The organism is Escherichia sp. F1 (genome assembly GCF_046764225.1).
GTDB lineage: Bacteria > Pseudomonadota > Gammaproteobacteria > Enterobacterales > Enterobacteriaceae > Escherichia > Escherichia coli.
Map to the genome: position 1 here is coordinate 4,947,150 of NZ_CP177202.1, position 42,455 is coordinate 4,989,604.

Genomic DNA, 42,455 nt, shown 5'->3' on the forward strand with positions numbered 1-42,455 from the left:
TACATCACCGGTCGTTACGGTTGATTCAGGAGTGCGTTATGGACAGTCTCAATCTTAATAAACATATTTCCGGCCAGTTCAATGCCGAACTGGAAAGCATCCGCACGCAGGTGATGACCATGGGCGGCATGGTGGAGCAGCAGCTTTCTGATGCGATCACCGCAATGCACAACCAGGACAGCGATCTGGCGAAACGGGTCATCGAAGGCGACAAAAACGTCAATATGATGGAAGTGGCAATTGATGAAGCCTGCGTGCGCATTATTGCCAAACGTCAGCCGACGGCGAGCGACCTGCGTCTGGTGATGGTGATCAGTAAAACCATTGCCGAGCTGGAGCGTATTGGCGATGTGGCGGACAAAATCTGCCGTACTGCGCTGGAGAAATTCTCCCAGCAGCATCAGCCGTTGCTGGTAAGTCTGGAGTCGCTGGGCCGTCATACCATCCAGATGCTGCACGACGTGCTCGACGCGTTCGCGCGGATGGACATTGACGAAGCGGTACGTATTTATCGTGAAGATAAAAAAGTCGATCAGGAGTACGAAGGTATTGTTCGTCAACTGATGACCTACATGATGGAAGATTCGCGCACCATTCCAAGCGTACTTACCGCGCTATTCTGCGCACGTTCAATCGAACGTATCGGCGACCGCTGCCAGAATATCTGTGAGTTTATCTTCTACTACGTGAAGGGGCAGGATTTCCGTCACGTCGGTGGTGACGAACTCGATAAACTGCTGGCAGAAAAAGATAGCGACAAATAATTCACCAAACAAATCCCAATAACTTAATTATTGGGATTTGTTATATATAATTTTATAAATTCCTAAAATTACACAAAGTTAATAACTGCGAGCATGGTCATATTTTTATCAATAGCGCATTGCTATTTTCTCTGCACGCAACTAAATTAATTTTCGAACCTGGATGTTCGTTATAAAAACCATTAATAAATGACTGGATTGTTACTGCATTCGCAGGCAAAACCTGACATAACCAGAGAATACTGGTGAAGTCGGGTTTTTTTGTTTATAAAAAAGGTCCTTGCTATGAACATGCAAATCACCAAAATTCTCAACAATAATGTTGTGGTGGTTATTGATGATCAACAGCGGGAAAAAGTCGTCATGGGGCGCGGAATTGGCTTTCAAAAACGCCCTGGCGAAAGAATTAACTCAAGTGGAATAGAGAAAGAGTATGCCTTGAGCAGTCATGAACTGAACGGGCGATTAAGCGAACTCTTAAGTCATATTCCTCTTGAGGTGATGGCGACCTGTGATCGTATTATCTCTTTAGCGCAGGAGCGCCTGGGAAAGTTACAGGACAGTATTTATATCTCGCTAACTGACCATTGCCAGTTTGCGATTAAACGTTTTGAGCAAAACGTGTTGCTGCCTAACCCACTGCTGTGGGATATCCAGCGGCTTTACCCGAAAGAGTTCCAGCTAGGGGAAGAAGCGTTAACCATTATTGATAAACGGTTGGGTGTGCAGTTACCGAAAGATGAAGTGGGCTTTATTGCTATGCATCTGGTCAGTGCCCAAATGAGCGGAAATATGGAGGATGTTGCAGGTGTCACGCAATTAATGCGCGAAATGCTGCAATTAATAAAATTTCAGTTCAGCCTTAATTACCAGGAAGAAAGCTTGAGTTATCAGCGACTGGTTACACATCTGAAGTTTTTATCCTGGCGTATTCTTGAACATGCTTCAATTAATGATAGTGATGAATCATTACAACAAGCAGTAAAACAAAATTACCCGCAAGCATGGCAATGTGCAGAGCGGATCGCTATTTTTATTGGTTTGCAGTATCAACGTAAAATCTCACCCGCAGAGATTATGTTTTTAGCCATAAATATAGAGCGCGTGCGCAAAGAACACTGAAATATTATTACTGAGTAAAGGATTGTTACCGCACTAAGCGGGCAAAACCTGAAAAAAATTGCTTGATTCACGTCAGGCCGTTTTTTTCAGGTTTTTTTTTGGAGTTTTGCCGCAAAGCGGTAGAGGGCAAGTTATGACGGAGTTAGCCAGAAAAATAGTCGCGGGAGTCGGGGGCGCAGATAACATTGTGAGTCTGATGCATTGCGCAACGCGATTACGTTTTAAGTTAAAGGATGAAAGCAAAGCGCAAGCTGAGGTACTGAAAAAGACCCCCGGTATTATTATGGTGGTGGAAAGCGGTGGCCAGTTTCAGGTGGTCATAGGTAACCATGTGGCCGATGTCTTCCAGGCGGTTAACAGCGTGGCAGGCCTTGGCGAAAAAGCGCAACAGGCACCGGAAAATGATGATAAAGGTAATCTGTTAAACCGCTTTGTTTATGTTATTTCAGGTATTTTTACGCCTCTGATCGGTTTGATGGCGGCAACCGGGATCCTGAAAGGTATGCTGGCTCTGGCGCTCACTTTTCAGTGGACGACCGAACAAAGTGGTACTTATTTAATTTTATTCAGCGCCAGTGATGCCTTGTTTTGGTTCTTCCCGATAATCCTGGGATACACCGCGGGCAAACGCTTCGGCGGTAATCCATTTACTGCCATGGTGATTGGTGGAGCGTTAGTGCATCCATTAATTCTGACTGCCTTCGAGAATGGGCAAAAAGCGGATGTGCCGGGGCTGGATTTCCTGGGTATTCCGGTCACATTGTTGAATTACTCGTCATCGGTTATTCCCATTATTTTTTCTGCCTGGTTGTGCAGCATTCTGGAACGCCGACTTAATGCATGGTTACCGTCGGCAATCAAAAATTTCTTCACACCATTGCTATGTCTGATGGTTATCACACCCGTCACCTTTCTGCTGGTGGGGCCGCTATCAACCTGGATAAGCGAACTGATTGCCGCCGGTTATCTCTGGCTTTATCAGGCGGTTCCTGCATTTGCGGGCGCGGTAATGGGCGGCTTCTGGCAAATCTTCGTCATGTTCGGACTGCACTGGGGCCTGGTGCCGCTGTGTATCAATAACTTCACCGTGCTGGGCTACGACACCATGATCCCGCTGTTAATGCCCGCCATTATGGCGCAGGTCGGGGCGGCGCTCGGCGTCTTCCTCTGCGAACGCGATGCGCAGAAAAAAGTGGTGGCGGGATCAGCGGCGTTGACGGGCCTGTTTGGTATCACCGAACCAGCGGTATATGGCGTCAACCTGCCGCGTAAGTACCCCTTCGTTATCGCCTGTATCAGTGGAGCATTGGGGGCCACCATCATTGGCTACGCGCAAACGAAAGTTTACTCCTTTGGTTTGCCAAGTATTTTCACCTTCATGCAAACCATCCCGTCAACGGGGATTGATTTCACCGTCTGGGCCAGCGTTATTGGTGGTGTCATTGCCATCGGTTGCGCATTTGTTGGTACGTTGATGCTTCATTTCATCACCAGTAAACGTCAGCCAGCGCAGGTTGCCCCGCAAGAGAAAACACCAGAGGTTATTACACCACCTGAGCAGGGCGGTATCTGTTCACCGATGACGGGAGAGATTGTGCCGCTCATTCACGTCGCTGATACCACGTTTGCCAGCGGCCTGTTGGGTAAAGGTATTGCCATTCTGCCCTCGGTTGGTGAAGTGCGTTCTCCGGTGGCAGGTCGAATTGCTTCGTTGTTCGCCACATTACACGCCATTGGCATTGAGTCAGATGATGGTGTGGAGATCCTGATTCATGTCGGTATCGATACCGTAAAACTGGACGGCAAATTCTTTTCCACTCACGTCAACGTGGGTGACAAGGTCAATACAGGCGATCGGCTGATTTCTTTTGATATCCCTGCTATTCGCGAGGCCGGATTTGATCTGACGACGCCGGTATTAATCAGTAATAGCGATGATTTTACAGACATATTACCCCACGGCACGGCGCAGATAAGCGCTGGTGAGCCGCTGTTATCCATCATTCGCTAACGATAAAAGGAGTTAATTATGAAAGCATTTCCAGAAACATTTCTTTGGGGTGGCGCAACAGCTGCCAATCAGGTGGAAGGTGCCTGGCAGGAAGATGGCAAAGGGATCACGACCTCAGATTTACAGCCTCATGGCGTAATGGGAAAAATGGAACCGCGCATCCTGGGGAAAGAGAATATCAAAGATGTCGCCATCGATTTTTATCACCGTTACCCGGAAGATATCGCGTTATTTGCCGAGATGGGCTTCACCTGTCTGCGTATTTCCATTGCCTGGGCGCGAATTTTTCCTCAGGGCGACGAAGCCGAACCGAATGAAGCGGGGTTAGCGTTTTACGATCGGCTGTTTGATGAAATGGCGCAGGCGGGGATCAAGCCGCTGGTAACGTTATCCCATTACGAAATGCCATATGGGCTGGTGAGAAACTACGGTGGTTGGGCGAATCGGGCGGTCATCGATCACTTCGAGCATTACGCCCGTACGGTCTTTACCCGCTATCAACATAAAGTGGCGTTATGGCTGACGTTTAATGAAATCAACATGTCGTTACACGCGCCATTCACGGGCGTGGGGCTGGCAGAAGAGAGTGGCGAGGCGGAAGTTTATCAGGCGATCCATCATCAACTGGTTGCCAGTGCGCGGGCGGTTAAAGCCTGTCATAGCCTGATCCCCGAAGCGAAAATCGGCAATATGCTTCTCGGTGGGCTGGTTTATCCCCTCACCTGCCAGCCACAGGATATGTTGCAGGCCATGGAAGAGAACCGGCGCTGGATGTTCTTTGGTGATGTTCAGGCGCGTGGTCAGTATCCTGGCTATATGCAGCGTTTCTTTCGCGACCACAATATCACCATTGAGATGGCTGAAAGTGACGCAGAAGATTTAAAACATACCGTTGATTTCATCTCTTTTAGTTATTACATGACCGGTTGTGTTTCCCACGATGAAAGTATTAATAAAAATGCGCAGGGCAACATACTGAACATGATCCCCAATCCGCATCTGAAAAGTTCAGAGTGGGGGTGGCAAATTGATCCTGTTGGATTACGGGTTCTGTTAAATACGCTTTGGGATCGTTATCAAAAACCGTTATTTATTGTCGAGAACGGATTAGGCGCAAAAGACAGCGTTGAAGCGGATGGTTCGATACAGGACGATTATCGAATTGCCTATTTAAACGATCACCTGGTACAGGTAAATGAAGCGATTGCCGATGGTGTGGATATTATGGGGTACACCAGTTGGGGGCCAATTGATTTAGTCAGTGCATCTCATTCACAAATGTCTAAGCGCTACGGCTTTATTTATGTGGATCGTGATGATAATGGCGAAGGAAGCCTCACAAGAACACGCAAGAAAAGCTTCGGATGGTATGCAGAAGTGATCAAAACGCGGGGGCTGTCATTAAAAAAATAACCAATAAAGCACCTTAATTATCGTCGCATTCAGAACAGTCTGGATGCGATGCGTTAATTCTTTCTTTGCACCATAAAGGGATATTATGTTTAGACGAAATCTTATTACCTCTGCCATCTTATTAATGGCACCGTTAGCCTTTTCCGCACAATCATTGGCTGAATCATTAACGGTGGAACAACGCCTTGAGTTATTAGAAAAAGCGTTAAGAGAAACTCAAAGCGAACTCAAAAAATATAAAGATGAAGAGAAGAAAAAATATACGCCAGCGACGGTGAATCGTAGCGTAAGTCCGAATGATCAAGGGTATGCCGCCAATCCGTTCCCGACCAGTAGTGCCGCAAAACCTGATGCTGTACTGGTTAAAAATGAAGAGAAAAATGCCAGTGAGACGGGCTCGATTTATTCTTCCATGACCCTGAAAGATTTCAGTAAGTTTGTGAAAGATGAAATTGGCTTTAGTTACAACGGCTACTACCGTTCTGGTTGGGGTACAGCCTCTCATGGTTCACCTAAATCATGGGCGATAGGCTCTTTGGGCCGCTTTGGTAACGAATACTCCGGTTGGTTTGATTTGCAGTTAAAACAACGAGTCTACAACGAAAACGGCAAACGGGTTGATGCCGTTGTGATGATGGATGGTAACGTTGGTCAGCAGTATTCTACCGGCTGGTTTGGCGATAACGCCGGTGGCGAGAACTATATGCAGTTCTCCGATATGTACGTTACCACCAAAGGTTTCCTGCCCTTTGCGCCAGAGGCTGATTTCTGGGTAGGTAAACACGGTGCGCCGAAAATTGAAATCCAGATGCTTGACTGGAAAACGCAGCGTACTGATGCCGCAGCGGGTGTAGGTCTGGAAAACTGGAAAGTCGGTCCGGGTAAAATTGATATCGCGCTGGTTCGCGAAGATGTCGATGATTACGATCGCAGCCTGCAAAACAAACAGCAGATTAATACCAATACCATTGATTTACGTTATAAAGATATCCCGCTATGGGATAAAGCGACTTTAATGGTGAGCGGTCGTTATGTCACGGCAAACGAAAGCGCATCGGAAAAAGATAATCAGGATAATAACGGGTATTATGACTGGAAAGATACCTGGATGTTTGGCACATCTTTAACGCAGAAATTTGATAAAGGTGGCTTCAACGAATTCTCCTTCCTGGTCGCGAATAACTCTATCGCCAGTAACTTTGGCCGTTATGCTGGCGCAAGTCCATTTACCACCTTTAATGGCCGTTATTATGGTGATCACACCGGCGGAACAGCAGTTCGTCTGACTTCGCAGGGCGAAGCCTATATCGGCGATCATTTTATTGTGGCTAACGCGATTGTTTACTCCTTCGGTAACGATATTTATAGCTACGAAACAGGCGCACACTCTGATTTCGAATCTATTCGTGCGGTTGTTCGCCCGGCCTATATTTGGGACCAATATAACCAGACAGGTGTTGAGCTGGGCTATTTCACCCAGCAAAACAAAGATGCGAATAGTAATAAATTTAATGAGTCTGGTTATAAAACCACGCTCTTCCATACCTTTAAAGTCAATACCAGTATGTTGACCTCGCGCCCGGAAATTCGTTTCTACGCTACGTATATCAAAGCCCTGGAAAACGAACTGGATGGCTTCACCTTTGAAGACAATAAAGACGACCAGTTTGCTGTCGGTGCCCAGGCTGAAATCTGGTGGTAATGGAACTTAATGAAAGGAATATTACGATGAATATAAAAATTGCTGCTTTAACGCTGGCTATTGCCAGCGGTATTTCTGCTCAGTGGGCCATAGCAGCGGATATGCCAGCCAGCCCGGCCCCCACTATTCCGGTGAAACAATATGTAACTCAGGTCAATACCGATAACAGCGTGACCTTTCGCTACTTTGCCCCTGGGGCAAAAAATGTCTCCGTAGTGATGGGTGTTCCGGTTCCGGACAATATTCACCCGATGACCAAAGACGAAGCGGGAGTCTGGTCGTGGCGCACGCCTGTCCTGAAAGGCAACCTGTACGAGTATTTTTTCAATGTTGATGGTGTACGCAGCATTGATACAGGCACCGCAATGACTAAGCCTCAGCGCCAGGTTAACTCCAGTATGATTCTGGTGCCAGGCAGTTATCTGGATACGCGTTCTGTTGCGCATGGTGATTTGATCGCCATAACTTACCACTCCAACGCGCTGCAATCCGAACGTCAGATGTATGTCTGGACCCCGCCAGGATACACCGGCATGGGCGAGCCTTTGCCAGTGCTCTATTTCTATCACGGTTTTGGTGATACCGGACGTTCCGCTATCGATCAGGGGCGTATCCCGCAAATCATGGATAACCTGCTGGCTGAAGGGAAAATTAAACCGATGCTGGTGGTGATCCCGGATACAGAAACCGATGCGAAGGGCATTATTCCCGAGGATTTCGTTCCTCAGGAAAGACGTAAAGTCTTTTATCCGCTGAATGCTAAAGCGGCAGATCACGAACTGATGAACGATATTATCCCGCTGATTAGCAAGCGTTTTAATGTCCGTAAAGACGCCGATGGTCGTGCACTGGCAGGGCTTTCACAAGGTGGGTATCAGGCGCTGGTATCGGGAATGAATCATCTGGAAAGCTTTGGCTGGCTGGCCACATTCAGTGGTGTTACCACGACAACCGTACCGGATGAAGGTGTCGCTGCCCGGCTGAACGATCCGGCAGCTATTAACCATCAACTACGTAATTTTACTGTGGTTGTGGGGGATAAAGATGTTGTAACCGGCAAGGATATCGCCGGGCTGAAAACTGAGCTTGGGCAGAAAAAAATTAAGTTTGATTACCAGGAATATCCCGGCCTGAACCATGAAATGGATGTCTGGCGGCCTGCCTATGCAGCCTTCGTACAGAAATTATTTAAATAAAATAAGGCATTAAGATGAAATTAATTATTACCGAAGATTACCAGGAAATGAGCTGTGTCGCGGCACATCATCTGCTTGGTTATATGTCGAAGACGCGTCGTGTTAACCTGGCAATTACCGCCGGTAGCACGCCCAAAGGCATGTACGAATACCTCACCACTTTGGTTAAAGGTAAGCCCTGGTACGATAACTGCTATTTCTATAATTTCGATGAAATTCCATTTCGTGGCAAAGAGGGAGAAGGCGTAACGATTACCAATCTGCGTAATCTGTTTTTCACCCCTGCGGGGATCAAAGAAGAGAATATCCAGAAGCTCACTATTGATAACTACCGCGAGCATGATCAGAAACTGGCGCGTGAAGGCGGCCTGGATTTGGTGGTGCTGGGATTAGGTGCAGACGGTCATTTTTGTGGCAATTTGCCGAATACGACCCATTTCCATGAGCAAACCGTGGAGTTCCCGATCCAGGGAGAGATGGTCGATATTGTGGCGCATGGTGAGTTGGGCGGCGACTTTTCGTTAGTGCCTGACAGCTACGTGACGATGGGGCCGAAAAGCATCATGGCGGCGAAAAACTTGCTGATAATTGTCAGTGGCGCAGGTAAAGCGCAGGCACTGAAAAATGTTCTGCAAGGTCCGGTAACCGAAGATGTTCCTGCTTCCGTGTTGCAGTTGCATCCTTCGCTGATGGTAATCGCTGATAAAGCCGCTGCCGCAGAATTAGCTTAAAACATAAGGCCGGATGTATGAATTACGCTCCGGCCTGTTCTTATCATATAAATAACTACGAAAAATCCCCCGCAGTCTCAGCTTACCGCAGTGGAGACAGCGGAAGAATGCCCAAACCTGCACCACTACAGATCAATAAAATCTGAATAAACAACTTATTAGATAAATAGTAGGGGATTCGCAGCGATAAGAAGCATGGGCATACCGTGGCATGTTGGTATAGGCGCATCTGGCAATCATCCCAGTCATACATAGTTACCGGGCTGATAAACTTTCTCCCTGAAATATTGCCACACAAACTCACCTCGAAACTCTCCCCAGTGCAATGCAAATATATTATTTCATTTGGATTATTTTACTTTTAATGTAGTGCCCCGCTATAAAAACATTTTTATTATTCCTTTCATTTATATCGCTGCCTGCACAGAGAATGGAAAAGAAAACAAAAACCAGGGTAAAAGCCCTATATCGAAACATAAAAAATGAGCGATTTTTTACAGTATTCATAGGTGGTTTAGTCATAATCGTAGCAAACCAACACCCAAGTATGCTTTTTTAAGACAAATCGGCAATGTGTTGTGCTCGGGCGAATAAATATTGTGTTCAGGAGAAATGATTATGGCTATATCATCATATAATACAGTTACAGATAATTTTTCTACGCTGACTAAAATGACAGATGAAAATAATAGATTACAAAAAAAGTCAGAAAAATTTTGTTTGTCTGTTGGTAATGAGGAGAAGTATTCAATAACCCATAAAGATATAACAAACCTTATAACTGGTGATAGACAATCTTTTCTTAAACTCACTCTTTGGGAATTTATACTCGATCTCTTTCCCATGTATCATATTAAGGAGGCTAAAGAAACAATTGTAGAATTTGTAACGAAAACTGAGGACAAAGTTAAGAGATTTGAGAGAATTAAATATCTCGCCATTCCAGAAGAAAAATGGCGCTTTAGTGCGACTACAGAATTTACAGTAGATGAGAATAAAGATATTATTGTTAGTAGAGTATTTAAAATAAATATTAACTCGAAAGATCATCATAATGAAGCTGAAGAAAATAAAATACATTCTGTATTTTCAGAAGTACTCAGCTTGGATATTTATAAGCATGATATACAATTTGACGAGAAGGCTTTACAATCAGGGATATTGAAAATGCAGTTCCCTAATGATAATGAAAAGCTAAGCGTATATTTAAAAAATAAAATCCCCTTTGAAAATATGACAATTGATTTATCTGCACTGAAAAAAGATGTTCTGGTATCGCTAAAACAGTGTCACTTTAAAAATATGACATTCACTGGTAATATATCTTACGAGAACCTTAATGGCCCAGTATTTGAAAATTGTTTTTTTGAGAGTTGTAATTTCGAGAATGTGTCCCTTGTTGGCTTTGATAAAGTGACCTGTAAAGACTATGACTTTGTGTGTAGAGTAAAACCAAATAATAAAATACCGATTTACGGTATGTTTAAAGGGTGTTTTTTGTATCAATGCGAAATGAAAAATTTCAAGATAGAGACATCAAAAATATACTCTGTAAATCAAGATCCCAAAGAGGGTAAGAAAGTCGGTGCATATCTGTTTATGCAGTCATTTGTTTATGAAAGTAATCTTCAAGATGGAGACTGTAAAGAAGCAAGTGTTATTGCAAGCGGTTTATTATCTTGCAAGATAGCAAAGCTTAATGGTGATGGAATGGATTTCATAGAAACTTCGTTTTATAGAAAAACTAGCGATCGTTCTAGAAATAGTAATAATTTTTATGATTGTGATTTTCGTTATGTTAATATGACATGCAAACGAGATGGAATTCGTGAAGATTTACGAGATTATGATCCCAGAAAATATTTCGCAAAAAGTGAAAATAAACTTAATCTGGATAAACATCTTTTAGATGTAATCCAAGAAAATATTTTCCAAAATATGAAGACTCATTATAATATAAATGACGATATAGATAATCATCTAAAACTTAATAATTGCTGTTTATATGCTGCTTGTTTGGGCGAGTTAACCGGTGGAAATCCTTTGCATGATTGTGAAATTGATACTTATACCACCAGGTTAAGTGGTAATCTTGCTGCAAACACTCAGGTTAAAATTCCTGTTTATATGTCCTATAGAGGAGCTATAGCTGAAAATGATATTTTACCTTTCATGAAAAAGTTAACGGAAATTGATTCACGGATAAAAGATATTAATGAACATAGCGATAATTTGAAGAATAATTACAAAAAGGCACTAGCCGATTTACAATCCTTATTAGTTAATCTGCATAACATCATGCCTGGTGATGATGTAAAAGATTTTCAACTTAATGATGAAACTATAAAATATATCATAGACAATGTTTTGTACAATAGAAAAAAAGATATAGCTAATGAAATAGATATTGATAAAGTGAATTTCATGCACAATATCTATAATAACCTTGATTGCTATAGACGTTTCGATGAAAATGGGAAAATAAAAACATATCGTTCTATTAATCCAAATGGCAATAGATTTTACTTTGATTTTAATGATTTGCAATTTCTTTACTACGATCATGAGAAGAAGAATGGTCCTAAAGTGGAGGATTTTGTGAAAATGCAAAATGTTTTTTTAACGGTGAAAAACTTTAAGGCAGAAGAAAAAATAAACCAGGAGAAGTATACAGAAAAACCAGCAGATGTAGCCCGTGAAATTGCTTCATTCTTTGACATTGAACAATATTTACTGGGGGTCATTGATAGAAATGGTAATTATATTACTGAGAATTTTACTGCTAAAATGAAAATGCTATCCAAACTTACTGTCGAAAGAAATGCTCAGCTCGAAAGAAAGATTTATTTTGATGAAAAGATGCTTGAATTAAATGATAATGATGAAAAAGGAAAAGTCAAAATCGAAAATGATATAGAGAAAATAGATAAAATTATTGAAGAAATAGATAATAAAATCTTGGATCTTTCCTCTGAAACAGAGAGATTTAAGATAAACTTTCAACAAAAAAATATACTTAATGATGTAGTTCAAGGTATCAGTCGTTGGCTAAAAGAAAATCATCTTATGGTGGAAGCTATTAAGAAAACTGATACTGAATAATAACGTGGCGAATAAATAAACGGAGCAAGTCGTTCCTGAAACAATGAGGTTATACGAAAAGACGCTTACTCATCAGAAATCTGGTATGCTTTAATTAAACCAGTGTCGTTGATGTGTAAGCGTTGATGTTGGGAGTCGATTAAATTGTTATATCACTACTATGCCCTTTCCAGACGACGTATAAGAGTGCAACATGTTGAGTTTTCCGAGTGAATGGTGCATTTTATTAACCGAGCCATTTGAATCAACCAACGAAAGAAACAGACTGGAATAATAAGTCTGTATGTATTATTCATCGCAATCGTACTCTACGGTTTTATACTGCTGAAATGAGACTGCTTCCAGCGGTTGTGGATGATCCTTGGGCGACAGTCATAGTCTGGTGTCAGGATTCACAAATGACCTGTTTCCTGACATGGATATAAACACAACATAGAGTGCGGTAGTTAATCTGAATAATCTATAGTCGGCTATTCAACACAAAACAACATTATTGATTCTTTATAAGAAAGAATCTCGCCATCATTTTTATATAAATCATTATTAAGAAAATCCAGAAGCTCTTGCCTTACACTATAAATATTAGCCTTATGGTCTACCAACGATAATAATATATCCTTAACGCCTTTTAATTTTATATCTTTATCAGATATTGTATTAAGTGTGAAGATGATATTACGTTTATTATAACTGGAGAACCAATATTTTAGAATGTTATTCGTCCACTTTGTTGGTGTCTTAATTAGTTGCGCTGTTGTTGTTTTTACATTATTAAATGTGGAACCGCTAAAATTTGTCCCGACGCATGAAATGAAATTCATCTCTGAATTGTCAAAATTGCAATTCTTTATCTCACACATATCAAGGTTAACATCATGAAATGTCGAATATTTCATGTTTGTATGTGAAAATAAACATGCAATAAACGTTATATATTGCAACCTGGCATTACAAAAAGATTTATTTTTAAAATCAAAACAACAGGTTTTTTTTATTTTGAAATTGTTATTATATCTGCAATGTAAAGAAATCATGTTTTTTATTAACTGATAACACCATTGTGATGATTCTGGTAATTCATAGGGATATAAATGGAAGTTTTCATCGAGTATAACCTGTGCATTATGGTTGTTTATTGAAGATATATGGAAGCTATCATTTGTTAAAGCTATGGTTGTGCTAAAATTATGGTGGTGATCAGCACTCATGAAATCAAATGTAACAATGTCGTTGTTTCCTTTCTTTTCTTTGTGATATGCGTTTAAAAAAGAAATATTTTCGATCTGTTCATCAGTTAATGTAAATGGCATTTCGTCATCAAAGAAAGCGTAATCGGCATTTGGGAGTGGAATACTCTCAATTGAGCATAGTTTTAATAAAAAAACATGAAAACAATGAAACATGTTTTTATGCATAAGAGAACTTAATCTCTGTTGTATCTTCTGTAGTTCTCCTTTGGGGAATAAATGCTGCTCATTTGAAAATGAGCCATCTAAAATAAATTTATATGTAAAAAGGTCCTCTCTCTGACCAGTTATCAAAAAATCGTCAGGTAATTTAGAAAAACGATTGAGATGACATAAATATTCCATTTGCTCCATGTCTATATACTTATGGGGAAGTGCGTGGTTGGTGGTGTGCCAATAAGATTATCCATAAATCACCTTGATAAAATTTAATAAAATCTCTTTATTTTAACTTCGACAATAAAAGCGGCTATAAAAAAACGCTCATTTTCTGATGCTGCGGTTAACCCGTGGAATGTACCGTTAACCCCCTAAAAATTGCAAATCCAGGGTGAACACCCTGGGTTAAAATGGAAATAATGAGCTATTTTTTACAGTATTCACCGGTAATATAAGTAACACTTGTTGCTAACCTAACTAGCAGTACAGTTAATTAACAACATAGAAGTTATTATTTTTCAAACAAAACAACTCAATATTGCACGCCGGAGGGTTTATGGCCGTTAAATTAAAACCAGATGTTTTTGTTAATACTAATCCTTTTTTAGAAGCAATGAATAAGGAGAGACTTAATCATAAAGGATATTGTGATAAAATTGCTGTAAGTATTAATAATAAGAAATATAATGTAAACTCTAAGGATATTGAAAATATTCTTGATGGCAAAGGGGATTTATTTAAAAAACGTACGCTGTGGGAGTTTGTCCGCGATCTTTTTCCCGGCTCTCATATTAAAGAAGTTAAAGGCTTAATTTACGAATTTGTCACGAAAGTTGATAATAAAGCTGAGGTGTTCGATAAGATTAAATCTCTGGCAAAAATAGAACAACAATGGCGATTTAGTACTAAGACAGACTTCACCACAAATGAAAATAATGAAGTTATTGTGAGTAGATCCTTTAATCTCTACACGGGGGCTACTCCGAATGATGACGAAAAGAAACAGGTTTCTTCAGAGAGATTAACGCTTGATAATTATCTTTATGATTCACATTTTGATAATTCTCCCTTGAATAGATTAACGTTTGATGATTATTCTGTAAAACTTAAGACGCTGATTAAAAATAGAATCCCTATTATTAATACAACAATCGATTTATCATCGTTGTCTAAGGATGTTTTAAATTCATTAAAATATTGTAGTTTTAAAAATGTAATTTTTTCAGGAGTGATAAACAGTCCTAATCTTGAAGGCCCGGTTTTTGAAAATTGTTATTTCGAGGATTGTCAATTCAACAATATACAGCTTTATGAGCCTATTAATAATACTGTGGGGTCCGAAAAAAATAAACCAATAATAGGTATGTTTAAAGGTTGTTTTATTTCTAAATGCAAAATTGAAAATTATAGATGTGAGACGTCTAAAGTCTACAACGTTACACAACCTGTAAGTATTAATGAAAAATTAGGTTCTTATCTTTTTATGCAGTCTTTTGTTCAGGATTGCACAATTCAGGGGGGATATTGTCCTGGTTCGAGTATACTTCTGAGTCATTTTTATAACTGTAATATAGCAGGACTTGATGCTCATAGAATGGATTTTTTAGCAAATTCGTTCAACAAGTCTAACTATGATGATACCAGGGAGCAGGATACCGGAACTGTCTTTTATAATTGTAATTTGAAGCATGTTAAAATAAACAGTGGTCTTAGTGAAGATGGTTCAGATAAATATATGTTTAACCCCGATGATTATTTTTCTGATTATATTGAAAGAAGATCGAGAAATCTTAGGTTAGATGATAATTTTTCGAAATGTATAGATAATATAAAGAAAGGAATTAACTCTTCATTTAGCAAGAACAATACAGAGAACAATAATGTTTTCTTTAAAAATAGTAATTTGATTGGGGCAAGTTTAGGCGGTTATTACAGTGGAGATAGGTGCAAAGACTGTGCTATTGATACAAATACAAATTATTCAATAAATGGTCTTACAGCGCGAAAATACACTTATATGGATCTGGACGGAGCTATAAGTAAAGAACAGATACCTGATTTCTTAAAAAAGGTAAGTGCTATCAATATCGATATAATAAATTTTTACAATTCCGAGTCAAAGGCTAATAAAAAATATAGAAACGCATTTTTAGAGTTAGAGTCGTTTTTGTCTACACTTTATGGTGAAAATAAATCGTACGAGGGAAAATATCATTTTGATAATAGTAGGGTTGATTTTTTTATTTTTAAAGATATGCAGGAAAATGCACAAAATATCATTAACAATATGATAGAAAGTGACCGGATTAAGTTTGTTGAATCTATAATAAATAAAATGATTCTGTCGCCAGATGGAACAATACTTACTGAGAATCTAAAAGAATATGTCCAAAAGCAAATAAAGGAGTCTCATAAAGAATCTGCTACAAATGTAACATTTGATTATAAGGAACTTGCATCCATTTTTGAAGGTGTTGAAGAAAAACAAGTTGAAGCGCTATCAAACCAACTGGAACATATAAAATCTTTTAAGACAGATTACGACTCAAGGCTAAATAAGTTTGCTCGCGATTTTCAATATTTATCCAGTGCATTTGCAATTAACAGGCAGGATTTATTAAAAAACTATCAGGAAATAAACGCTTCCATTAAAGATTACGATGACTTATTGCGAAAAATTAAAGATTTAACCATAAGTCGTGATAAATTAGTAGATGATAAAAGGACTTTATTTGATAACAAAAGGGACAGTTGGAATACTAAAGAAGTACAGAATGAAGTAGAGGCGTTAAATAATAAGATTGCTGACTGTGACAATGAGATACGTTCTAAGCTTACTATTATTCGAAATAATAGACTTGAGAATCAATATAAAGACGATAAAAACATCAGTGACGCGATGCGTAATATTCTGAATTGGTTCGAACAGTATCCCGATATTGTACAAAATATAACTCGGGCTAACTATGCAGAGGGTGGATGACAGGACGAATAACGACATAAATTATTCATAGGGAATAGACGCTTACTCATCAGACACCTGGTGTTCTTTATCTCAAACTAGCGTGACTGATGTGTAAGCGTTGAAGTAAGGAGGCGATTATCGCGTTATATTCCAGCTGCGTGCCTTCCAGAGCGCAGGCAGCTGCCCCAGCTCGGTAAAGGTGGTGACTTTCGGGTGAACGATCGGTTTATTGTGCGGGTCAGCGCAGAAGTAAAACACTTCCATTCCGGCATCGATTCCTGATTGCGCACCGGCGCTGGAGTCATCGACCAGAATGCAGTTTTCAACGTTCACATTCATCGCTTTTGCCGCATGGAACATTAACGCCGGGTCGGGCTTCCAACGCTGAATATCGTAGCCGCTGAACAATTTTTCCGGGAAGTAGTGCAGCATATTGAGCTTACCCAGCGAATGCTGCATTTTGCTGACCGGACCGTTAGAGACGACGCACATCGGCACGTTAATGCTCGCCAGTAATTCGTTCGCTCCTGCGATGTCCGCAAGTTCGGTATCAAACAGACGTGCTACTTCTGCGCGGTAAACGTGCTCGGCATCGGCCTGGACCATCGTCACGCCCTGTTCTTTACTGATGATGTCGATGATTTCGTAGAGTTTTACGCCTTTAAAACGGGTAAAAATCTCTTCCAGGTCAACGTGAATGCCAAATTCCCTGAACATCGTGACATAGGCGCGAGAGCAAATGACCTCGCTATCGACCAGCGTACCGTCGCAGTCGAAAAATACCGCTTCTATCTGGGACATGTCTTTCCTTTATCGTTAGTTTAACGTTTTCGTCATGCCAATTCGCATCACGCAATCGTTGCCGTATAAGCAAATACAATGAAAAAAAGTTATCTTCAGCCGTCCATATTGTCTCATTTTGGTATACGATAGCGACGGATTTTCCCTCCTTGTTCGGAAATAGATAATGAGTCAACAACACACAACCCAGGCTTCTGGCCAGGGGATGCTGGAACGCGTGTTTAAACTGCGCGAACATGGCACGACGGCACGGACCGAAGTGATCGCCGGTTTTACCACCTTCCTGACGATGGTTTACATCGTTTTTGTTAACCCGCAAATTCTTGGCGTTGCTGGCATGGATACCAGCGCCGTCTTCGTTACTACCTGTCTGATTGCTGCATTCGGCAGTATTATGATGGGACTGTTTGCTAACCTGCCAGTTGCACTGGCACCCGCTATGGGCCTGAATGCGTTCTTCGCTTTTGTGGTTGTGCAGGCGATGGGCTTGCCGTGGCAGGTCGGGATGGGCGCAATCTTCTGGGGCGCGATTGGTCTGCTGTTACTGACGATTTTCCGCGTTCGCTACTGGATGATAGCCAACATTCCGGTGAGTCTGCGTGTGGGCATTACCAGCGGTATCGGCCTGTTTATTGGCATGATGGGACTGAAGAATGCAGGAGTGATTGTCGCTAACCCGGAAACGCTGGTCAGCATCGGTAATCTGACTTCTCACAGCGTGCTGCTGGGGATCCTCGGCTTCTTCATCATCGCCATTCTGGCCTCACGCAACATTCACGCGGCGGTGCTGGTTTCCATCGTGGTGACGACGCTGCTGGGCTGGATGCTGGGTGATGTCCACTACAATGGCATCGTTTCTGCGCCGCCGAGCGTAATGACTGTCGTGGGTCATGTAGATTTAGCCGGGTCGTTTAACCTCGGGCTGGCAGGGGTGATTTTCTCTTTCATGCTGGTCAACCTGTTTGACTCCTCCGGTACGCTGATTGGCGTGACCGATAAAGCAGGTCTGGCGGATGAGAAGGGGAAATTCCCGCGCATGAAGCAGGCGCTGTATGTCGACAGTATCTCTTCGGTGACCGGTTCGTTTATCGGTACTTCTTCTGTTACGGCGTATATCGAGTCCTCTTCCGGCGTTTCCGTTGGGGGGCGTACCGGCCTGACGGCAGTCGTTGTTGGTCTGCTGTTCCTGCTGGTTATCTTCCTGTCGCCGCTGGCGGGGATGGTGCCAGGCTACGCTGCAGCTGGCGCGCTGATCTACGTGGGCGTACTGATGACCTCAAGTCTTGCTCGCGTGAACTGGCAGGATCTTACTGAATCTGTTCCGGCGTTTATTACCGCTGTGATGATGCCGTTCAGCTTCTCGATTACCGAAGGTATTGCGCTGGGCTTTATCTCCTACTGCGTGATGAAAATCGGTACCGGACGTCTGCGTGATCTAAGCCCGTGCGTAATCATCGTTGCGCTGCTGTTTATCCTGAAGATTGTGTTTATCGACGCTCACTAAAATCGATAGCGCGTTAAAAACCCGCCATGCATGATTGCTGGCGGGTTTTTTATTTAGATCTTAACTCGCTGAATAAACTCGCCAAATGCGGTCAATTGCCCGGTCAGGTGGTCCAGCGTACCCTGATCAATCACTTCTCCGGTTTGCGGATCAACTTTGTTCTGAATCACGCCGCCCATAAATTCCGGCTTGTTCATCACCATTGCATCGAGGAAAACCAGAATCTGGCGCAGGTGATACTGACAGCGCGCGCCGCCAATCACGCCCATTGAGCTGGTCTGAATCAACACCGGTTTACCGGCCAGCGGTTGATCCGGCAGGCGGGAAAGCCAGTCGATGGCATTTTTCAGCCCACCCGGTACCGAGTAGTTATATTCCGGCGTGACGATCACCACACCGTCAGCCTGACGGATCTGTTCCGCCAGAGCTTCAACCGTTGCTGGAAAACCTTCTTCCTGCTGTACGTCAGCGTCATACAAGGGAATATCGGCAATGGAAGGTAACGCATTGACTTCCATGCTCGCCGGAGCAATTTTCGGCAGGGTACGTGCAACCATGCCATTAAATGAGCCTTTGCGCAGGCTCCCCAGTAACGTAACCACCTGCAATTTTTCAGACATGATGACTCCTGTGGTTGTCTATCAATTTGGCGAAAAAGACTTCACGGTAGAGAGTTGGGCAAAACGCATCATCCGGCTGGTAGGATTGTTGGCGCGGCTGTGAATATCTGGCAGGCTTTTCCAGCCGTGTTTGCCATCTAACTCCCAGACACTGAGCTTTTCAATCGTAGGCGTGACCGCCACGGACCACACCAGCACGTCCTCCGCGTCGCATAACGCTTCTACATGATTTACATGAGCACATTTCAGGCGTCCGGCAATGGGCAGCAACTGCAGATCGCGCGGATCGTCATTCAAAACATCACCGGTTAGTTTTAGCACGCTTCGGCGCAGCGTGATGAGCTGCGCCCGCGCTTCGTTAGGATCGTTTTGTTTACTGATCCATAGCGATTCATTGCTGGAAAAGGTGTGGTTATCGGGCGCGTGTGGGCTATGAAACCCGCGCGTCGCACGCTGCAGTTCCATATCGAGGCCACATTCACCTTCGGTTGTTAACGCCACGCCAACCATATTCCCGGCATAGGAAATAGAAAACGAAGGCAAATTTTTATCGCTGAAAACCGGTTTACCTTTCGGCAGGGTGACGATTTCCGGCAATTCGCCAATGCCATACAGCATGAACATCAGTTCTGCGAGTAAACCTCTGGACGCCAGAAAACGGCTTTGACGATGAGGGGTAATGTTTCGGGCTTCTTGATGACACTGGGAGGGGAGACGAACAGAAATCAGATGTCCTTCCGTTAAAATCCCTCGGGCAAAGTGAGTCGCCATTTTTCGCTCCATGCTTAATGGTCCATTATGAATACAAGAGTAATCATATACTGGAATGATGGACAGACTAAAGCAGCTAAAAGTTCGATTCAGACAAGCTTATTACAACTTTTTTACATTTTATTGTGAAATTGGGTCGCGTTTCATACGATTCGGTTATGCCATCGACGCGTAAAGATTTTTAATGGTTTCCCGTAACCAGACGATCTTCGGATTATGGCTGTTCCGTTTATGCCACAGCAGGGTAAAAGGGACTTGCAGCTTTTTTTGCTGGCTTTCGTCAAACGGGAGAGGAAGAGCAACCAACGGCAGTTGGTGGAGTTGATTGTAGTACTGACAGTAGCGCGGTGCGGTCGCCAGTAGCAGATTGTCGGGCTGTGCTGCCATAAACAGTGACTGCTCGAATTCCGGCAGGCTCATAGCAATCGTACGTTCGCGTCCCAATTCCTGTAACACATTGTCCAGCGCCCAGGTATCGCTCTGTTCCCAGCAAATGCTGATATGCGGATAACGTAAAAATGTGTCCAGATTCCACGTTTCATGCAGTGCAGGATGATCTTTGCGTAACCAGACGCAGGGCACATCACTAAACAGCACTTCATAATCAATGGCTAACGGTAGCGAACTTAACAGCTCCCGCGAACGGGGATGACTTTCGCGACCGGAAAAACCAATATCGACTTCACCACGAGTAATAGCATCTAAGGAATCGTAATCCCAGTTACGTAATTTGATGGTCGCCTGCGGGTATCGTTGGTAGATCCGTTTCGACAGCGCATTAAGCATGATCATCATTAGCGGTGATTCTGCTGCCAGCTCAAACTTCAGGCCGCGCGGTGTCTGGTGGTGCGGTTTATCCAGCAGCAGGTTGCTCATTTGCATCCACTCCGCCAGATTTTGCTCCATGCTGACCATTAGCGGTGTGGGCGACAGCCCCAGCGGTGAGTTCACAAAGAGCGGGTCGTCAAACCACGCTCTTAACTTTGCCAGCGACTTACTCACCGCCGAAGGGGTCACGTTCATCCGCTTCGCCGCTTTGGTCACGCTGCGCTCCTGCATCAGCAGTTGCAGACAGAGCAGCAAATTGAGATCAAGCGTGGTGATGGATTTCTTCATGAGCGGCAACGGGGCGTCCAGGCGCGACGAACATAATCAGCAACAGGCTCACTATGCTACAGGCAATCAGAATCCCGATCAGCATATTCCATGCGCCGATACCAACCACCGCTGCCAGCCAAATCCACAGTGACGAACCGCAAACCTGCGCAATACCTAAGGTCGAGCTGGCTACGCCCGCGCGTAATGAAAACGGCCCTAACGCCTGACTCATCGCCACACCAAAACCTACCGAGAAACCGGCGCAAATCAGCGTGATACCAAACAGAGAAACCGCATGGGAAGGTGAAACGGCAAGAGTGATGCCCGCCGCCAGGAATAACACCTGTGAGGTGATCATCAACGTACGTGGCTTAAAAATCCCCAGGGCAAATGGTGTGGAGAATGAAACGGTCATGCTGACGCCAGCGGTCAGCGCCATAATGGTGGCGTATTCTCCGCGCTCAAAACCCATGATTTCCATCAGCAATACCGGCGATGTATTAACGAAGGTGAGGATCACCGAAACGCTGAGGGTGGTGATAACAACACGGCTGAGGAAAAACCGGTTAAGCAGCGACTCGCTATTTTCTCGTGGTTTGTCAGAAGCTGCGGGGGCGGCAGGGCGCGTTTCTTTTAAAATAAACAAAGACAACATCAGTACCGCGACACCCATCGTTGCCATCGTCCAGAACAGACTCTGCCACGGGAATTTAAGCATAATCAGGTGTCCGAGCACCGGCGCTAACACCGGAATGATGCAGGTAATGCCGTTGAGTAGCGACAGTACTTTAGCCCGACGTCGATCATCCAGTGTGTCGCGTAAAATGGCGAACGCCACCACGTAACAACAGCCCGCGCCCAGCCCCTGTAGAAAGCGCCCTGCAAGAAATAACGTGCTGGTTTCAGCCAGTGAACAGAACACCGAGGCGATAATAAATAGCGCCGCGCCGGGTATGGCGACAGGCTTTCTCCCTGAACGATCGGCCACTTTACCGGCAATTAACATCGCAGCTGCCATGCCCGCCAGATAAACGGAGAACGCAATATGCAACTGCGCTTCGCTGGCATTGAGATCGGCGGCGATGCGCGGTAAACCAACGAGGTACATATCAATCCCGGCGGGATAAAGTAAAACCAGGGCAAAACTACAAATCAAAAAGCGGGACATGGGCTAAAGCGTCCTGATAGTAAGGTGACGCAAAGCATACGTGGTGAAGGAGAATCAGGCGAGTTGCCATTTGGACATAAGTGATTTCCTGACAGGCAAGAAGCCAGCGAAATGGCTGGCTTCTTGAAGGGATCAGCCAAATTTAGGTAACACGTTAAAGACGTTACCGAACCAGCATAAAATTACGGTTATACCAAAGAGAATGACAATCGCCGGAATAAGATTGCCGCCCCAGACCGTGAACATCTGATTGGGAAACTTCTTGCGGGCTTTGATTGCCAGTACAGCAGGAATTATTACCGCCCAGATGGTGGCGCACAGTCCGGCACCGCCGATCCCGTAAATAAAGCCGTTCGGGAAGATCAGATACAACAACGCAGGTGGCAGGAAGGTTAACAGCACGGTTTTGAAACGCCCGGCGTGGGAGTTATCAATCTTAAACAGATCCGCCAGATAATCGAACAATCCCAGCGTGACACCAAAGAACGAACTGGCAACAGCTAAGTTGGAGAACACCAGCAGGCAAAACTCGATAATCCCATGCTGTTTGGTGCCGAGGAACGATTTCACCAACGAATCAACGTTGCCGCCTGAAGAGATAATCGCCTTAAAGCTTTCTCGCGGGATATTCCCCATGGTGCAATAGAGCCAGAAGAGATAAATCACCAGCGCCAGCAGCGAACCGAAGACCACGCTTTTGATTAGCTTATCTTTGCGTTTTCCATAGCAAATAATCAGGCTGGGAATATTGCCGTGGAAACCAAATGACGCCAGACACACCGGCAAAGCCATAAAGATATACGGGAAATAAGATGTTCCCGCAGTGGTGCTGGTGGCATCGCGCAGAATGGAATAATCGACCTGGAAGAAGAAAGAACCAAACACGATCACAAAGGAGATAATCTTCAACCCGAGGAACAACGAGGTAATACGACTGGCGGCTAACGAGCTTATCCACAATACGCTGGCAACGAAAATGGCTGTGCAGATCCCGACAATACGTGGATTAGCGTGATAACCCAAATTCATTGATATCGTTTCACTAATGATCGCACCATTAGCAGAGATATAGGCATAAGTGAGGATATAGAGAACGAAGGCAACGGTAATACCGCTGATAATGTTCCAGGTGTTACCGATTAAATCTTTGGTGATGGTGTTAAAACTGGAGCCGACGGGATAATTTAAATTTGCTTCTAATAACAATAACCCGGAATGAAGCATTGAAAACCAGGCAATGATAAGGATAAAGGCACCCCAGAAAAACCAGGCGCCAGCAAGATCAACAGGTAAAGCAAACATACCTCCACCAATTACTGTACCTGCTATAACCATAACACCCCAAAATGCAGAGTGCTTTTTTTCAGCTTGATCAGTCATGATGCCACCTTTAGAGGAAGGCTATTTTTGTTATTGAGGATGTAGGGAATTAGAGTGGCTAACATCCTTATAGCCACTCTGTAGTGTTAATTAAACTTCTTTCAGTTTTGCGGTGAAGTGACGCAATACTTTCGGTTCGTAGGTAAAGGTTAACCCTTTAATATTCGCCGCGTTCTCTTTCACATGTTTAAAGGCTTCAATAATGAAGTCCATATGTGTTTGAGTATATGTTGCACGCGGAATGGTTAAACGCAGCAGTTCAGCCGGGCATGGCAGTTGTTTACCGGTTTTCGGATCGCGGCCTAACAGGAAAGAGCCAATTTCTACCGCACGGATACCGGCGACTTTATACAGCTCGCAGGCCAGCGCCTGTGCCGGGAACTGATCTGCCGGGATATGCGGCAACAGTTTACCGGCATCAACGAATGCCGCGTGACCGCCCGCCTGCTGGCAGACAACGCCAATCTCTTCCAGACCATCGACCAGATACTGCACCTGCGCAATACGATAAGCCAGCCAGTCCAGATTCATGCCGTCATACAGACCTACCGCCAGACGCTCCATCGCGCCGCCTTCCAGACCACCATATGTCGGGAAGCCTTCCTGCACCACGCAAAGGGTTCTGCATTCGGTGTACACATCAAAGAAGCTGTCGTCTTTCATGCACAGCAAGCCACCCATCGGCACCATCGCATCTTTCTTGGCGGACATCGCCAGCATATCGGCATATTTGTAGGTTTCGCGGGTGATCTGCTCGATGGTCCAGTCTTTGTATTCTGCTTCACGCTGCTTGATGAAATAGGCGTTTTCAGCAAAGCGTGCGGAGTCCATTACCACCGGAATATCGTATTTCTTCGCGATGCTGTACATCGCTTTTAAGTTTGCCAGTGAAACCGGCTGACCACCTGCAGAGTTACTGGTGATGGTCGCAACGATATATGGCACGTTATTCGGGCCAACTTCTTCAATGCCGCGTTCTAATCCCTCAAGGTCAAAGTTGCCTTTAAAGTCGTAACGCACGCCCGTATCGAAGGCTTCTTTGATATAGACGTTACGCACGGTACAGCCGTTAATCTGGCTATGGCCCTGCGTGGTATCAAAGAAATAGTTAGAGAATGCCACCATTTTGCTGCGATCCAGGCCTTTTTCCTGCTCGCGTTTTTTAATCAGTACCGGAATATAGATTTGTTCTGCACCACGGCCCTGGTGAGTCGGAATAGTGTATTGATAACCAAAGATATTTTTTACTGATTCGGCTAACGCATAGTAGCTGCGGCTGCCGCTGTAAGCTTCGTCGCCGCGCATCATCGCGGCCTGCATACTCTGCGTCACCGCCCCGGTGCCGCTGTCGGTCAGTAAATCGATAAACACATCTTCGCTATCCAGCAGGAACGGGTTCATACCGGATTTAATAATTGCTTCTTCACGATAAGCGCGAGTGGTACGTTTTACTGGCTCAATAACACGAATGCGGAACGGTTCAGGGAGATGTTTAAAGTTTTCCATTACATAATCCTTCATTTATTTTAATTACAGTGATCCCTGTGAATATTACATCTGCTATACCGATTAATTCGCCAGATATATATGTAAGTACCATCATTTACTAAAACAAGTAAATAAACGAGAGATGGCCTTTGCAAAAGGCAAAATTAAGATATAGCAAACAAATAGATCACATTGAATCTAATCGGTTTGGCTCTGGTGATGGCTACAGAAGGGCAAATCAAGGGCGGTGATCGACAATCTTGTTGTCAATATTGAACCATTTTGAGGTCACACATATATGTAAGATATTCATAATGCACTTATCCTCGAAAGACACGAGGCTACAGTATAATACTCAAGAATTTTGTCTATTCTAAAATTGTTTAAATGTGAATCGAATCACAATTAGATATTGTCTGTGTTTGTGATGGCTGGCCCATGCAAAATATTAGCAAAAATCCATAAATGGATAAATTTTTTAATTTTTATCATTATTGTTGAAGATGATGGCATTGATTATAGGGGTTCCATTACAAGGAGCTGTTTCCCTCATTGACGTCGCGGTTTACTCACTTCATTACCAGGTTGATGACCTGATGGGGTAATGACGTAAAAAGACAAATAACTCTATAAATGAGCGAAATTTGATAGTTGGTTTTTAAATAGTAACCTTATTATTACTACAACTTTCATATGGATGAGGGGAAAGAAAATGGTTGATAACGTAACTGTTGGCAGTGTATGTGCACAATCTCCTTCTTTCATGCCTGATTTGGATGGAGGAAAAAATAAAACTCAATTGATCGTTGACGATATAGTGGCGTATCTTAAAAATCCTTCAGTTTATTCACTTGAAAAAGAGGGGCCGTTAAATCATTTTTTTAATAATTGTAGCGAGATTGAACCATGGGTTTTAATCGGTGGTGGACTTATTATTATTGTCTCCACATCTGAGCAAGACCCTGAAAGTCTGATTGTAACTGTGGGGGATATTGAAGGAAAGTGTGCTACACAGATTCCCGTACCACCTGCGCTTACAACATCCCTCAAAGATATTTTTATTCGTCCTCATACGAACGCAGATGATGAGAGTTTTACTAAAGAGCAGAAAAAAGCTAATAGTAAATATGATATTGTAGATTATAACTGTAAGGTTTATTTTAATGAAAAACCAGAAGATTTAGTCGTGTGCAGGCATATTTCGCTGCAGTATTGTATAGATTCAATGAATGAAAATACAGGTAAAGTTCCATTGAAGGAATGCTATTCAACTCCAGAAGGGATACAGCAACATTTTCCATACGAGCTTGATCAGCAATTTGATAATCTAATAAACAATCCACCACCAGGTACATGCGTCGTTGCCAGTGACAAGTTCGGGGAGATATTATCTGTCTTCTTTCACAGAATGGAAAAAGAGAAGTTAACGCATATGGCGGCAATCGTTAAATCTCAAAAACACGCTATGGCCGTCCGCTTGAGGATAAAACAAACGCCTGCCGGCGAAACTGAATATGTTGTATCCTTTTATGATCCTAATGCAACCAATACTGCAGTACGCTATAAAGCAAAAAACTGTGATTCTTTTGGGTCATTACAATCATTTATAAATATTGAGTTGGCGAATATAAAATGGGTAAAAACAGAGATTTGCTCCGAGTGTGTAGGCATAATTCCTTATCTCCCTCGAGAGCAGGCCCATTTATTAAGTGGTATAGACAATGAATTGCAACCACCATTATCACCATCAGCATTATATCTATTAATGCAAATGGGGACGTATGAAAATATTGTTCTTTTTTTCGATAAGTTAAGAAATTCCCAAGAAATGACAGTATCAAAGGTTCTTGAGATTCTTGCTGCTAAAGGACCAGGGGGAACATATGGGTTATGTATGTCACTGCAACACGATAATCTTAATAAGATTAATGAATATATAACAAATTTAAAAGAGTTGGCCAGAAAATTTAACTTTAGCCGGGAAGACCTGGAAACTCTACTCCTTGCGAAAGATAACCGTGGTGTGAGCGCGATTTCTGTAGCTTTATCAAAAAATAAAAAAGAAAGTGTCAAGGTATTGTTCTTGGCGATAGATGACTTTGAGAAAGAGTTTGGAGTAAATAAAAATGAAATACTTCATAGTGTAGGAAAAGAAATAGACTCAATTTATGATTTAAATAGCGCTATTAGAACCAATGATTATAATGTTGTTAATATATTGCTAGCCAATATAAAAGCCAAAATGTTTAAAAATGAAATAAATAAAGAAGATATATTGAAACTGATGGCTGCAAGAGAAAAATGGACGGGGGAGTCAGACAAATGGACGAAGGCATCAGGCTTATATTCTGCGATAGTGAAAGGGTATACGGAGATTGTTGCCGCCTGGATGGAGACAGCTGATGTGATAGCCAGCCATTATGAAAATGATAAAGATGTGGTGAGAGAACTACTGTCGCTGAGCAGAAATAATGCTGTCTGCTCTTTGCATATTGCAAGCTTTAAGAAAATGAGTAAAGAGGTCATTGACGTATATCTGAATGCGGCGATTCGCCTGACGTTGCAACACGGGTTCACTTTCGATGAAATTGTGGAGCAGTTTACCCGTGACTTTGATGGCAAGTCATTCTCTCATGTGGTAAATAACGGGGATGATATACATATGGGACTCTGGCTGAAAATATTCAAAATTGTAGTTGGTGAAAATGAAAATTACCTTAAAGATGTGATGATGCAGCTGGAAGAAAAGAATAATGAAGGTAAATCTGTAATAAGTCTGGCAAATGGCAATCCTGTACTTAAAGAACTATTCTGGAAAGCAGTAGACGAATTTAACTTTCCGCAAGAGGAGCTTAATAGGTTAAAGCAATATCGTTCTCTGTAAAGACAGGACTGCAAGGTGTTTAAAGTCGCTCCAGCCAGTAGCAAATGCAGTTTTGGTGCAGGATGCTCATAAAAAAACAAGCGCTGTTCCGTTCTGATAGTTAGTTTCCCCAGAACGGAACAGTGCCCTTTATATCAATTTAGACGAGTCGATACAGAAGCTGGAAAATAGAGCTAACTCGTTAATCTATCAGCGATACATTGCCTTGAAAATATGGCTATGGGCACATTAAAGGACACAAAAACCAAATAGCTGGTGGAACCACGGTTAAAACCATCACCCTATGAGGACTTAGGGGAGTTCTGCTTTTATTGCAGATGTTCCCGTAATGGCAATAGCTTTTGCCAATGAATCGAGCCTTCTTAATAACTGAGCATAAGATTTTATGCGGCACGCATAAGCCCTCTGTTATGAGGCGATAAGCATAGTTTTTGCGTACTGACTTGCGCTATAGTCCCCACGTTGCGGCAAAACCGCAACCGGAATTGGCGTTCCGAATTATCACGAGTGTCGGTAGCGATGTTTGCAGTGCTACTGGCGCGGCCTGCGCTCGCCCCTTCAATGGTGGCTCAGGCAGGGGCTTCGAAAGAAGCGCCGGGTCGTGATAACCGGTACGCCAACCCTGTCTGGGTCACCACCAGTGAGCCTGGCGTCTCCGGTGGTGGCGTTAACCTGCTTATCACGAAGCGGAGCGCTGCGTATGTGTCCTGTCCCTGAATTTCCCATTGCACCAGCCTCCGCCGGAGGTATCTATGAAAATCACCGTAGAACAACCCTCAGCCAGAGAACTGGTCGATCGCTCGCGAGTCCTGGTGCATGTGATGCTCGAGCATCCTGACGATATCGGCCCGAATTATGCGTTGCTTCTCATCCTTGCCGACCAGCTACAACTGTTAAGGGATGCTTTTGAAGAGGATGAGATCAGACGGCTTAGGGATGAGAAATTACCTCAATAATTTTTACAGCGACCACAGCATCAGGGACAGATGTTGTGGTGTGTTTTGGTACAATTCGGAATCCAGCGATACATTCGTTATCTGAATCCTTCAAGTTCCCCCATTTATTGTCTACTAAGTAAAAAGAAAGTGGGGGATGCGTTGTGCAATCTAAGGCTACTATAATCTATTGATTTTATTAGGCTATGTTATAAATCTGGTTCTCAAATTTGCTCTGGCTAGTAAGTGTTGTATGTTTTAATTGAAAACTAATAAATAGTATTTTACTATCAATTGGTTAATAACTGTTTATATAAAGGATTATGATGAAACAAGAGCATGTACTAATACAGTTTTCTACGAAAAGGCCTTTTTCTAATAAACCTGAAATGCCAGAAGGTGCAGTTTATAATAAAGCAAAGGGTTATTGGATTAGAAATGGAGAACCTTTAGTGTCATATACTTCAGAATATGGAACTAGGGCTACCAAGAAGTGTGATGTTGAAACTGGAGAGGATCAAAAAGGAGAATGAAAAATTATGTATTGATCCTATCAAGTATGTATGATTTTTCCACGGATTTGGTTGTTCAGCGACTGGAAAATAATGGCGATAATTTTATTAGGCTAAACAAAGAGCAATTAAGTGATTATGAGATTTTTTTAGATCCCATAAATAAAACCCTAAGGGTGAAAGGTGAATATGTTGATGTAGAAACATCTAATGTAAAATCAGTTTGGTTTCGACAACCAGTTTTTCTAAGAAATACTCCAGGGCGTAGCATTGATATAAATGAGCAGCTTTCATTATCACAATGGAATGCTTTTCTTAGGGGATTAATGGTTTTTGATAAGGCGTATTGGATGAATTGGCCGCAAGCAACATATGCTGCTGAATCTAAGCCATATCAGCTAATGATTGCAAAAAAGATAGGGTTTTCTGTACCTCAAACGATTATTAGTAATTCTCTTGGTTTTGAGAAACTCCCTTCAACGAAGTTTATTATAAAGTCGATGGATACCGTTTTACTTAAAGAAAATGATGATTGCTATTTTACATACACATCGAAAGCTAATCCTGCGGACTTTACTTTAGACAAAACCAAACAAGCACCGATAACGTTTCAAGAATATATTGAGGATAAGTTAGATATTAGAGTTACTATTGTTGGCTCCAAAGTATATGCCGTTGCAATAAAATCTAATGGTAATGCTATCTCTGATGATTGGAGAACCTTAAAAAAAGAAGATCTTGAATATGTCGACATTGAACTTCCTGTTAGAATTAAAAAACTTTGCATAGAGTATGTTAAGTTACTTGGGTTGAATTATGGTGCTATTGATTTTATCAAAACAAAAGACGAATATATATTTATTGAAATAAATCCAACTGGTGAGTGGGGATGGCTTTCTAATGATAAAAGAGAAATTGATTACGATATTGCAAAGAAATTATCTGAGGCTAATTAAAATGTTTTCTAGAATTATTGAGGAAGTTTTCCCATTTCTTTATTTTTACTATATTGCCAACAAAAAAACAGTTAGTGTGTATGATATCACCTTTTCAAACTTTGAGTTTTACTCAGGATTATCGGATGAAAAAATAGTCGAGAGACTTGAGAGCGAGCATAATAGAGCCAAGGAGATAGATGATAAGACTTTTAAATTTACATTGGCATTAAGTATATCATTAAGTATTATAAGTGCCGGTGCCAGTGGGGTTGTTAAATTTCTTCCTGAAAGTCACTTAAGCCCATATATATCGTTTGTGTTTTTTCTTTCTTCTTTTTATATGTTGTGTGGAGGTCTTATCTCATTGGGTTCATTAAAAACTCTACCAAAATTTGGGTATGGAACGTATTTTGAGATCAACAAAAATAGAGAATCTTTAATTAAGGCTATTATTGGTCAGGAAAAGGTTAATATAATACGGCATATAAGGAATGAGCTTTCTTATATGAGTTTGCGAAATGGGTTTTTACTAATCCTCTTTGCTCTTATTTTGTGTTTATTTATATTGGCTACCAGTTTTTTTGTGAGTCACTTACGATTTGAACCGTTGACATCTTACTGTCTATGAATAGTTATTAAAATTCTAGTGATTGAGTTTAATTTCCTCACCATTTACAAATATCAATCCTTCGCGAATTAGCTTCTCCAGCCAGCGCGAAAATTTCTTCTCGACGTTAATTCCCTTAGCCCGTAGATCGTCGCGCAAGAGCGCGCGGGTACAAGGCTTATTCTGGCTGATGCGTTGGTTAATACAGCGCCATAACGCCGTATGGTTGCGGGTAATATGAGGAACGCCGGGTGGTATGCCACTACTCAGTAAGTCATCGTCAGGTTGCCTGGGCTCGTCATTCAGCACCAGTGAGGTCACTGGTTCGCCATCGCTATCGGTATAGATAACGACTTCCTCAAGATCGTAGGCGGTGACCTCCGGCATCTCCGCATCTTTTATCTTTGTACAACTCAGGGTGATAGCGTTGCGACATCCCTCGCGCCTGACGTTAAACTCGGCATCCAGCGCAGCCTGAAAAGCACTTGAACCGCGTGCGCCCCGTTCCTGATCCTTACCCGAGTGATGAACGATCATCATCGCTGCGCGCGTATGATACCGAATGGTATCGCAACCCTGGATAAATGCGCCCATATCCCGCGCGGTGTTTTCATCTGAGTTACCAAAACAGCGGGCCAGCGTATCGAGGATGATCAGCCGTACCGGCATTCCGGTCATGTTCTGAATGTCCTTTGCCGCCAGGATCACCTGCTCGATGCTTCCCGGAGCGGCTGGAAAGATCGGGCAGTCGACGCGAAACAGGTTATCGAGCGCCATCTCGTCATTAACGCTGAGTTCCCAGGCGCGGATCCGCCGCGATACACCGGTTCCTCCTTCTCCGGCGATAAATAGCACAGCCCCTTGATTGACTCGCCTTCCGCCCCATGACGTACCGCTGGCAATATGGCACGCCAGCGATACCGCCAGAAAGGATTTAAAAGAGCCGCCGGGGCCGTAAATACTGCACAGCGCCCCGGCGGGAATAAGTCCTTTAACCAGATAATCCTGACTCGTGTTAAACCCTTCCGAGCCCCGGCGCAGCGGAAGGGAGGTGGTAAGAGTACGGTCTGATGCTGTCATGACTACGACCTGAGATTTGCAGGAAGCTGCTGGTTGAACACAATCCGGGAAATGGATTCACCGTAGTGACGGTAAAATTCATCCCAGTCGCTCAATGTGGCGCCTGCAGGGAGAACCACACAGCCCTTCACAACCTCGGCAGCGGCGGTTGCATTCAGCAGCCCGGTATTTTTCTCCTGACTGCAATCATTATCGCCAGCCAGGATAAGGTGGCATTCAGGCCACTGCGCCCGGAAAGCGATGGCCACATTTTTCAGGTTGTGTGCCGACAGGGCAGCAACGACCGGAAAATGATGAAGGCATGAGACCGCAAGCGCGGTTGCATATCCTTCGGTAATAATGATGCCTTCCGGTGGTTTGTTGTCCGGTGCCCAGGGTTCCGGTCTACCGTTGCGGCTCGCCTGATGTACCGGGCAAAAACAATCCTTCAGATGACTACCGGGCAGCAGGTACTTTTTCCCTCCAGGATGAATGAACTGCGCACCTGTCAGCTGCACGCCTGTATTTCGAATTGGCAATACCAGCGTACCCGCCCCGAAATGCACGCCGCAGATTGTCCGGCTACTACGTTCAGTCAGAAGCCACTGGGCTTGTCGCCAGCCTCGCGTTGTCAGATACGGCGCTTCTCCGGATTCACAATGGCGAAGCAGTGTCTTAATACGCGATTCCATATTCAAAGCCTGTGATTTTTCCTTGGCTGGCGGAACCAGCGGTACAGGATCCATGTCCTGCACCATTCCGGCGGCCGCAACCAGTGCGCAATCGAAGAAGCGGGAAACCAGATCCAGTCCGTCACCTGCGCCGCACTGATTGCAGAACCATGTACCGCGCCCCTCCAGATCATCCATCCTGAAGCGATCCTTACCCCCACAATAGGGACACGGGCCATGCCGATGATTTGGTGGAATAAAAATGCCAAGTTGTTCAAATATTTTCGGCCAGTTATTGCGTACCCGATCGGAGACGGCAGAAACGTAATAGCTCATGATTGCCTCCCATACACCTGCTGGATGTAGCGCCCTCGATCATCGCCATGACCAAGATCCATCGCAACCATCGCCCTGGCTTCCTTTATACTCAGCCCCAGTCCCTGGTAGTGCGCCATCGCTTCCTGCGCCCATGAATAGCGCAGACTGTGTGGTGCATAGGGGCCAGTCAGCCCTGCGCGAACTGCGCTGCCACGCCAGTAATTCATTGCGGCGCGCAGATCGGGTTTATTGAGCAAACGTCCCCCGCGTTGTGTCATCAGGGGTATAGCTTGGTTCAGGATGCTGCGTAGCCTTTCAGGTTCGAGCACCACCGTCTGACGGGAACGTGATCCTTTGGTGCCAAAAACCACCTGCAATCGATTTTCTCCACGCTCTAACGCAGCGGCCCATGTCTTCAGAGACTGACAACACTGCACCGCTTCCTGTGAACGCAAACCCATTGCTCTGGCAAGCTCCAGCGTCAGAGCCAGCCCTTCATCCTTTTCATGAAAAGCAGACAGCGCCGACAACCAGCGTTCTGAGGTTAATGGCAGATGCGTTCCTGCCCGGCTGGCGTTACCCAGCCCGAGCGCTTTATTGCTGATGCGCTCCGATTGGGCAAATTTTTGACGTCCAGACTGAGCAAGGATGGTGCGCAGGGCAGCCATCTCGTTTTGTAGCGTGCGTGGCGTAATTCCTGCTTCCCGTCGCGCCATCACGTAGCTTTCGATATGTGACGATTTCAGATGCTGGAGATCCTGAATCTGGATATTCAGCTTGTGCAGATGCTGGCTTAAACGCCCGGCGATGCGGAGGCGATCATGGACTGTTTTAAAACTGCCGCCAGCCAGCAGGGCGAGTTTTTCCATGCGTTTTGTAAGTTTCGACATAGCTACTCTCCACTCAATTCTCCGACGCGCGGTTGGGCACAGCGTGCTGTGCTGAACGATACCGGTGCGCCGGAGAATGCGCGGATGAGGTATGACGGGGTACGGTGATGCACGAATGCAGCCGCCTGCTCAGGCAGGTATATCCCCACAGGTAAAATAACCTGTCCTCCGGTATCGGTTCGGTAGTGCTGGTTTATCCTCCTGGTAAGTGAATTTCTGACATCTGTTTGAGTGTCAGCCTGTTTGTTGCAGTGAATTTGCAGGCAGTAGCTGGGTTGAAGCTGATCTGTGTGCTGGCGTCACTTTCACTCGCTTACGCTCTTAAAAGTGACGCCGCGTTTTGCACATTCAGCAGGAAGTACGGACGCAAAGCCTTCGGCAATGCCGCCCGACTTCTCTACAGCGTTCTGTCTGTCGCTACGCTTGCAACAGGGTAGCGATAAAGGGTGTGGTCACCTGTATCGAGACAGGAGGTCAGTTTCAGACCACGCTTCGTTCCCTGGTTGACCGGGGGGCTGACCGCCAAAGGCGCTTCTTACAGGTCGCAGTTCGTCTTAGAACAGGAAGCTTTTAGGGGTACTGCTATGAGTTGGGGATAGGGTAGATCTGGGGAAGGGGGGAAAGCTGCGGGAAACTGTTTTTGGGATTTGAAAATTTTTCCTAGTGGAGCCAAGAAGTAACTTTGTTATGAAAATGAAGTTCAAATCTAACGGTTGCGGGGGATGCTTCTTTAAGTCGAAGTAAATCTTACGATATCAACAACCAAAAATGTTGGTGAGTGTCCACTTACAATGTGTGCATAACAAAAGTTAAGTTATCTCACTTTCAACAAAAATTTTTCCGTCAGAGGATTCCATCATTTATCGCTAGAGAGCGAAATTTTTTAGTATCTTCCGGATCCAGGAAACTAACGCATAAAACTGTGTGGTATGATATGCCGCAAAGCGAAGAACAATAAGAATTGAGTTATCTAAATTTAGTTGGTCGTTGGTTGTGATTGAAGGGAGTAAAAACAAATAAAAAAATTATTGTGATTGCAAGCTGATCGATCGTACAATGCGATCACTTGAATATCTCGGGAGGTTGTTATGGCTTTCGTATCTCTATCAACGATGGCTGCGAAAACTGGCCGTATGGTACAAAGCAACCACGTTACTGTTACTCAAACTAAACGCGCCACTGGTGCTGTTGAACTGGGATTCAGAATTGGTCGCACTGCCATGGATGCAACTGGTATCGAAACAGGTGACCGTGTTGATATCCTTTACGACAGTGAATCATCATTGTGGATGATAAAAAAAATCCCAGAGGGTGGTTTTGGAGTTGCAGGACAAAAGAATAAAGCAGGTGAGTATTCATCCTGTGCAATCAGAATCACACTACGGCCAGGGTTTCCTCGTCTGTCTGATGATGATGATGCATCGGTTAAGCAGTTTTCACAGGATTCAGACACTCAGATGGAGAAAGGACAAATTATCTTCAAGTTGGGTGATGAGTAGGAAGACAGCAAAAGGAAAAGGCGAAGATCAGATCTAAAGTTTGGCGACTCTTTCTGATCTCCGCCTACAGTAACCAGTGTTGCACTGTTGGCGTGCAATTGGCTGTGCATAATATTATGCATATCCGCGCACCGTATCCAGCTTTTTTGGTTTTTTTTGACCGAACGTAGCTGCTACCAATAGTGTTTCCTGTGGTTCCCTTCTGCGTCTTATTGTTTAGATATCAATAGATAAGAGGCTTTTTATGGAACACTTAACCATTCCTCCTGCGGTCGCTCGTAATGAGCTTGCGTTAAAATTTTCGGCTCACCCAGCAGTTTTGGTGATGCTCAATCGTATGAAGAATTCACAGATTGTTGTTTTGTGTTCACTTCTTCGGGGTGACCGTTTGACTTCTGCTGGAAACAATATCACGGCTGATTTTGAAGTGACTCGACTCCCAGCGATCATTGAGATTCTTGAGAAGAAATACTTCATTCCTGTTCAGCACTGTAATGTTATTACGACATCGGTTACAGCGCGGAGTGCAACAACTCAAACATTCTATGTAATGGACAAGGACACTATCTCTCAGATTCTTTCTGAGCCTGAAGCCGTTTTTCAGGAGAAGCGGAGAGCCTTGGTTAAAACCGAAGCCTTGAAAGCTCAGAAAAAACTAGATGGCTTAATTAAGAAACATGGCGGAGTCACCGAAACCTTACTGTATCTCACTCATCATGCTTACAAGGATAAAATGTTAAGTAATGAAGAGTGGAGGGAGCTGGATGAGAAGTTCATTGAGATTCTGAATGAACTAAACGCTGCGTAGGCATTTATTATATCATCGATAGTTCCGGCATTTGCCGGAACTATTCTTTATACATTACTAAGTTGTTAATTTGATTTTGATGCGTCAATTGGTATTGATTTCATAAGCCTTCCCAAACTTCCCGATAACTACCTTCCGCCCCTCCTCAATCTGCGCATCAACAAAATCAGCCCAGGACTGAAGCATCTCCCGGCGCTGATTCAGGTACTCTGCACGGTTGTAGACACCGCGAACGCCGCCGATCTTATGCGCCAGGCATTTCTCCACCCAGTCTGAGTTGTAGCCTTGCTCATGGAGCAATGTGCTGGCAGTACGCCGGAAGTCATGAATAACAAAATCCCTGACGTTCAGATCCAGTGTACGCACTGCGCAGTTAAGCGTTGTTTTGGAGATCGGGCGTCGGTGGTCGTTTCGGCTGGGGAAGACGTATGGAGAATCTCCGGCCAGAAATTTTAACTCTTCGAACATCGCCAGCGCCTGCTTTGATAGCGGAACAATATGCGGGTTATCCATCTTCATTCTTTCGCCGGGGATACGCCATTCCAGCGCGTTGAAGTTAACCTCACTCCATGTCGCTTCAATCAACTCCGATTTACGCACCATGCAGATGATCAGCAGGTGCAGGGCCAGCTTGTGGCGTCGGTTCATGTTAGAGGTGTAGATCCCCCGTAACAGGATGCCGATCTCTTCTGCGGTTAGCGCCACGTCACGGCTCGTTGCTTGCGCGATATAACGAGCCTCGATAGCAGCTGCCGGGTTGTTGAAGATGATTCCCCTGGAAATCGCATAGGCCAGCATGCGTTTAAGCACGTTTCGCGTCAGCAGCGCGACGTGATCGGAACCTCGTTGCTTGATGCGGTCGAGCACGACCTGAATTTGGGCGGTTGTTAGTTCTTCCAGTTCCAGCTTCCCGATGATGGGAATGATGTCCTTCTCGATAACGCGAGTGACATTGCGCGGATCGCGGTTACTTTTTTCAACGATATCGGTCAGCCAGCGCTTGGCGAATGTTTTGACTGTTGTTGGGTCTTTCTGTTTAAGCTTTTCTTCCTGTTTTTTCTGCGCGGGATTGATGCCATGGGCCACCATTGAGCGGCACTTTTCACGCCAAAGCCGCGCTTCTGCAAGTGAGAAAGCCGGGTATTCGCCCAGCGTGATCTTTTGCGATTTGTTGTCAAAGCGGTAGCGGAAACGCCAGATTTTCCGTCCGGTGGGAAGAACTTCAATCACCAGCCCGTCATGATCGGCAAGTTGCCAGGGACGGTTTCTGGGAGTAAGCGTGCGTAGTTTGGTATCTGAAAGTGCCATATCTCACCTCTACAGTGTGTCCATGAGCATCCTTTCTAATTGATTGTTTAATATTGGGTTATTAACGCCTTATTTTTTACTGTGTCCATGAGAAGGCTGATTTGAGCGTTTTTTATACCGTTTTTTGTGTCCATTTGATGTGATTTTTAGCGCAAAAAAATGAACAATGACACACGGAGAATTTAAAGATGGGCACAATTCAGGACACAAAAATCGCGGATGAACCCGCACGATTATGGACGAGTATGGAAAGTAAAAACCCGCATTAACATGCAGTTAATGCGGGTTAGTGGACGTTCACGGACGAGGATGGACTAAAACTTATTTGCCAATACAGAAGCTGGAGAAAATCCGCCCCAGCAGGTCGTCAGAGGTAAACTCCCCGGTGATCTCGCTTAAGTTCTGCTGCGCCAGGCGCAGCTCTTCCGCCAGCAATTCACCAGCCCATGCACCCAACAGTTGTGCTTTGCCCTGTTGCAGATGCTCCGCCGCTTGTTCCAGCGCCTGTAGGTGACGACGACGCGCCAGGAAGCCGCCTTCCATGTTGGTGTCAAAGCCCATGCTCTGTTTGAGATGGTTACGCAGCACGTCCACGCCTTCGCCAGTCCTTGCCGAGAGACGAATTAACGCGTGACCGTTCACTTCACTCATTCCCAGCGTTTCGCCGGTGATATCGGCTTTATTGCGCACCACGGTGATCGGCAGTTTCGCTGGCAGGCGGGCGATAAATTCCGGCCAGATCTCTGCCGGATCAACGGCGTCTGTCGTGGTGCCATCGACCATAAACAGTACGCGGTCGGCCTGTTCAATTTCCTGCCACGCGCGCTCGATACCAATACGTTCCACTTCATCACTGGCTTCACGAAGTCCGGCGGTATCGATGATATGCAGCGGCATTCCGTCAATGTGGATATGCTCACGCAGCACGTCACGCGTGGTTCCGGCGATATCGGTTACGATTGCTGCTTCACGGCCCGCCAGCGCGTTTAACAGGCTCGATTTACCGGCGTTAGGACGTCCGGCAATCACTACTTTCATCCCTTCGCGCAACAAGCTGCCCTGACGCGCTTCGGCGCGTACCGCGTCGAGATCGGCAATTACGTCATTGAGCTGGGCTTCAATTTTGCCGTCGGAGAGGAAATCGATCTCTTCATCAGGGAAATCAATTGCCGCTTCGACGTAAATGCGCAAGTGGGTGAGGGCTTCCACCAGATGGTTGACCCGTGCGGAGAATGCGCCTTGCAGCGAGTTAAGTGCCGAACGGGCCGCCTGTTCCGAACTGGCGTCGATAAGATCCGCAATCGCCTCAGCCTGGGCTAAGTCGAGTTTATCGTTAAGAAACGCGCGTTCGGAAAACTCACCAGGGCGGGCAATCCGCAGGCCGGGAATGGTCAGAATGCGTTTTAACAGCAGGTCGAGGATCACCGGACCGCCATGACCCTGCAGTTCCAGCACATCTTCACCGGTGAACGAGTTCGGGCCAGGGAACCATAGCGCAATCCCCTGATCGAGCACGCTGCCGTCGGCGTCTTTAAACGGAAGATAATCGGCGTAGCGCGGCTTAGGCAGTTTACCCAGCACGGTTTCGGCAACTTCACGGGCTTTGAAGCCGGAGATGCGCAGGATGCCAACACCGCCACGTCCCGGAGGCGTGGCCTGGGCTACGATAGTGTCATTATCGCTCATGATGTTCCTGTTGCTTTGTGTGGCGGATGCGCGGTGCTTATCCGCCCTACGAAAAGAAAAAAGGCGGTCAACTGACCGCCCTTATTTTAGCGAAAACTCACCGAATCAGGATTTTTTCTTCTCGCGGCTATGCAGGCCACGTTTTTCCAGACCACGGTAAATCAGCTGCTGCTGAATAATGGTTACCAGGTTGCTGACGATATAGTACAGCACCAGACCTGACGGGAACCACAGGAAGAACACGGTGAAGATGACCGGCATAAAGGTCATGATCTTCTGCTGCATCGGGTCGGTCACTGTGGTCGGCGACATCTTCTGAATGAAGAACATCGTTACGCCCATCAGGATCGGCAGGATGTAGTACGGGTCCTGTGCAGACAGGTCGTGGATCCACAGTGCAAACGGTGCCTGACGCAGTTCAACGGAACCCATCAGCATGTAGTACAACGCCAGGAAGATTGGCATCTGGATCAGCAGCGGGAAGCAGCCGCCCAGCGGGTTAACCTTCTCAGCTTTGTACAGCGCCATCATTTCCTGACTAATACGCTGTTTGTCATCGCCCAGACGCTCACGCATTGCCTGAATCTTCGGCTGCAGCATACGCATCTTCGCCATGGAGGTGTACTGCGCTTTGGTCAGCGGGTACATGATGCCACGAACGATAAAGGTGATGATGATAATGGAGAAGCCCCAGTTACCCACAAAGCTATGGATCCATTTCAGCAGTTTGAACAACGGCTGAGAGATGAACCACAGCCAACCGTAATCAACGGTCAGATCCAGGTGCGGAGCAACAGCTGCCATTTTGTCCTGGATTTCCGGGCCAACCCACAGGGTGCTGTTCATCGCGCCAGTCTGACCAGGCTGAACCAGTACCGGTTGAGACTTGTAGCCGATAGCGGCGATGCCGTTACCCAGATTAGCGGTATAGAAGTTATTGGTACCGTCGTTATGCGGGATCCACGCCGTCGCGAAATACTGTTGCAGCATCGCCACCCAACCACCTTTCGAAGAGATGTTCAGGTTTTCGTTATCGGCAATGGTATCGAACTTGTATTTCTCGTACTTCTCGTCAGGCGTGGAGTACGCCGCGCCACGGAAGGTGTGCAGTGCGAAATTGCTGCTTCCGGTATCGAGATGCGGTGGCAGAGTGATAGATTGCTTCAACTGACCAAAGGTGGAGATTTCCAGCGGTTTCTCGCCAGCGTTCTGCACGTTGTAGTTGACGTTGACAGCGTAATCACCACGTTTCAGGACAAACGTTTTGGTAAACGTGTTGCCTGCCGCGTCGGTATACGTCATCGGCACCTGCAGTTCGTTTTGACCTTCAGCCAGCACATAAGCGTCTTTTTCAACGTTATACAGCGGACGCGGGCCGTTAGCCGGGTTATCCGGGCCATCACGACCGGTCAGACCGCTCTGTGCCTGATAAATAAACTGCGGTGAAGTTTCCAGCAGCTGGAACGGCTGGGTAGAGTTCAACTCTTTCGGGTAAGCAGGCAGCAGAGCTTGCTCAACATCACCACCACGGGTGTTGATGGTCAGATCAAGCACGTCGGTCTTAACCGAGATCAGTTTCCCCTGGCCACTGGCCGGTACGCCCTGGTCGGCGGCGCTACCCGCTGCGGTGGTCGTTGTCTGCGTGGTCTGTTGGGCCTGAGGTTGCGGGTTTTTATCCTGCTCCCAGGCTTGCCAGATCATGAAAGACACGAACAGCAAAGCGATGACTAAAAGATTGCGTTGCGAATCCATCGTTAGTGTTCTCTGGTATCAAATGGTCCGGGCGGGACGGGATCGTCACCACCAGGGTGTAAAGGGTGGCATTTTAATACGCGTTTCACCGTCAACCAACTGCCTTTTATCACTCCAAACCTGCGCAATGCCTCAATTCCGTAGCTTGAACAGGTTGGAGTGAAACGACAATGCGGCCCGAGTAGCGGACTAATCAGGCGTTGATAGACCCGAATGAGGGCTATCAGGACCCGCGAGCCAGGCGACAGTGGCGGCGCCATAATATTTCCAACGCTTCCGAGAGAGCACGGTTATCGAGGTCGGCAACCCCTTTTTTCGCCACCACCACGAAATCCATAGCCGGGAGTTCATGTTGGCGCAGACGGAAGCTTTCACGCGTCAGACGTTTAATCCGATTGCGTTCATGGGCGCGTCGAACGTTTTTCTTGGCGACTGTAAGACCGATACGGGGATGCCCCAGCGAATTCAGGCGGCCGAGAATGGTAATTTGCGGCGTGCCAGCCCGTTGTGGCTGCTGGAAGACGAATGTGAATTGACTGGGAGTTAACAAGCGTAACTCCCTGGGAAATGCGAGCTTAACCACTCAGGGGTTAGCTTTATTACTTAGAAACGGTCAGACGAGCGCGGCCTTTAGCACGACGACGTGCCAGAACCTGACGACCATTTTTAGTAGCCATACGAGCACGGAAGCCGTGAGAACGGTTGCGCTTCAGTACAGACGGTTGAAAAGTGCGTTTCATGGCGATTTCTACCTAAACTTGAATAAATTCAATGGCTTTATTGGATATCCGCCGAAAAATGAAACGATGGACACCGAAGCCATGGGTGATTAAAGAGGCCGGATTGTAATAATTGTACACTCCGGAGTCAATTCTCTTTCCTTATTTACCGCGCTTTTCCGCACCTTTTCGCGGGGAAAACGTACGGCCTCACACCAGTGAAAACCAGCATGGCGCGCCGGGTGGAGGATTATACGGGCTGACGGGTAAAGCGCAAGGATCGTCCTGGATCTTTATTAGATCGATTAAGCCAATTTTTGTCTATGGTCATTAAATTTTCCAATATACGGCGTAAATCGTGCCCGCCTCGCGGCAGGATCGTTTACACTTAGCGAGTTCTGGAAAGTCCTGTGGATAAATCGGGAAAATCTGTGAGAAACAGAAGATCTCTTGCGCAGTTTAGGCTATGATCCGCGGTCCCGATCGTTTTGCAGGATCTTGATCGGGCATATAACCGCAGACAGCGGTTCGTGCGTCACCCTCATGCAGGGTCTTTTCGACGTACGTCAACAATCATGAATGTTTCAGCCTTAGTCATTATCGACTTTTGTTCGAGTGGAGTCCGCC

Annotated in this window: 36 protein-coding genes and 3 pseudogenes (1 of these 39 only partly in view); 20 read left to right on the forward strand and 19 right to left on the reverse strand. The window is 45.0% G+C overall.

What is annotated here, in order from left to right:
- The 10 genes and pseudogenes from pstB to ACK8NJ_RS23710 form a co-directional block, all read left to right on the forward strand.
- A protein-coding gene (pstB, locus tag ACK8NJ_RS23665; RefSeq protein ID WP_000063125.1) for a phosphate ABC transporter ATP-binding protein PstB crosses the window boundary here: on the forward strand, positions 1–24 show its end. The gene continues 750 nt to the left of window position 1, outside the view; the window shows 24 of its 774 coding nt (coding positions 751–774); the start codon falls outside the window, past its left edge; its stop codon occupies positions 22–24.
- A gap of 14 nt (positions 25–38) precedes the next feature.
- The gene (phoU, locus tag ACK8NJ_RS23670; RefSeq protein WP_000377784.1) at positions 39–764 is read left to right on the forward strand and encodes a phosphate signaling complex protein PhoU; all 726 of its coding nucleotides are present in this window, start codon (positions 39–41) and stop codon (positions 762–764) included.
- A 285-nt stretch (positions 765–1,049) separates the two neighbouring features.
- The gene (bglG, locus tag ACK8NJ_RS23675) at positions 1,050–1,886 is read left to right on the forward strand and encodes a transcriptional antiterminator BglG (RefSeq protein WP_411962005.1); all 837 of its coding nucleotides are present in this window, start codon (positions 1,050–1,052) and stop codon (positions 1,884–1,886) included.
- 133 nt (positions 1,887–2,019) lie between these two features.
- Positions 2,020–3,897 carry a PTS beta-glucoside transporter subunit IIABC gene (gene bglF / locus ACK8NJ_RS23680; RefSeq protein ID WP_097767590.1) on the forward strand — a complete coding sequence of 626 codons (1,878 nt, stop codon included), beginning with the start codon at positions 2,020–2,022 and terminating at the stop codon, positions 3,895–3,897.
- 18 nt (positions 3,898–3,915) lie between these two features.
- Positions 3,916–5,310, forward strand: a complete 1,395-nt coding sequence (gene bglB / locus ACK8NJ_RS23685; RefSeq protein ID WP_411962006.1) for a 6-phospho-beta-glucosidase BglB — start codon at positions 3,916–3,918, stop codon at positions 5,308–5,310.
- Positions 5,311–5,395: 85 nt separating this feature from the next.
- Positions 5,396–7,012 (forward strand): carbohydrate-specific porin BglH, encoded by a 1,617-nt coding sequence (gene bglH / locus ACK8NJ_RS23690; RefSeq protein WP_097446923.1) that lies wholly within the window; start codon positions 5,396–5,398, stop codon positions 7,010–7,012.
- 26 nt (positions 7,013–7,038) lie between these two features.
- Complete coding sequence (locus ACK8NJ_RS23695; RefSeq protein WP_001366768.1) at positions 7,039–8,208, forward strand: alpha/beta hydrolase; 1,170 nt, start codon at positions 7,039–7,041, stop codon at positions 8,206–8,208.
- A 14-nt stretch (positions 8,209–8,222) separates the two neighbouring features.
- Positions 8,223–8,939: a glucosamine-6-phosphate deaminase gene (locus ACK8NJ_RS23700; RefSeq protein ID WP_000766870.1), complete on the forward strand. Its 717-nt coding sequence runs from the start codon at positions 8,223–8,225 to the stop codon at positions 8,937–8,939.
- Positions 8,940–9,557: 618 nt separating this feature from the next.
- A pseudogene (locus ACK8NJ_RS23705) lies at positions 9,558–9,693 on the forward strand (hypothetical protein).
- On the forward strand, positions 9,660–12,041 hold the full coding sequence (locus ACK8NJ_RS23710; protein WP_077632893.1) for a type III effector protein: 2,382 nt from the start codon (positions 9,660–9,662) through the stop codon (positions 12,039–12,041). The pseudogene ACK8NJ_RS23705 and the gene ACK8NJ_RS23710 overlap by 34 nt, the downstream one beginning before the upstream one ends.
- Before the next feature lie 470 nt (positions 12,042–12,511).
- Here ACK8NJ_RS23710 and ACK8NJ_RS23715 read toward each other — a convergent pair.
- Positions 12,512–13,698: pseudogene (locus ACK8NJ_RS23715) on the reverse strand (type III effector protein).
- Positions 13,699–14,003: 305 nt separating this feature from the next.
- On the opposite strand from ACK8NJ_RS23715, the gene espY4 reads away from it, so the two are divergent.
- On the forward strand, positions 14,004–16,430 hold the full coding sequence (gene espY4 / locus ACK8NJ_RS23720) for a T3SS effector EspY4 (protein ID WP_411962007.1): 2,427 nt from the start codon (positions 14,004–14,006) through the stop codon (positions 16,428–16,430).
- A 117-nt stretch (positions 16,431–16,547) separates the two neighbouring features.
- Here the strand turns inward: espY4 and yieH are convergent, their stop codons facing one another.
- Positions 16,548–17,213, reverse strand: a complete 666-nt coding sequence (gene yieH, locus ACK8NJ_RS23725) for a 6-phosphogluconate phosphatase (protein ID WP_000078054.1) — start codon at positions 17,211–17,213, stop codon at positions 16,548–16,550.
- Between the two features lie 166 nt (positions 17,214–17,379).
- Between yieH and adeP the strand changes: the two genes are divergently transcribed.
- Positions 17,380–18,717, forward strand: a complete 1,338-nt coding sequence (gene adeP / locus ACK8NJ_RS23730) for an adenine permease AdeP (RefSeq protein WP_000082693.1) — start codon at positions 17,380–17,382, stop codon at positions 18,715–18,717.
- Between the two features lie 53 nt (positions 18,718–18,770).
- Here the strand turns inward: adeP and yieF are convergent, their stop codons facing one another.
- From yieF to tnaC, 7 genes are all read right to left on the reverse strand, one after another.
- Positions 18,771–19,337 (reverse strand): class I chromate reductase YieF, encoded by a 567-nt coding sequence (yieF, locus tag ACK8NJ_RS23735; RefSeq protein ID WP_001291268.1) that lies wholly within the window; start codon positions 19,335–19,337, stop codon positions 18,771–18,773.
- 21 nt (positions 19,338–19,358) lie between these two features.
- Positions 19,359–20,108: a 4'-phosphopantetheinyl transferase family protein gene (locus ACK8NJ_RS23740; protein ID WP_411962008.1), complete on the reverse strand. Its 750-nt coding sequence runs from the start codon at positions 20,106–20,108 to the stop codon at positions 19,359–19,361.
- Between the two features lie 156 nt (positions 20,109–20,264).
- On the reverse strand, positions 20,265–21,224 hold the full coding sequence (gene yidZ, locus ACK8NJ_RS23745) for an HTH-type transcriptional regulator YidZ (RefSeq protein ID WP_089704869.1): 960 nt from the start codon (positions 21,222–21,224) through the stop codon (positions 20,265–20,267).
- Entirely contained in the window at positions 21,199–22,374 is a 1,176-nt protein-coding gene (mdtL, locus tag ACK8NJ_RS23750; RefSeq protein WP_328180517.1) for a multidrug efflux MFS transporter MdtL, read from the reverse strand. The genes yidZ and mdtL overlap by 26 nt, the downstream gene beginning before the upstream one ends.
- Positions 22,375–22,506: 132 nt before the next feature.
- Complete coding sequence (tnaB, locus tag ACK8NJ_RS23755) at positions 22,507–23,754, reverse strand: low affinity tryptophan permease TnaB (protein WP_000131908.1); 1,248 nt, start codon at positions 23,752–23,754, stop codon at positions 22,507–22,509.
- Between the two features lie 90 nt (positions 23,755–23,844).
- Positions 23,845–25,260: a tryptophanase gene (gene tnaA / locus ACK8NJ_RS23760; protein WP_001295247.1), complete on the reverse strand. Its 1,416-nt coding sequence runs from the start codon at positions 25,258–25,260 to the stop codon at positions 23,845–23,847.
- A gap of 220 nt (positions 25,261–25,480) precedes the next feature.
- Entirely contained in the window at positions 25,481–25,555 is a 75-nt protein-coding gene (gene tnaC, locus ACK8NJ_RS23765) for a tryptophanase leader peptide (protein ID WP_001364348.1), read from the reverse strand.
- Positions 25,556–25,954: 399 nt separating this feature from the next.
- Here tnaC and ACK8NJ_RS23770 point away from each other — a divergent pair, with 399 nt between their 5' ends.
- The 6 genes and pseudogenes from ACK8NJ_RS23770 to ACK8NJ_RS23795 all read left to right on the forward strand — a co-directional run bounded on the left by ACK8NJ_RS23770 (position 25,955) and on the right by ACK8NJ_RS23795 (position 31,139).
- Complete coding sequence (locus ACK8NJ_RS23770) at positions 25,955–28,126, forward strand: ShET2/EspL2 family type III secretion system effector toxin (RefSeq protein WP_411962009.1); 2,172 nt, start codon at positions 25,955–25,957, stop codon at positions 28,124–28,126.
- Between the two features lie 549 nt (positions 28,127–28,675).
- Positions 28,676–28,795 (forward strand): annotated as a pseudogene (locus tag ACK8NJ_RS23775) (ash family protein); the annotation flags it as partial.
- A gap of 83 nt (positions 28,796–28,878) precedes the next feature.
- Positions 28,879–29,082, forward strand: a complete 204-nt coding sequence (locus ACK8NJ_RS23780; protein ID WP_015959185.1) for a hypothetical protein — start codon at positions 28,879–28,881, stop codon at positions 29,080–29,082.
- 302 nt (positions 29,083–29,384) lie between these two features.
- Complete coding sequence (locus ACK8NJ_RS23785) at positions 29,385–29,594, forward strand: hypothetical protein (protein ID WP_411962010.1); 210 nt, start codon at positions 29,385–29,387, stop codon at positions 29,592–29,594.
- Positions 29,591–30,529 carry a hypothetical protein gene (locus ACK8NJ_RS23790; protein WP_411962011.1) on the forward strand — a complete coding sequence of 313 codons (939 nt, stop codon included), beginning with the start codon at positions 29,591–29,593 and terminating at the stop codon, positions 30,527–30,529. Before ACK8NJ_RS23785 ends, ACK8NJ_RS23790 begins: the two co-directional genes overlap by 4 nt.
- Before the next feature lies 1 nt (position 30,530).
- Positions 30,531–31,139 (forward strand): hypothetical protein, encoded by a 609-nt coding sequence (locus ACK8NJ_RS23795; RefSeq protein ID WP_004855716.1) that lies wholly within the window; start codon positions 30,531–30,533, stop codon positions 31,137–31,139.
- 15 nt (positions 31,140–31,154) lie between these two features.
- Here ACK8NJ_RS23795 and ACK8NJ_RS23800 read toward each other — a convergent pair whose 3' ends face one another.
- Genes ACK8NJ_RS23800 through ACK8NJ_RS23810 form a run of 3 tightly spaced genes read right to left on the reverse strand, consistent with a single transcriptional unit; the run spans position 31,155 to position 34,056 of the window.
- On the reverse strand, positions 31,155–32,198 hold the full coding sequence (locus tag ACK8NJ_RS23800) for a helicase RepA family protein (RefSeq protein WP_411962012.1): 1,044 nt from the start codon (positions 32,196–32,198) through the stop codon (positions 31,155–31,157).
- Positions 32,199–32,200: 2 nt separating this feature from the next.
- Positions 32,201–33,184, reverse strand: coding sequence for a primase-helicase zinc-binding domain-containing protein (locus ACK8NJ_RS23805; protein ID WP_411962013.1), 984 nt, complete (start codon positions 33,182–33,184; stop codon positions 32,201–32,203).
- Complete coding sequence (locus tag ACK8NJ_RS23810; protein ID WP_411962014.1) at positions 33,181–34,056, reverse strand: integrase domain-containing protein; 876 nt, start codon at positions 34,054–34,056, stop codon at positions 33,181–33,183. Before ACK8NJ_RS23810 ends, ACK8NJ_RS23805 begins: the two co-directional genes overlap by 4 nt.
- A gap of 1,088 nt (positions 34,057–35,144) precedes the next feature.
- Here ACK8NJ_RS23810 and ACK8NJ_RS23815 point away from each other — a divergent pair.
- Complete coding sequence (locus tag ACK8NJ_RS23815) at positions 35,145–35,555, forward strand: hypothetical protein (protein ID WP_000896275.1); 411 nt, start codon at positions 35,145–35,147, stop codon at positions 35,553–35,555.
- A 244-nt stretch (positions 35,556–35,799) separates the two neighbouring features.
- Positions 35,800–36,363 carry a hypothetical protein gene (locus ACK8NJ_RS23820; RefSeq protein WP_032713011.1) on the forward strand — a complete coding sequence of 188 codons (564 nt, stop codon included), beginning with the start codon at positions 35,800–35,802 and terminating at the stop codon, positions 36,361–36,363.
- A gap of 84 nt (positions 36,364–36,447) precedes the next feature.
- Here ACK8NJ_RS23820 and ACK8NJ_RS23825 read toward each other — a convergent pair whose 3' ends face one another.
- The 7 genes from ACK8NJ_RS23825 to ACK8NJ_RS23855 all read right to left on the reverse strand — a co-directional run bounded on the left by ACK8NJ_RS23825 (position 36,448) and on the right by ACK8NJ_RS23855 (position 42,159).
- The gene (locus tag ACK8NJ_RS23825) at positions 36,448–37,671 is read right to left on the reverse strand and encodes a tyrosine-type recombinase/integrase (protein WP_411962015.1); all 1,224 of its coding nucleotides are present in this window, start codon (positions 37,669–37,671) and stop codon (positions 36,448–36,450) included.
- Between the two features lie 321 nt (positions 37,672–37,992).
- Positions 37,993–39,357: a tRNA uridine-5-carboxymethylaminomethyl(34) synthesis GTPase MnmE gene (gene mnmE / locus ACK8NJ_RS23830; RefSeq protein WP_001282346.1), complete on the reverse strand. Its 1,365-nt coding sequence runs from the start codon at positions 39,355–39,357 to the stop codon at positions 37,993–37,995.
- 105 nt (positions 39,358–39,462) lie between these two features.
- The gene (gene yidC / locus ACK8NJ_RS23835) at positions 39,463–41,109 is read right to left on the reverse strand and encodes a membrane protein insertase YidC (protein WP_000378258.1); all 1,647 of its coding nucleotides are present in this window, start codon (positions 41,107–41,109) and stop codon (positions 39,463–39,465) included.
- Positions 41,110–41,111: 2 nt separating this feature from the next.
- Entirely contained in the window at positions 41,112–41,369 is a 258-nt protein-coding gene (gene yidD, locus ACK8NJ_RS23840) for a membrane protein insertion efficiency factor YidD (RefSeq protein WP_001307474.1), read from the reverse strand.
- Positions 41,333–41,692, reverse strand: a complete 360-nt coding sequence (gene rnpA / locus ACK8NJ_RS23845) for a ribonuclease P protein component (protein WP_328180518.1) — start codon at positions 41,690–41,692, stop codon at positions 41,333–41,335. The genes yidD and rnpA overlap by 37 nt, the downstream gene beginning before the upstream one ends.
- Before the next feature lie 16 nt (positions 41,693–41,708).
- Complete coding sequence (rpmH, locus tag ACK8NJ_RS23850; protein WP_000831330.1) at positions 41,709–41,849, reverse strand: 50S ribosomal protein L34; 141 nt, start codon at positions 41,847–41,849, stop codon at positions 41,709–41,711.
- 229 nt (positions 41,850–42,078) lie between these two features.
- Positions 42,079–42,159 carry a hypothetical protein gene (locus ACK8NJ_RS23855; RefSeq protein WP_122134670.1) on the reverse strand — a complete coding sequence of 27 codons (81 nt, stop codon included), beginning with the start codon at positions 42,157–42,159 and terminating at the stop codon, positions 42,079–42,081.
- Between the last annotated feature and the right edge of the window lie 296 nt (positions 42,160–42,455).

Bases quoted from the DNA above. Each gene is read 5' to 3' on its own strand.
- phoU (WP_000377784.1), top strand. From the start codon at position 39: ATGGACAGTCTCAATCTTAATAAACATATTTCCGGCCAGTTCAATGCC.
- bglG (WP_411962005.1), top strand. From the start codon at position 1,050: ATGAACATGCAAATCACCAAAATTCTCAACAATAATGTTGTGGTGGTT.
- bglF (WP_097767590.1), top strand. From the start codon at position 2,020: ATGACGGAGTTAGCCAGAAAAATAGTCGCGGGAGTCGGGGGCGCAGAT.
- bglB (WP_411962006.1), top strand. From the start codon at position 3,916: ATGAAAGCATTTCCAGAAACATTTCTTTGGGGTGGCGCAACAGCTGCC.
- bglH (WP_097446923.1), top strand. From the start codon at position 5,396: ATGTTTAGACGAAATCTTATTACCTCTGCCATCTTATTAATGGCACCG.
- ACK8NJ_RS23695 (WP_001366768.1), top strand. From the start codon at position 7,039: ATGAATATAAAAATTGCTGCTTTAACGCTGGCTATTGCCAGCGGTATT.
- ACK8NJ_RS23700 (WP_000766870.1), top strand. From the start codon at position 8,223: ATGAAATTAATTATTACCGAAGATTACCAGGAAATGAGCTGTGTCGCG.
- espY4 (WP_411962007.1), top strand. From the start codon at position 14,004: ATGGCCGTTAAATTAAAACCAGATGTTTTTGTTAATACTAATCCTTTT.
- yieH (WP_000078054.1), bottom strand. From the start codon at position 17,213: ATGTCCCAGATAGAAGCGGTATTTTTCGACTGCGACGGTACGCTGGTC.
- adeP (WP_000082693.1), top strand. From the start codon at position 17,380: ATGAGTCAACAACACACAACCCAGGCTTCTGGCCAGGGGATGCTGGAA.
- yieF (WP_001291268.1), bottom strand. From the start codon at position 19,337: ATGTCTGAAAAATTGCAGGTGGTTACGTTACTGGGGAGCCTGCGCAAA.
- ACK8NJ_RS23740 (WP_411962008.1), bottom strand. From the start codon at position 20,108: ATGGCGACTCACTTTGCCCGAGGGATTTTAACGGAAGGACATCTGATT.
- yidZ (WP_089704869.1), bottom strand. From the start codon at position 21,224: ATGAAGAAATCCATCACCACGCTTGATCTCAATTTGCTGCTCTGTCTG.
- mdtL (WP_328180517.1), bottom strand. From the start codon at position 22,374: ATGTCCCGCTTTTTGATTTGTAGTTTTGCCCTGGTTTTACTTTATCCC.
- tnaB (WP_000131908.1), bottom strand. From the start codon at position 23,754: ATGACTGATCAAGCTGAAAAAAAGCACTCTGCATTTTGGGGTGTTATG.
- tnaA (WP_001295247.1), bottom strand. From the start codon at position 25,260: ATGGAAAACTTTAAACATCTCCCTGAACCGTTCCGCATTCGTGTTATT.
- ACK8NJ_RS23770 (WP_411962009.1), top strand. From the start codon at position 25,955: ATGGTTGATAACGTAACTGTTGGCAGTGTATGTGCACAATCTCCTTCT.
- ACK8NJ_RS23780 (WP_015959185.1), top strand. From the start codon at position 28,879: ATGAAAATCACCGTAGAACAACCCTCAGCCAGAGAACTGGTCGATCGC.
- ACK8NJ_RS23785 (WP_411962010.1), top strand. From the start codon at position 29,385: ATGATGAAACAAGAGCATGTACTAATACAGTTTTCTACGAAAAGGCCT.
- ACK8NJ_RS23790 (WP_411962011.1), top strand. From the start codon at position 29,591: ATGAAAAATTATGTATTGATCCTATCAAGTATGTATGATTTTTCCACG.
- ACK8NJ_RS23795 (WP_004855716.1), top strand. From the start codon at position 30,531: ATGTTTTCTAGAATTATTGAGGAAGTTTTCCCATTTCTTTATTTTTAC.
- ACK8NJ_RS23800 (WP_411962012.1), bottom strand. From the start codon at position 32,198: ATGACAGCATCAGACCGTACTCTTACCACCTCCCTTCCGCTGCGCCGG.
- ACK8NJ_RS23805 (WP_411962013.1), bottom strand. From the start codon at position 33,184: ATGAGCTATTACGTTTCTGCCGTCTCCGATCGGGTACGCAATAACTGG.
- ACK8NJ_RS23810 (WP_411962014.1), bottom strand. From the start codon at position 34,056: ATGTCGAAACTTACAAAACGCATGGAAAAACTCGCCCTGCTGGCTGGC.
- ACK8NJ_RS23815 (WP_000896275.1), top strand. From the start codon at position 35,145: ATGGCTTTCGTATCTCTATCAACGATGGCTGCGAAAACTGGCCGTATG.
- ACK8NJ_RS23820 (WP_032713011.1), top strand. From the start codon at position 35,800: ATGGAACACTTAACCATTCCTCCTGCGGTCGCTCGTAATGAGCTTGCG.
- ACK8NJ_RS23825 (WP_411962015.1), bottom strand. From the start codon at position 37,671: ATGGCACTTTCAGATACCAAACTACGCACGCTTACTCCCAGAAACCGT.
- mnmE (WP_001282346.1), bottom strand. From the start codon at position 39,357: ATGAGCGATAATGACACTATCGTAGCCCAGGCCACGCCTCCGGGACGT.
- yidC (WP_000378258.1), bottom strand. From the start codon at position 41,109: ATGGATTCGCAACGCAATCTTTTAGTCATCGCTTTGCTGTTCGTGTCT.
- yidD (WP_001307474.1), bottom strand. From the start codon at position 41,369: ATGGCGCCGCCACTGTCGCCTGGCTCGCGGGTCCTGATAGCCCTCATT.
- rpmH (WP_000831330.1), bottom strand. From the start codon at position 41,849: ATGAAACGCACTTTTCAACCGTCTGTACTGAAGCGCAACCGTTCTCAC.
- ACK8NJ_RS23855 (WP_122134670.1), bottom strand. From the start codon at position 42,159: ATGACCATAGACAAAAATTGGCTTAATCGATCTAATAAAGATCCAGGA.